Source organism: Paenibacillus agaridevorans (assembly GCF_018604145.1).
GTDB lineage: Bacteria > Bacillota > Bacilli > Paenibacillales > Paenibacillaceae > Pristimantibacillus > Pristimantibacillus agaridevorans.
The window spans coordinates 5,405,145-5,462,815 of the sequence record NZ_CP075889.1; the positions used below are offsets into that span (position 1 = coordinate 5,405,145).

The following is a 57,671-nucleotide window of genomic DNA, read 5'->3' on the forward strand; positions in this document are numbered from 1 at the left end:
GGATATACGATTACAATGGGCAACGTTGCAATCAATATCTGCGCCGACTTGATCGTCCGATCCGACACTATCGCCAGCTGCGAGCGGTCTAGATGCTGCAGGAATGAAATGTCGCGTTGAACGATAACGGTTTGCAAATAGCTTTGCAACGGGTAATGCTCCGGCCTATTCATCAAAATCAGGCCGTCGAACCAGCTGTTCCAGTGCCAAACCACGGCGAATAGCGTCACTGTCGCCATAGCCGGCAACGATACCGGAACGAATATACGCCACAGCACCGTCCAGTGGCCGGCTCCGTCCACGAACGCGGCTTCTTCCATCTCCTTGGGCAGTTGGCGGAAAAAATTGAGAAGCAATACGATGTTAAAAATCGGGACAGCTCCAGGCAATACTAACGCCCAGATGCTGTCCAGCAGGTTCAACTCCTTGATGATCATATACCATGGAATCAAACCTCCCGAAAAAAGCATCGTGAAAAAAAACAGCCAGGCATACATGGTGCGGGAACGAAATCCCGAAGACTCCTTGGACAGCGGATAGGCGACCAGAATCGTAATGAGCAGATTCAGTGCCCCGCCCAACAACACGCGCTGAAACGTCACCAGCATGGAGCTCCAATAATCGGACCTCGACAGCACGTATTGATAAGAGCTGAGAGTTGGTTCCACCGGCCAGAATTTAACCCAGCCTGCCGTGACTGCCGCGCTGGAGCTCAGCGAGACGGCAAGAATATGCACGAGAGGTGCGATACAAGCCAGCGCTAATGCAAGCAGAAACACCGTATTGAGGACGGTGAACAACCGCGCTCCCTTTGATGTCATTGCCATGAAGTTGCCTCCTTCCCCCTTGCGACTCTAAAATATCCGGTAATTGGCCAGCTTGTAAGCCGCATAATAGGCAACAGATATGAACAGGAACGATACAACGGATTTGAACAGACCGACGGCGGTCGCCACGCCGTATTGGGCCTGCTGCAAGCCAATTCGATAGACCAGCGTGTCGATAATATCGCCGCTTGCATACACCTGCGTACTGTACAAATTGACGATCTGATCAAAGCCGGCGTTCAGAATATTGCCCATGCTAAGCACCGACATCAGGACGATGATCATGCGCATGCCCGGCAGCGTTACGTGCCAGGTCTGCCTCCAGCGATTGGCTCCGTCGATAATCGCAGCTTCATAGAGCTGGGGATCAATGCCGCTCAAAGCCGCAATATAGACGATGGTGGCAAAGCCAAACTCCTTCCACACATCCGATAACACGATCGTAAAGGGAAACCAGTCGTTGTTCCCGAGGAAAAACACCGGCTTTAGACCAAGAGATCCAAGAAACTGGTTGACGATTCCCGATGAAGGAGACAAGATATCAATCAGGACGCCTGAGAGAATGATCCATGACAAAAAATGCGGTAAATAGATTAGCGTCTGCACGGATCGTTTGACAAACACGCTTCGAAGCTCGTTCAGCAGAAGGGCGACCGTAATCGGTACGATCAGCCCCGCCAACATCTTCATTCCGGCAATAAACACGGTGTTCCAGAGTACGCCATATATGCCCGGCATATCGAGCATATAGCGAAAGTTGTCCCAGCCGATCCATTGCTGATCGCCGAAGAAGCCTTTAGCCGGAATAAATCTCTGGAAAGCAATGTACAATCCAGCCATCGGCACATAAGAGAAGATAACGATCAGCAAGAGTCCAGGCAAAATCATCAGATGCAGCGGCAGATTTCGCCGCAATATTTTCAGACTGTACATCGTCAGTTAGCCGCCTTGCCGGCTTCGTTCACTTCTTTCGTTATTTGCTCGCCTCCAAGCTTGTGCCAATCCTCTACGAATTGGTCGAAGGCATCAATGGGCAGATCGCCAAGAATGATACGCATGAACGTTTCATTCGTCAGCTTGGACAGTGTAGCGCTTTTGTCCGTCATAGCGGATGTCGGCGCTCCGACAAACCTGTTCATCTGGAACAGCTTGTTCTCCTGGTAATGGTTCATGACACTGTATACACCGTCCGTATCATAACCCGCCGCCCAAGACCACAAGCCATCGTTGCCGCCTTTGTATTCCTGAATTCTATCCGAAATGACCTTGGCTTCACCGGTCAGATTGGACAACGTGCCTGCTGCCGTGGCCGCCGCAATCTCCAGGTAAGCATTCAGGTTTTTGTTAGGCGGCTCCGGCGTTACAGGCGACAGCTTCCAAGTCCCTTCGGCATCCCCCGGCAAATAATAACGGTCGAACTCCGCCGTTTCGCCCCAGTTTTTTTCTATGAAGGTATTAAACATTTTGACGATAGCCTCAGGATTTTTGGAGTCCTTGCGGACGGCCCAATACTGATAAGTGCCGAGGCTGATCTCCGACAGCGCTTGCTTCTCATCGATTGACATCAGCGGATAACCTTTCCATACCGCATTGGGATCGTTGTCGCGATTCGACTGGAATGGCCAGGCGCTTAGCCATTGCTGACCGAACGAGACGCCCGCCTTGCCCGATGACGCGGACTCCGCTACCTTGCCGGCATCCTTAACGCCGAACTCCAGGTCCAGCAACCCATCTTGGTACATGCGGGACAGCTCCGTCAACGCCGTCTTGGTCTCCGGCTGCACGCTGCCGTGCGCCAGATTGCCCGCTTCGTCTTCAATCCAAATGGTAGGGTAAGCATGGTAGGCGTTAAAAAAGCCTTCCAGTCCCGCGAACCCGCCGAACAGATCCTTCTGCAGGAGCAGGCCGACCGTATCCTCTTCTCCATTGCCGTCCGGGTCATTCTTTGCGAAGGCTTCAATAACGGTCAGCAGATCTTGCATCGTCTTCGGCTCCGGAAGCTTCAGCTTCTCCAGCCAATCGGTTCGAATCCAGACAAACTGCGCGATATCAATGGATGAACGTATATTGGGAATGCCCATCAGCTGGCCATCGATCGTCGCCGCGTCAAAGGGAGCGCTTCCATCCTGCGCCAGCACGTCTTTGGTTAACGGTGCCGCATATTGCTCATACACCTCATCCAACGGCATAATAAGATCGGCCTTTTGCAGCTGTTTCAACTCTGTGGCGTCCACTTGGATGAATTCCGGCACATCGCCGCTTGCGAGCGACACATTCATTTTCTGCTTGAACTGGTCTTGACCCTTTGCAATCCATGTGTAATCGAATTCGATGCCCAACTCGTCCCTGTACAATTGCGACCAGCGATTGTTTTCGAAGGTTTCTCCTTGAAGCTTGCCAAGTACCCCTTCCGTCGCGTCATCGGTGTATCCCACCAACGAGATCGTGATTGGCGGGTCGTATTTGTCCGACGCCGTTTGCGGAGAGGCAGCATCAGGCGACGGCGCCGATGACGCTTCCGGTTCGCCGTTGTTGCTGCACGCCGAACCGATGATGGCGACGGCCATCAGCAGCGCGGTCATTTGTTTGACATTTTGTTTCATTCGCGTTCACTCCAACCTGTGATGATGTTCTAGGGCCCTGAACGTATTGTAGCATCGCAGAATGGCGGTTCGTAACGCGAAAGTCTTTACCTTTTTGACTTCTCATGACCTTCTGAGAGCAACCATTGCTCTCTGTACTCCTGTGGCGTGCGCTTTGTCATTTTTTTGAAAAACCGCGAAAAGTACGCAGGTGCCTCGATGCCAACGGCGGCGGCAATTTCGCTAACCTTGTAATTCTCCTTCAATAGTTCAATCGCGCGCGCAAGGCGCAGCTCCGCCAAATAATCGGTAATGCTGACGCCGGTGCTTTCCTTGAACAAGCGGGACAGATAGGACGGATTAAAATGTACCTGGTCGGCAAGCTCGACAAGCGAGAAGCCGGCGTGAAGCGTGCTCCGCATATACTCCTTTACGAAACGGATCGTCGCCGACCCCTGAAGCTCGTATCGTTCCCCGAACAACCGGAAGATCATGGAGGCGATCTCCTCCACAAAGCGAAAGTACTCCTCCCAGCTTCCGAAACGCGAGAGCTGAGTAAGCTTATCCAAAACTTCTTCATCGCTTTGCAGCGACTCCAGCCGATGGCGATTCATGCAGGAGAGGATTAGCATGGATAAAGACTGGAACAATTCCAGAGTACCGCTCTCCCGTACTTCAAGCGTACGTTTGCCGACCTCATGCTCCAGTTCTTCCAGTACGAGCATGAACGACTTGGCTTCTCCCTTGTCGAGATATCCCCTCAGCAGCTCCAGCTTGCTGCGCTCGAAAACAATGCGAGTTACCAGCAGCTCGTCCGAGCGGGTAGCCTCCCGTTCCTGCAAGAGCACGCCGCTTCTGTACATTGTCGCATGCAGCAATTGCTGCCAAAGTTCCTCTCGCTTCGCTGCAACGCGATCCCATTCTGCCGGCGTTATCGCATAAATAAACGAGAACATCGCACCTAAATTGAGATTGAAATCATTCTGGATACGTTCCAATGATTCCTTTAAATAGGTCTGAACGCTGATGGGAAGCGTTACATCCCGTTCACTCTGGCATAGCCAGATGACGCAGTCGACCGTAGCCACATATTCGCACAACTCCCAGCGCTCCTTCAGCGACTGCAGTACGTAGCTGCCCAGGGCGGGTAACGTTGGCCCTTTCATCGCAGAGAGCTGCTCTCGCCCCCCGTTGTCCGCCCGTGCTGCGATAACGAGCAGCGGCAGCTCCGGATCCAGCGCGATGCCCGTTTCGGCGAAGAGCTGCCGACGGTCCTGCGGCGTCGAGCCTTCGCCTCGCAGAAGCGCCAGAATATAATCGTTGCGCAGCGCGCTCATCGCGGACTGCGCTTGCTGTTGGGCCTGTTGGAGTTCCATCCGCTGCTCCAGCTCGAGCTCCAGCGTGTTGATGACCCGCTTAACAGCCCCAACGATGGCATCATCGTCTTCCGTCTTCAAGACATACCCCGCCGCTTCGTTCTTCACCGCTTCATACGCATAATCAAAGTCGGAGTGCCCCGTCAGAAACACCACCTTGCAGGACGGCCACAGCTCCCTTATTCGGGCATGAAGCTCCAGACCGTTCATGCCCGGCATCGCGATATCGGATACAACGATATCCATCCGATTGCGATTCAGCATGGCCAGCGCCGCCGTTACCGTGCTGGCCTTGTACAGATCAAGCTCGCACCCATCCAGCTCCTGCAGCAACTCGTATACCCAGTCCACTACATGCAATTCATCGTCCACGATCAATACTCTATACATGTCGCTAACCCTCCTTGGCCAATGCTATTTGTACGACAAAGTCGCCCGGATCCGCTTTCAGAATGCGCAACCCGCTGCCCTCGCCGCAATAAATGCGTATCCGCCTGTGAATATTAATAAGCGCAGTAATTTCATAGTCCTCCCCGCCCTCGTCGGACAATTGCCGGCGAACGGTCTCCAGTTGTTCTCCGTCCATGCCGCGCCCATTGTCCCGCACCTCGATCCGCCAGTATTGCTCGTCCTCGCGGAAGCGCACCTCAACCACGCCGCCTGTTTCCGTCTGGCTCAGGCCGTGCTCGATCGCATTTTCGATTAACGGCTGCAAAATCAGTCTCGGAACATAAACATGGTTGATCGCTTGAGGCGACGACTCCATATGCAGACTCATGCGGTTGCCGAGACGCATGCCCTGCAGCTCCATGTAGACGGAAGCGTGTTCCGCTTCCCGAATCAACAAGATGTCGTCCGTCGTATTCCGGGTGATATATTGAAAATATTGACCCAGATTTTTCGAGAATGAAAGGGCGTTGTCCTGATCCTCCAGCTTGATCATCCGATGCAGCATAAAAAAACTGTTGTACAGAAAGTGGGGATTGATCTGCGCCTGTAATTGTTTCAGCTCCGCACGCTGAACCAATATTTTTTGACGATATACTTGGTCAATCAAGGAATGCAAATGCTGTACCGTATCGTTGAAATGCTCATATAGGTAATTAAAGTCGTCTTTGGGGCGACGATAGATCCGCACCTGCAAATCTCCTTCGCGCAATCGCCGGAACGCTCGCAGCAATGTGATCAGCGGCTTATGTATAAGCTTGTACAAAATCCAGGAGAACAAGACAATGAGCAGCGTTGCGGTCAAAGAGAAAAACCAAAACCATTTGCGATAAGTATCGAATTGCCCCATAAAGAGAGAACTGTCCACGTAACGCACCAGGCCAAGCTCTAATTCGGACGAACTTGCATAAACAACGAATAACTCTTTTTTCTCCGTCTGGATAAAAGCTCTGCCTCCCTCATTTGCAGGCATCCACCGCTCACCATAGCTTTCGCTGCCGCTCGATGCAACGATGGCATTATCGACGGTTCTTCGCAACAATATCTCTTCGCCTGAATCATAGCGGGTCAGGTAATCCAGTGAATCCGCCAGCGCGGAAGCCGACAGCCGCGTTTCAATGACAAATTGCGCGGGGCGATTCGCATTGTTAGGGGACGATACGCGCAACAGCAGATCGCCGCCATCCTCCTGCACCGGCGCACGTGTAAAACGGTTGGGATGGTTCAAGTAAGATTGAACGGCTTCAGCGGCGAGCTCGCCATAACCGTTCTCGGCCGAAACTTGAATACGAGTGCCCGGAATATACACGGTGACGTCGGAAATCCACTCGTTGCTGCTTCGAATCGTAATCATTCTTTGCTGCAACTGAGTAATTGCCCTCTGCTTGTCAAAAGGCCTCATTACCGGCGAGATGGTTGCCAAATAGTTGAGATTGAAGTCGTTTAGAGCATCCAGCATCAGAATTTTAATTTGCTCTACATCTGCCTCCATCGTATCCAGATAATAATTCATTTGGGCATCGACGGATTGGTATACCTGCTCTTCCACCGCATCTGCCCCCCAATAATAGATGTTCAGGCCAATGACGTAAATCGGGGTCAGGATTAAGATAAACAACAGGAGAAACTTCAGATAAATTGAATTTTTCCAAGGCAGGAGATATTTCGTGAACAAGGCCATCCCTCTTCTGAACGATCGATTTTAATTTGATTTATAGAATAGCCTATTTCGGCGAATCGGTAAAACAATTACTTCGCTCGGAAGTGGCTGCTCCGGATGCTGGGCGTTCAGCAGCTGCAGCTGAGCCGATGAGCGAACACTAAGCAAGGAAGTGAGCAGTGTGTTGACAAATACCGACTTGCCGGATCCTGTCGCCCCGCATACCAACATCATATAAAACCACATGCAGTTTGTCCGAATAAACACATGTCTCGTTGCGATATCCCAATGCTAAAGTTAGAGGTGAACGACGAATCTTAGGAGGGACACTCAACATGAGAAGTATGATTTATCGCCGGAAGCTGCTGGCGGCGCTGGCCTGTTTGGTCGCGCTTATGAGCCTGCCTTTGGCTATCAAGCCGGGGATCGCGGAAGCGTCGACCCTGCTGCTGCAAGAGCATTTCGACGATGGGCCGTCTGCGGCATGGACCGTCGAAAGCGGACAATGGAGCGTCGAAGAAGGGGCAGCTCCCGTATTGTTTTCGGATGATTTCGAAAATGGAAACGCTGCCAAATGGAGCCTGAACGGCGGCAGTTGGTCACCCGTAACGGACGGCGCCGCCACCGCTTATCGGCAAAGCGCCGGAGGCGCTTCCGAGTTGGCGGCAGGCGACGCAGCCTGGACCGACTACGCCTACGAGGCGGATATCAAGCTGCTGAACGGAGCAGGCGCGATGATGGATTTCCGCTACCAGGACAGCCGGCACTTCTACTACCTGTACATGAGCGAATCTTACATTCGCATTATGAAGCAGAACGGCGACGTTCAGAGCTGGATATCGGCCTATGAAGGCCCCTCGCTGCAAACGTCCGCTTACGTGGGGATCAAGGTGGAAGCGATCGGCAACACCTTCCGCGTGTATCGCAACGACGAATTGGTGCTGACCGCAAGCGACGACGATTCCCCCTATCTATCGGGCCGAATCGCGCTCGCGACCTGGGATACTTCCGTCGAAGTCGATAACGTTCGCGTGACCGGGACGGGCATCAACCACGTGTTTGCCCAGACTGAAATGACCGGCGGAACCGTCTATGCCGGAGAAGCTTCCTGGAGCCATTACGAGCTGAAGGCGCATATTGCGCTCGAGGAAGCCGGACAAGACGGCTCGGTCGGCATTCTCCTGCGGCGGCAAATTTCGGGGGACGGCTATTGGATGAGATACAGCTCAGGCGATGGCGCGGCGCAGATCGTCAAGCGTAGCGGAGACTCGGATATCGTGTTGGCAGAGACGCCGTTCTTCATGGCGCCCGGTCGTTCTTATGACTGGCATGGCGTGGCCGCCGGCGATAAGCTGGCGCTGCACATTGACGGCGCCAAGCTTCTGGAGACTTCGGACTCTGCATTCGCGGCCGGCGGGGTTGCCCTGATGACGCTGCAGGCGACGGCAGGCTACGACAACGTTACGGCAAGCCGCGTAACCGTACCGGTGGATTCGGACGGCAATACCGTCTATTATGTCAGCTCGAGTCTGGGGAACGACGATAACGACGGTCTGACCGAAGGTAGCCCATGGCGGACGCTGAGCAAAATCAATAACGGCACCTTCCGCGCCGGCGACCGGATTCTGCTCAAAGCAGGCGACGGCTGGAACGAGCCGCTCGTGCTGCGCGGCTCCGGCGAGCCGGGCAACCCCATTGCCATAGGCGCTTACGGCGACGGGGACAAACCCGTTGTCAGTTGGAACGCCCCGAACGGCGGCAGCGTCGTTACGGGCTACAACCTGAGCCACTGGGTCATTGAGGGGCTGTCCGTTCATATTATCGCGTCTTCGGGCCAATCCTGGGACCGCATTACGGCCGGCATACAACTGCATTACGATAACTCCACCCTCCATCGGGACGTCAGGATACAAAACAACGACGTATATAGCGACACCTACGACAGCAACACGAACGGCATCATGATCTCCGCGATGGTTCCCGGGACGGACGGCAAGGAAGTGGCGCGCGACCTTACGATCGCGAACAATACCGTCCACGACGTAGCTTGGTACGGCATCACGACGACAGGATGGGATGTCGAAAGGAACGAGGAGCTTCGCTCGCAGCTTCTGTACGGCAACGTCAACGTCGTCGGCAACCATGTCTACCGCACGGCAAGTCAAGGAATCGTCGTCCAGAACGCCCACGATTCGGCGATCGAACGGAATGTCGTGCATGACGGCGGACTCGGCACGGACACCTGGGGACCGGGCGGTCTATGGTTCATCGCCTCCCGCGATTCCGTCATCCGTTTCAACGAGGTCTACAACATGAAGGACGCCTCGTCCGGCTACGACGGTGCCGGCATCAACGTGGACTGGTATTGCGACAATATTACGGTTCAGTACAACTACGCGCACGGCAACAAAGGCAACGGAATGACCACGATGAGCAACAACGGCGCCAAAATCATCCAGAACCGCGTGGAGGGCAACCAGGCGCAGCAGTCTAACGGTAGAGGGCAAATCGCGCTGGGCAACTTCACCGGCAGACCGGATCTGTCGACCGGACTTCACAACGTCGTGGTTGCCGGCAACATGATTATCGTCGATGTGGACGGCACCGGCGCGGTCAACACCGCCTCCAATCCCCATGGCACATGGACGGGCAACGAAATACGGGACAACAACATCGTCATTCGGCCGAATCTGGTCAGTGCAGACGTATTCAGCATCGGACCGAATACGATCGTCAGCGCGATCGATGGCAACCGCATTTACAGCCCGCAAGCGTCCTTCCGCTCGATCCTGAACGGGAACGCCTACGATACGCTTGCCGCCTGGCAGGAAGCGACGGGGTACGACCTTGGCTCTAGCGTCCGTCCGCTGGACGAAACCGCGCCTGCGGCAACGGGCAATCTTGACGCCGCGTTCGACCGCTATGTGCAACTAAGCTGGACGGCACCGGAAGAGCAAAGCTCAGGCATCTCGCATTACAATATTTATCGCGACACGCAGCCTGACTTCGAACCGGCCTACGCCAACATGGTCGGCGAATCGTATACTTCGTCTTTCGAGGATCGGGAAAACCTGCAGCCGAACACGACCTACTACTATAGGGTAAATGCCGAAGGCAACAATGGTTATTTCGGCGAAGCTTCCGCGGTTACGATCGTCACGACGGGCGACGTCATTCCCCCGGTCGTCAAACCGTCTCGGGTCAGCTTCCTTGCGCCGCGGGACGGCGATTACATCACGACCGCCTCTATGGCGACAAGACCGTATTTGTCCGGCATCGACGATATCCGCAAGGTGGAGCTCTACGTTGACGGACGCCTGACGCGGGAGTTGCAGGCTTCCCCGTTCGCGGCGACGCTGGACGGCTTGGGCAATGGAGAACATGCGCTTCAATACCGCGTGTACGATGCCTCGGGCCTCGTGCACGAGTCCGAGACGATTACGATCGAGAAGCAGACTCGGGCGCTCAGAAGCCTTTATGCCGAGAACGCGCCGCTTATCGACGGAGATCTAAGCGAATGGGATGCAGCCGCCCCGGGCTTCACGATGGACAAGCAAGATCAAGTCAGAGAGATCGAAGCGGGCTTCATCAACCGCTGGTCCGCCGATGTCTTGACGGCGAAAGGTTCCACACGTTGGGACGAAAACAAGCTGTACTTGGCCCTCGAAGTTCGGGAAAACGAACATCATCTGCCCATCTCAAGCGCGTCCGATCTGTGGAAGGGCTCCAGCATACAGATCGCAGTCGATCCCCAACGCGGCAGCAAACCCGGCGCCAAAGGCTATACGGAGCTCGCCTTCGGCTTGACCGACGGGGGCAGCGCGCTGGCATACCGTTACCATGCCGTAGCTGGCAAGACAAGCGGTCCTTTCACCGCCGGAGAGCTTGCGGTCGTCCGGGACGAGACTGCCGGCGTAACCCGCTATGAAATCGCGATTCCGTGGCAGGAGCTGCTGCCGGAAGACGTTATGGCAGCAGCAGGTTCCGAACTGGGAATCTCGATATTGGCCAACTACAGCGACGGAACCGTCGTCAATCCCGACAGCTCCGATGCCCGCAACGGCTGGATCGAATACAACAGCGGAATCGGCGCAGGCAAGTCGCCGGAGTTGTTCGGCTACCTGCTGCCGATGCGCACCGCCTTCGCCGCTCCGGTTGCAACCGGAAGCTCGGCGGCAGACGGCACCTTATCCATCCAATGGACAGCCTCGGACGGCGCATCCGGCTATGCGGTACGTTACGGCACTTCAAGCGGAACGTACACGACAACCGTAGATGCAGGCGGAGCGACCAGCTTGAGGCTCGCCGGCCTTTCGCTGCCGCAAACCTATTATGTTAGCGTGCTGGCCTACAATGGCTATGGCGAAAGCATCGCTTCGAACGAGTTGCGTCTGGCAGCCGCCGTTTCCGGAGGTTCCGGTACCGATAGCGGGATCGGTGGAGGCAATGCGGGCGATAACGATGGCGACGGCACCGGACATGGCGCAGAGGGCAAAAACGTCGTTTCCGTAGCTTTGGCGGAACTGGATGCCGACAATCCGCTCAAGTTGAAGCTGGAGCGGGCTTCCTTATCCATCCAACCTTCCTTGCTGCGCGAGCTGTTGCGACTGGCGGGGAGCACCGACGGAGCGAGGCTGGAGGTCTCTGTCGTTCCGCTGGAGAATCAACCGAATATATTCGTGCCGGCAGCCCAAGACCATGCCAAGCTTAAAGCGGCCGGCCCGCTCTTGCGGATCGACATCGTTGCGGTCAAGGCTGACGGCGAACGCGTGGAGGCGAAGCCTGCTCGCGGAGACGCGATCTTGAGCCTGCCATTCGACGAAAGTCTGTCCGTTGACGAAGATTTATTAGGACTATACGCTTATGATCCGGACACCGGAAAATGGTTGTATGCCGGAGGGAACGTCGATGCTGCCGACGGATCCATAACCGCGGCCATTTCGGACAATGGCGTTTACGCCGTTCTGGAATATCGCAAAACGTTCAACGACGTTCAAGCCGCTCACTGGGCTATAAAGGCGGTAACGACGTTGGCCGCCAAACATATTGTATTCGGCATTAACGATACCGATTTCAAGCCCGGCGGCCAGACGACCCGCGCCGAATTTACCGCCCTGCTCGTGCGGGCCCTCCAACTGCCCGCAGTCCGGTCCACCGCGTTCGCGGACGTGGTGCAGGACGCGTGGTACGCGGAGGCGGTCGGAGCCGCGGTCGAAGCCGGCATCGTCGCCGGGCGCGGCGAACAGCGTTTCGCGCCGAACGAGCCGATCAGTCGTGCCGAGATGGCCGCAATGATCGTGCGGGCGATCGGCCTGCCGACAGGCGGTACGGCAGACGCCGAAGTTGCCGGCTATGCCGATGCCAACGACATTCCCACCTGGGCGAGGCCGTACGTGACCGCCGCGAGTGAAGCTTCGCTGATGCAAGGACGTGCCGGCGGGATATTCGCGCCGCTAGCCAACGCCACGCGAGCCGAGGCCGCGCAACTCGTCTACAATCTGCTCCGCGGGCTGTCCCAAAAGATGTAAAAATAATAGCGAGACAGTAATGCACACAGTTCACACAGTTAGACACGAAAATGGTCGGTCAGGATACCACTCCTTGACCGACCCACTGCAACACCCCATAGGCGTTGTTAACGACTATGGAGCTCGTAACAGCAACAAATACATCCCATAGGCGTTATTAACGACTATGGAGCTCGTAACAGCAACAAATACACCCTAAAGGCGTTATTAACGACTATAGAGCTCGTAACAGCAACAAATACATCTTATAGGCGCTATTAACGACTATGGGGCTCGTAACAGCAACAAATACACCCTATAGGCGTTATTAACGACTATGGGGCTCATAGCAGCATCAAATACACCCGATAGGCGTTTTTAACGACTATGGGGCTCTTAGCAACAACAATAACGACGTTGCGGCTGCCGAAGGTAAGGCCTTGAGGTCGGGTGGCTTTAGTTCGCTCACAATTTGCTCAAAAAGGCGGCAATAGACCAAAAGCCAGAAATGGCGGTGAAGGGATAACGCCCTAGCACCGCCATTTCTTCATATTTGACGTTTCATACATCAAATGAGCTATTTCATCAAGCGAGCTATCATACTTTTGAGACAGCTCCATTTCTCGTGGGTATGAGCTGCTACTCCTGGTTACGCCAATCCGCAAGCTTTGAGCCAGTTCAGCGCGATCAGCCAGTTGCCGGTTGAATTCATGTGCACCTGGTCAAGAGTCAGAACTTTGCCATGCTGCTTCCGCAAATAGTCGTCGAATTGCCGGTTTTGCGGCACCAGTACGGCATTGAAGCGCTCTGCCGTTTCACGGATGACCGCATTGTAAGGCTTCAGCCGATCGTTTTTCCCGTCATGCGGATTCTCGGATATAATCGTGGTCTCCATCAGGATCAAGGACGCCCCGGTCTTCTCCTTCGTCTCCGTCAGCAGCTCCTCGTAGGCGCGCCGATATTCCTCGATGGATACTTCCTTCCATTCGTCGTTGATGCCAATCGACACGGTCAGCCAATTCGGCCGCATCGCGATAACATCCTCTTGCCAACGCGCCTTCAGATCCATAATCGTCTCGCCGCTGACGCCCCGATTATGGCATTGGAGCTTCAACTCCGGATGCCGCACGTACAAATAATCCCGAATCATGCGGACGTAACCGCCGCCCAGCCCTTCGGGGTCGCTTTCCCTTCCGCAATCGGTAATGCTATCTCCAATAAACAACAACTTTTGGTCTTGTCCCAGCTCCATGTCTCTTGCGCTCCCCTACGTTCGCTTATTGTTTTTCTGTCACTTGAATCGACACCCGCGACTACAGGAAAAAATCCGGACAAACTCTTGTGTCCGGATTTTTCCTCGCCCGCTTAGCGTCCTTCCGCTTCTGCTTGCTTATTCGTTTCTTCGATGACTTTGTCGCCGCCTTTGGACAACCAGGCTTCCTTGAAGTCGTCGAATTTGGCGGAGACATCGCCCGTTTCCACGATCAAGTTGACAATCGATTCGTTCACGAAATCATTAAGTTGATTGGAGAGGCTGGGATCCAGCGTCTCTTCGCTGATATTCAGGTAAGCGAGCGGATTCGGGACGGCATAATCGCCTGTCGATCGAGACAATGCAATGATGTCTTCCTTGTTCGGCGTGCTGTCCGGCAAGAAGTCGGTGTTCCAGGATACAAGCGCCTTCAGCGAAAACGCTTTATCCTTGGAGCGGTCTTCATCCGACATCAACGGAGCAATCGCGTCGCCATCCTTCTTGTAATGGACGCCTTCAACGCCGTTCAGCATCAGATCTTGTCCCTCGTCCGACAGCAGATAGTCCAGCAGTTCCAGCGCTTTCTTCTGCTTCTCTTCGGAGATGCCGGAGTTAATCGACGTCACGCACCAGAAATTGTTGAAGCCATCCATGCGCTGCTGGCCCGTTGTCCCTTTCAACGTACCGACCCAGGTGAATACGGATTTGGGATCCCGATCGGGGTAAGCTTGCTCGAATTTACCGTAAATGTCGTTATACAGCGTAGCGTTGGCGTTATGAACAATCATGCCGACCTTGCCGGTGACGAACTTCTCGATTTTTTTGTCGTCTGTATTCAGCATAAATTCGGGATCTAACGTTTTGTCCGCATACATGGCGTTCAAAAATTCGATAGCCTGTTTCGTCTCGTCGGAGATGACCTCCGGCATCCACTTACCGTCCTTCAACTCCCAACGATCCGTGCTTGTGTCGAAGGCGTTGAAAATCGGATATTGCCACCAAACGCCACCGGAGCTGGATGTGTACCCGTACGTATCCTTTTTGCCGTTTTCGTCGGGATCGCCATTCGCGAACGCGTCCGCGACTTGCTTGAATTCATCAATCGTTTGAGGCACCTGCAGCCCCAGCTTATCGAGCCAATCCTTGCGGATCAGGATGTTATGGCCGCTGACCGCCGTTTTGTCGCTGCCCGCTTCGTTGTAGACCGGCAGAGAGTAGTGAATGCCTCCGGTCGTTTTGGCCAATGCTTCAAAGTTATCGAGCGACTTCTGAATATGGGGATATTGATCTCCGTAGTCGGAGATTGGCAGCAGCATGCCCTCTTTGATCCATTGACGGTATTGCACCGGACGGTCAATTCCGTAAGAGATGAACACATCCGGCATCTCGCCGGACGCGATCATGACATTCAGCTTCTCCTCCCAGTCGTTCCATGAGGCCGTAATCGGCTTGAGCTTGATATTCAGCTTCTCTTGCAGCTTCTGATAGATGATCGAATCCGGAGCGTCGGCTCCTTCAAACATCCAGCTGAATACGGACAGCTCCACCGGAGCTGCCTGCTGCTCCGACCCGTTTCCTTTGCCTCCATCCGTCTGCGATGTATTCGCCGACGGCGTCGCGACGCCGTTGTTATTGCCGGCGCAGCCAGCCAGTAGACTTGCCGATGTCAATACGGCCAACACCGGAATCATCCATTTTCTTCCGCTTATTTTGTTTGTGCTCAACATGCTTGTCCAACTCCCCGTTAATTAGTAGAATAGCAAGCCCCCGCATAAGGTTCAACCTGCAAAAGAAGGTTCAACTTTTGATCGAACCGATCATCACCCCTTTCACGAAATGCTTCTGAATGAACGGGTACACGATAATGATCGGCACGACGGAGACGATGACGACGGCGTTCTTGATTGTATCGCCCAGCATAAACTCCTGGCTGACGTAGCTGCCGCCGCGGGTCAGCTCCATGTTGTTGTTGATCAGAATATCCCGCAGCACCATCGCGAGCGGCCATAGATCCTTGTCGTTCAGGAACAGCATCGGCGTATACCAGTTGTTCCATTGTCCCACCGCTATGAACAACCCGATTGTCGTCAAGGCGGGTACCGACAGCGGCAGAATAATCCGGAAAAAAATCGTCATATATCCCGCGCCGTCGATTTTCGCCGATTCCTCCAGCTCCAAAGGAATGTTCTGGAAAAACGTTTTGAGCACGATCATGTTGTACGTGCTGATCGCCGCCGGAATGATCATGACCGCGAGACTATTGACCATCCCCAGACTTTTGATGAGGAGATAATAGGGTATCAATCCTCCGCCAAAAAACATCGTAAAAATAATATACATAAAGATAAACGTTCTGCCCGGCAAATCCTGCTTGATTAGCGGATATGCCGTGATCGCCGTAATGAACAGCTGATACAGCATCCCGGCCGCCGTGACGAACACCGATACAAGCAAGGCGCCGACCAACGTATCTTTGGAGAACACGTATTGGTACGCTTCGAAGGTCGGCCGCTGCGGGAATAGATAGATAACGGAGCGGATGGATTCTTCGTAGGGCATGATGGAGCCGATAAGCACATGCCAGAAGGGATACAGCGTCACGGCCGCCAGGAGCAGCATAAATAGAATGTTTAGGGTATCGAATATCGTGCCGGAAATGCTTTTGGATCTAACCACGGACCGTTGTCCTCCTTTCTAATAAATGCCTTGTCCTCCGATTCGTTTCGCCGTCCAGTTGACGATTACGAGCAAGGCGAAATTAATCAGGTTAAGGAATAGTCCGATTGCCGTCGCCACGCTATATTCGCTTTGCGTCAGGCCGATACGGTAGACGTAGGTGTCGATGACGTCGCCGCTCCCGTACACCATCGTGTTGTAGAGATTGAATACCTGATCGAAGCCCCCGTTCATCATGCTGCCGAAATTCAGGATGAGCAGTATGGATATAATCGGGAGCAGACTCGGAAGCGTGATATGCAAAATTTGCTTGAAACGGTTCGCGCCGTCGACCGTCGCCGCTTCGTACAGATCGGGATTGACGCCTGCCAGCGCGGCCAGATAGATGATCGTACCCCATCCGACCTCCTTCCAGATGCCGGAGAGGACGAGCAGCGGACGAAACATGCCGTTGCTGGTCAGAAAGTTGACGGGATCGCCGCCCAAAGCGATAATCGCTTTGTTGACCAATCCTTCGTTCGATAGCAAGGTGAATATAATACCCGCGATCGTCACCCACGAAATGAAATGAGGCAAATAAACAATCGTCTGAATCGATCGCTTGAACAGCCTGTTCCGCACTTCATTCAGAAGGATCGCCAGCACGATCGGAGCCGGAAAACCGAAGGCGAGGCGAAGCAGGTTGATTTCGATCGTATTGCGGAATACCTGCCAGAACTTGTCGGTACGGAACAGCTTCTCGAAATGTTCGAAGCCTACCCACGGGCTGCCAAGAATGCCTTTGGTCACCCAGAAGTCCTTAAACGCGATGGAAGCGCCATAGATCGGGATATAGTGGAAAATAAACAGAAACGCGACGGACGGCAGCACCATGACGTACAACATCCGGTATTTGAGAATTCGGCGCCATACGTCGTTTGGAGCCTTAAGCGGCTTAGCGGTCTTCGGATTGGCTATCTTCGCTTGCATCTCCTTCACCCGACTTTCGGAAATCCGTGATTGCCGCGAATCTCCACCGAACCCGCCGAATCGGCTTCGACCCATATGCGGTCATCGGCGGCAGGCGCGACAGCTATGCGGCGATTATGCTCGATGACGACCTCGCGGCAGTGGCTCGCCATGATCGTTCCCTGATACAAGCTGCGGTTCGGCACGCAGTTGGCATCGCCATCCCGATCGCTTTTGGACGGGCCCGCGTTAGGGTTGAGCAGGGCATTGCCGCGAATCGCCACCCGCTCGCACGAGGAGACGAAAACCGCTTGCTGAGGGCAATCCACGATGGTATTGCGCTCGATCGCGATGTCGCGGAAGATAGGGTAACGGGTTCTGCCTTGCTCCAGATAGACGCCCATGTAGATGACGGCCATGCTCCAATGGTTGACGTCGCAGCTCTCGATCCGGTTGTTCCGTATCGTGAGATTATCGACGCCGAAACCTTCCGCCCAGCGCGCCTCCGCCCCGCATTCGATCTGGATGGCGGGCCCCTGGTTGCGATAGAAGTAATTATGCTCTACCAACCCGTCGGAAGCATGCAGCAATGCTCCCCTAGCCCGGTTATGGTGGAAAAAATTGTGCCGCACGACATAATGCCCCGAATTGTAGCGGCGATTGAACAAAATCGACTTCGCCGACAAGTCGCCCGGCAGGGCTTCTCCGAACGTCAGCACGCAGCGCTGTCCGCGCTCGTCCCAATCCGCATCGGCAACCGTAGCGGTGACGCCCGTTGGCGATAGATCGGGATGCCGGAACTCCACCGGATCGCCCGGCGCGAAGGGATTGCGCCATGGAAATACGTTACCGATCGCGATGCTCCTGGAATCCAATCGCTCGAAGTTCTGAACGGAATTATCGTGAATATTAAGGCAATCGTCCCCGTTCCCGCTGAAATAGCAATATTCCATAAGGAACGAGCCGAGCGAGTTGCTGATATGGCAGCCGTCCGCCGTCGCCGAGATGCAGCGTGTCGTGCCGGGCCGCTTCAGGAGACGGCAACGCGCAAGACCCCAATGACGCTGACCGCCGGTGGCTACGAAGGCGTGACCCGGCGCGCCGTATACCGTCACTTCCTCCAGCTTCAGATGCTCGTTCTCGTGCAGTTCGAATGCGGGGGCGTCATACACGTAATGCCGCACGATGTAGGCCTGACCGCGATTCAGGAAGCGGAAGTTCTCCGGATCCGGCAGCGCGATGCGCATGATGTTGCCGCGTACCTCCAGCACTTCGCCCAGCACATTCCCGCCGAACTCGCGCCCCCATTCGCAGCCCGGGGTCAGCGTTCGAGGATTCATCGGATTCAGCGTGCGGATGTCCAGCCCCGCTGGAACCGACTCGTATTCGGGGAACGCCAACTCGAACCACGACGCGTCTTCGGACACTCGCTCCACGACGCCGATGCTGGCCAGCGGGCTGAGATCCCAGTCCCAGTCCACCGTCAAGTTGCGAAACTCCATTCGCCGGCAATGCCGGATCGCGATAAACGCTTCAGCCGACCGAAATACGAATTCCGCGCCGCCCCCGTCGAACCGGAAGTCGCTTAATTCCTCGAATACCGGGTGCTGTCCGGCGCCGAACCGGTAGACGCCCGGTTGCACGAGTAACTCGCCGATCCCTTCATTCTTGCAATGCTGTATAGCCCTCCGCATCGCGGCGCCGTTGCAATCGCTGTCCGTGCGTACTCCGAATTCCTCCGCACGGGCTTTTCGGCCCGATTCTCCCAAAGGCTTCATGATCGTAATCTCCATAGTTTCCTCCTGTGCGTTTGCGTTGCTTTAGTGGATTAGGGTGTTTATTAAGCTGCTCTATTTGTTTTTATTGTGCCATAGCCCTCGACGGCATCCCATGTGCTCATATTGGAAGATCGCTTGTTGTTTGTTACGACAATGCATGGCAGGAGCCGTATGCAAAAAAACAACCCCGCTTCTCCGCACAGAGAAACGAGGTTGTTCCATACTTTATGACAAGGGGGTTAATTTTTTTCCATGCAGCCTTCCGTGATTTCTTTACGTCGTTTCTTGTGTTGCTTGCAATCGTACGGCGATTGGCCAAGATGCTTCTTGAACAGCTTGCTGAAATGAGCGTAATCGTCGTAGCCCACCATGCGCGCCACTTCGTACAGCGAAATATCCTGCTCCAGCAGCGCTTGTGCCGCTTCAAGACGGCGGCGGATCAAATAATGAATAAAGCTTTGCCCCTTCTCTTGCTTGAACAGATGGCTCAAATAATTCGGGCTGATGTAATGCTTGCGGGCAAGCTCTTTCAGCGAAATCCGATGCGCGTACATCAGGTCGACCTCGCGCGCGACATCCTCCACGATGAGCTGGGCATTCGGCTCGCCGTTCTGACGCTGTCGGCGATCTTCCAGCTGCTCCGCCATTTCCTCCAGCAGCTCCTGCGGATTGCCGCAGTGCAGCAGCATGTCCTGCGTGTAAGCCGAATCCGTCAGCTCCGGCTGCAGACGGGAAGTCAGGTGGTCTATCGCCGCCATGAACGAATTGTACAGCTCCGCAAGACCGCTCAGATGAATGCGTCCGGCTTTGATGCCTTCATGAACGTCGATCAGAATCGCCTTCAACTGCTCCGGCTTGGCCGCTTTGGCGATCCGTTCCCTGATTCCCGTCACAGCCCCGTTTACGTCGGACTTATAGCGATGCACGCCCTTTCGGCCTGCCAGTATCGAAGTGTCTGCCATCATCGCGGCTTGATGATAGACGTTGCCGGAACGGCTGGACGTGTCGCAGACGGCGCTGAGCCCTACATCCCAACGTTTCGCCTGGACCAGTCGCCTTATCGCCCTGTACAGCCTAACGGCCGAATCCGCTTCCAACTGCACGGCGAGCTCCATCATGTAGCACCACTTGGATGAACTGACTCGGCTTCGGTAGAAAGAGATGCCCTCTCCCTCTAGCAGCTCGTCCAGCGGAGCAAGTTCCTCCAACCCTAGCGGTCCGTACGCCTTCACGCAAGCGAACATGACGCGCGACTGCGGCGCGAAGGCCGGTCTGAAGTCAACCAGCCCTTCCAGCAGGCGAACGATCGGCAGATCCTTCCCGATTCCTTCCAGGAACAACATCGCCTGCTCGGCTACCTGTCGTCCGCTGCGCTCCCGCTCCCGCTCCGCCAGACGTCGCTTGCATCTATCCAGCGTGTCCAGCAGTTCCGCTTCGTTGACTGGCTTCAGCAGGTAGCTGAAGCAGCCCTGCTCCAGCGCCTGCTTGGCGTAAGCGAATTCGCCGTAAGCGCTCATGAACACCACCAGCGTATCCGGCGAAGCGCGATTCGCGAAGCGAAGCAGATCCAGGCCGCTTTTGCCCGGCATTCGGATGTCGCTGACCAACACGTCGATGCGTTGGCGCCTTAATATGCTCTCGGCGGCCACCGCGTCGTTCGCTTTGCCTGCCAGCCGGAAGCCCGCCTCTTCCCAGTCGATAATTTGCTCCATATCCTTCAGAATCCAATGCTCGTCGTCTACCAACAGCAAATTATGCATGATTGTGGTCCTCCCCATTGCGATGCGGTATGGTGATGGTTACGACCGTGCCCCGCCCTTCCCAGCTCTTGATGGATAGTCCGTACGGCTCGCCGTAATAAATGCGTACGCGACTGTGTATGTTCTCCAATCCAATGCCTTGTCCGAGATGCTCCCTCTCCGGCGGTTCTTCGATACGGCCAGCCAGATGCTCGCGCACACGCCTCAGCTTCTCTTCGCTCATGCCCATGCCGTTGTCCATGACCATGATGCGCAGATCGCCGCCCTCCGTCTTGCCGGCCTGCACGCGGATCAGCCAGCGCCCGCTTTTCCCTTCCAAGCCGTGGAACAACGCATTTTCTACAAGCGGCTGAAGGATCAGCTTGACGATGGCCTGTCCCTTGAGCTCCGGCTCCATCTCCGTCCGGAATTGAAGCCGCTTCCCGAAGCGAATGCGTTGGATCGCGATGTACGTATCCAGATGCTCCAGCTCCTTGAACAGCAGGACGTAATCCTCGGTGCGCGTGATGTAGCGAAAATAGGACACCAGATGATCGATCGCCGAAGCAACCTCCTTCTTGGCTCCGGACATCGACATCCCCCGAATGGAATGCAGCACATTGTACAGAAAATGCGAATTGATCTGGCTCTGCAGCCCGCTCAGACGGAAAAGCTGCTTCTCCATTTCCGTATCGTGCAGCTGCTTCTGGGACAGCAGCAAATGGTCCGTCAGCCGCTTGATCTGGTCAAGCATATTGTTGTAATGATCTTGAATGACGGTAATTTCGTTGCGATACCCGAACCTCAGCACGGCGTCGAAGTTGCCGCTGGCCGCGCGGTCGAACGCGTCTGCCATCTTCGTGATGGGATGGGTAAGCCGAATATTGAAGGAAACCACGACCAGGATGACGACCGCGATCAGAATGACAACGACGCCAACAAGCGTATATTGGATGAATGTCGCCTTCTCCAGCAGCTTGTCTTTGTTGATTAGCGCGACGAAGGTCCAGTCCAGACCGTCAAACGGAATGATCTGGTACAGGTAGTCTACATCGTCCAAACGGACAGGCCGTACTTCTTCGGTCGGCTGCTCCCGCAGCAGCGGGGCGAGCTCGGCAATGCCTGTTTTGCCGGAAGAGGCTCCTACAATCTCGCCATGTCCATTCACGATAAAAAGGCTGGCCTTGTTGTCCATATTCGCCGTCTGCAAGGCATGCCTGATCCATTCGATATCCAGCAGCATTACTCCGATATACAGCTGATCCAGATATCGCGTCTGCTGAATAGACTTGATCTGTCGGAATGCTAGCATGCCCGGTCTTCCGTCCTGCATCTCGAAGAGCGGCGAATATTGTATCCTCGTCGTCAACGCCCCTTCCAGCTGCTTATTGCGAATATGCGTCATCATGGCAGCCGTGATAATGCCCCCTTCCGATACCGTGCGGAAGGTATCCGCGTTCACCATTGCCAACGACTTGATTGTCGACTCGAGCGACATGTAGCTGTTCAGATTGCGCAGCAGCGTGTCCGATTCCTGCCAGCTCTGATTGGCGATCATGATTTGCTGCACGTTCCGGTTGTAGAAGATCGATCTGGACAGCTGGTCCATTCGTCCGAAATATTCGTCAAGACGATCGTTTGTCTGATTGACGATCTGTCCGATGCTGTCGAGCGCGTTTTGCTTCATCATATGTACATATGACAAATAGCCCATTGTCCCTAACAGGAGAATGGGCAAGACCGCAAGGCAAATATTCGTGATGATCATCCGATAGCTCAATGGGTACTTTTTCGTGTAGGATAAAATCTGCCTGAACATGAGCACCTCCGTCGATGCCTGACGATGCGGGGTTTATATGTCCCTACATAATCTCACACTCCGGCAGAAACATCCATGTCATTTCATTGGAAAAAAGCTTGTCGTTTGTTACGATAATACGCCTGCTTCTGCCGACTCATAACGAAGAGCCTCCAGCATTGCTGCCGGAAGCTCTCTTCGTTATGAATACGTAATATCCGGACTCCAAATCGTCGTATCGTATCCGTTGTTTCCGTTTTTGTTCAATAGGAAGTAGATATTGTCGCCTGCGGCAACTGTTATGCTCACATCATGGTATACGCCGCTAATATCGTCATGCGCTATAAACTGATAACCGCTTGCCGGCCATACTTGCGTGCCGTTTTTCATTATCTTGACGAGCACGCCGTCTCCGCCAGCCCCAGCTTTCTTCACGTTCCCGGAAATACGAATCGTTCCGGACATCGGCGCCATCCAAACTCTCGCTGTATCGTTTGTATCCGGGTGCATAGCACTTCCGTTCCATATCGTATTGTATGTGTAGGAGCCGCGCCATTGCTTGTCAACTGAATGCCACGCCATATCGCTGTAGCCTGCGCCGTTCCATTGCTGGTATTTCCAATTCCAAGCGCCTTGATAAGTCTGGAAATCAGTCGTCGCATTGTATGTCGGACGATATGAAACAGCTGCATCCCAGACAGTTGTATCGTAACCGCTGTTGCCGTTCTGATTCACAATGAAATAAACATGATCGCCAGCGGCCACATTGACGATAGGTCCATGGATTAAACCACTGTTATCGTTGTAAGCGACTGTATGCCATCCGCTGCTAGGCCATAGCTGGGTATTGTTTTTCATAATCTTCACCCGTACGCCGTCCCCGCCGGTTATATCCCATTTGAAGACGCGCCCTTTAATTTGAACGTTTCCCACCTTCGGCGCTTTCCACGCTTTCACGGCATCGTTGGTATCAGGATGGATGAAGAACGGACTCCACATGCCTCCGTATGCATACGCCCCCCTCCACTTCTTCGAACCCACGTCCCACGTCATATCGGAATATGCGCTTCCGTTCCATTCCTTGTAGGACCATTGATTCTTCCCTTGAACGGGGGTATATCCGAGAACAGCGGAATATTCGTCGGTCGCCGCATGGAAAAATACATTTTTGACGTACGGGTTGAGATCGAAATGGCGGTCGCCCAGGCTTGCCACTGGCTGCCCGCCGATGGTAACGTTTTCAAAACGAATGTTACTAATCTGCTTTTGGTAGCCATAGCCATGGAGCCGTATTTCTTTGTTGCCAGTACCTTTGACTGTAACATTGCGGAACGTGACGCCGGATATATACCCCGGCCAAGTCTGATTGCCTTGAATGGAGCCGAACCAGAAGCTATCCTCGAACGATTGGTTTATGAGGCGTTCGCATTGTTCTACGCGAATATTCTCATACAGAATGTTTCTGAACTGCGTCCCGTGCAGCGATGTAATGCCAAACACTGCACGCTCGTTCAGCTGCCCAGGATACGTCTTATCGTCAAAGCTGTACAAAACGTCGATGTTCTTGTATTGGATGTTATCGTAATAGGCCGCTTGCGTCTCAGCGCCAAGCGTAAATACATTATTGGCGTCGCTCCAGAATTGGCTGTTCTGTATCGTGATATTGTAATTCGGCGCACCCAAGGCTGGATTGGCCTCAGGGCCGCCTACGCCTCCTTTAATAGCGATACAATCGTCGGCCGTTCGGAAGAATACATTATTATAAGCAATATCATGTGAATTAATAATATTCAGCCCATCTGTACTAGCATAGGTCGGACTGACTACTTTATAACCGCTCACCGTTACGTTATTGCTTAATGCGACTTTGCCCGACCAGCTGCTCGCTCGGCGGTTTACTATAATATCTCGAAGTACGATGTTACTGCTATTCTCGATAAACATCGGACTGTCCCAATAACCGTCGGCCGTGCGCCAGTTCATGGTCAGGATGCCTCTGCCGCGAATGACGGCGCCGCTGGCGGAGTGGACGACGACGCGTCCGTTGACGACCGCACCGCCTGCAATATACAACGTCTTCCCGCTCCCTACATTGATTTGCTCATTCGGCGTATTGCGCAAATCGTGGTATCCCGGACCGAAATAGATAACGTTCGGATCCGTCGGACTCGGGATGTCCGTCTCCGGAGCATTGCCGAACAAATGCAATACTCTTCCTTGGTAGTTCCCGTCCAGAACAAGCGTTACGTTCGTCGGCCCAGAGAGCGCAAACGTAATCGTGTTGCCCGTCCTCGTCGAGGCCAGTCCCAACGATTCGGGGGCTAGCTTGTAGGACGCGAAAGGAATATTAACGGTTACCGACACCGATACGGTACCAGTGAAATCGAAATAACCAAATGATACCGTATTGTTCCAGCCGTTCTTGTCGCCATACAAATCGACATTGCTCGCATCTGCCGAAACAGCAAAGTCGTAGGACCGGGCTGCCCCGCTCGGCGCAGCGTATGTCGTAACCGTGCCCGCTGCCTGTACAGTGGCGTCGAAATCCAAACCTGTCCATAAGATTACAACGCAAATTATTGCTTTTAATGAAGCGAATACCGCTTGTTTTACCATGATACCACCGCCTCCTATAGTGTTCAGACTAATTGTTCTAAGCACTATATTACAAAATCAGGCGGTATTGAATAGGAGGTTTTTCTTTGGATTCATTCACTACTATTTAGGAAATTAAAACGGGAGTCTTATGGTTATCGTCGTTCCTATGAACTCTTCGCTTTCGACCGTCAATTCCAGCCGCTCTCCGTAATAAATGCGCAGCCGTTGATAGACGTTGACAAGCCCTACACCGCTCGAACGTGCCGATATTCCTTTAACTGGCTCAAGGGTCATTTGCTCCGAGTCCATCCTTAGCAAATCCCTTACCTTCTTCAGTTCTTCATCGCTCATGCCAATTCCGTTATCCGATACGACGATTACTAACCGTTCGTCTGCCACTTCGGCGCTTATGCTGATTATCCCGTTCTCATATAGGTCATCAATTCCATGCTGAAGCGCATTCTCAATAATCGGCTGCAAAATGAACTTCAGGACCGATGCTGCCAGAGCCGCTTCGTCCAGCTTCCAAACAACGGCGAACTTGTTTTGAAACCGCAGCTCTTGTATCGTCAAGTAGTTGCGGACGTGCTCGATCTCTTCACTGAGCGGTACTACTTCATTGCCGGTATTAATCGTAAAACGAAATATTTTGGCTAAAGAGTGTACCATCGTGCTTACCTCTGTAGCGCCATACTGCCGCGCCCGCATATTGATAGCTTCCAAGGTGTTATACAGAAAATGAGGATTGATTTGCTGCTGCAGCATGCCGAGCTCGGCTTTCATCCTTGAAGTGACCAAATCCTTCTCACGGATCTGCTTGTTGATGTTCTCTTCCATCAATTCATGGATCTGCCCCAGCATCTGGTTAAAGCTCACGACAAGTCGGCCGATCTCATCCCGCGGACCCGTTCTATGCTCAGGCCCGAGAGGCAGCACCTCTTCCTTCTCAACCGCATGCTTCAACCGTTCAATCGGTTTGATCAGCAGGGACGAGACATTCCACATCGCAGCTAAAATAATAAGGAAGATCAGGACGATGAGCACTATAAACCGTTGGAACATGCTGTTAATCTTCAAATAAATATCATCGATTGTCATAAAGACGTAGGTTGACCAGTCCATGCTGCCGATCTCGCGATGCACGATAACCTGATTGCTGCCTTCGACCTGATCAATCCCTACCTTCTCCATATCCCGCACATTCCCGCTCCACCTCTCGCGAGCCGCTTCCTTGAAGCCTTCGGATGATGTATTCGAATAAATGAATTGGCCGGAATGATCCAGCATAACAAAGCTCTGCTTCCGGTCCGACGTCACATAGGAGAACGCGTCTTCCTTCAAGACGACCTGAAGGTAAGCGTCCGTTGTCTTGCCCGTTTGCAGTGACGGAACGGACAGCTTCTTAATCAGCATCATGGAAGGATGGCCATATACGTCTTCAAGCCCGGTAACCCATACGATCTGCTCCGGATTCAAGCTGCTGAGCAGATCAGGGTCGATCGCAGACAGCTTGAATAAGGTCAAATTATTGTAGAAGGCCGACGAATAGCGCGCAACTCCTCCGACATCGTATAAGACGAAATAGGAGAGATCGCTTAGTCCTGGGTAGCTGGCCACCGTAAAATCTTCAATGTTTTCCTTATACGAATACGGTGAAGTTAAATTCGTCAACCGGCTATCCGTAGACAAACGATTCGTCAGATTCTCGTACCGTTCCATCCGGTCGCGCAGCTCCACGACAAGATGGTTCGACGATTCAACCGATAAATCTACCGCTTTATTGAAAACATAGCTATACATCATAAACAAATGCATGCCGACTGCTATTACGACTGGAATAAGGACGGATGACAGAAGAAGCAGCAATATTTTGCCCCTTATCGTAAATTTCGAAAGCCACCCTTCCGTAAACCGATCCTCGGGAATGACGCTCTGGAAATTGAGATCATTCCCTTTCTTCCATACCATTCTGGCCAGCATCCGGAACGGATACATAATCCAATTAGCCAGCTTGAACGCAATCCCAAATCCAATCAGCAGTGTACATGCAAAAAAAGCAAGGTAAGCGTATATATAGTTCTGTCCCCACATCGAATCATTTTTTTCACGTTCAAAAAAGACGATATGAAGTCCATAAGGGGATATCGGCATCGTCCTTACTTTATATTCTCCATCAAGCTGCTGCTCCCACTCGGCTAGTCCGCTTTCCATTCTCTGCGCGACCATCTTCATAGCGTCGCCGTTCGGCACATTCGACCATAACGTCTGCCATTTCTCGTCCATTACGGCGACATAACCCTCCCATAGACTCGTCGTAGGGAGCTCGGCTGTAAAGATGCGTTCATCAAGGACGATGACAGACAACACGTTCAAATAATTAACGCCGTTATTGATAATCAGATGGCCTTCAATTCGCTTGAAGAACGAATCAAGGCGCTGCCGCTCATCCTCCGTGACACGACCCTTGTTCGCCTCGATCATGTCCGTGAACATACCTGGCGGAATGTATGTTGGCATGCCGTAATATCGGGTGAACGAATCAAGCAGGCCCGATCTTCTCAGTTCGTCGATCCATGGAATTTCACTACCCGGAATGAAAGTACCGTCGATGAATGACTTGCCAAAGTTTTGCTGGTTAATATTTTCACCTATAAAATAAATCTGATCGACAGAGCCCGGCGGCAAATGAAGCTGTTCAAGACGCGAATTTAGCCCGTTCCTAGCCAATACTTCCTCCTCATGCGGGCGAAGGCTTAAGAACGAGCGAGCGTAATTCATGAAATCGAGCGATTCAATCTGCAGCGACAAGGAGTTCATCTCGCCCAGCTTTGATGCGATCTGACTCTCTACATGCTTAGATAGATTTTGCTCGGAGGCGCGCCGAATTTCGGAGCCGACATCCCGCGTATTCCAATAACTGATGCCGACGAACGCGATTTCGGACAGCAAGGTCAGCAGAACGGCGATTAAGACGAGACGGTTGCGGTGATAACGAAATCTCATAATCCAACGTCCGTATCGCCTACGGCATACGCGGCGTTGCGGTATTCGTTCGGTGATTGTTTGGCGTATTTTTTGAATACCAGCGTAAAGTATCTCGGATTCTCGTAACCTACCATTTCCCCGATCTCGTGCACTTTATAGTTGGTCGACTTTAATAGGCTTATCGCCTTCTCGATTCTGAATTCCGTCAAATAATCGATATACTTCTGTCCGGTGAGTTCTTTGAACAGATAGCTTAAATAGCTAGCGTTCAAATGGACATGTTTGGCTACGTCGTCCAACGTGATAGTCCGATCATAATGATGTTCGATGAAATGTTTTGCCTCTTGAATGAGACGTTTGGAGTTCATCTGCCCCATATCCTTGCGAGGCGCCGCTTCTTGGCAAGCTGGCTCTTCTCGTTCATGGCTGCTGTTGCGTTCATTCATCGAAGAAAACGAACGTTCTGCCTCCCGGTATGATACCCGAATATGCCCTGTACCGCTTACAATCGGGCCTACGGAATACGCCGCGTGGGACTTAAACAGTCCGCGAAACCGCTTTAGACCGTCCAGCAGGCGGTCGAGCTCGCCTGCCAACCCGTCCTGGCTTCCCTTAAGCGCAGCTAAGGCCGACGGATCGGTAACAATGAGCGAACATTGCCCATCTTGATCAACATAATGATACCCAAGCCCTCTCTCGTCCCACAGATCCCGCAGCAAATTATCCAAGGTAAATAAAATTAAGTTCCAATCCTTATCCCCCACGCCCGCCGGCCTTTCCGGATAGGCGGTAAAGCGCAGCAAGCATACCGCATATTCCCCGTTCTCTTCCAGCATCACTTCTGCCGAAACGCTCTCGAGCTCGATGTCATCTGCCGTCATGTCTCTCTGCAGAATATCCCGGAGAAACTTTTTGCGCAGATGCCGGGCGGACAGCTTCGCTTGTCGCTCAAGCGCGGCCGTCCTTGCCTGCTGCTCTTTCTCCTCGCCGATGAGATGAACAACCTTTTTCAATACTTTCTCATATTCCGTGAAATCGAGCGGCTTCAGCAAATAATCCAGCGCCCCAAGCTTCATACTTGCCTTAGCGTATTCAAAATCGTCATAACCCGATAAAATGATTATTTTGGTATGCGGATATCGGGAAGCTACTTTTTCCGCTAATTCCAAGCCATCCATAAGAGGCATCCTTATGTCCGTCACTACGATGTCCACCGGATCGCTTGCCAAAGCTTTCAACGCAAAGAGACCGTTCTCGCATTCTTCCGACACCTCGATTCGGAGTGCCGAATAGTCCACGCTTCGAAGTCCTTGCCTAATCTCATATTCATCGTCAACGATCATGAGCTTGTACCGTTCGCCGACCATTCGCTAGTCCCCCCCTCTGACGACAACCATTTTACTCCATTATATATTAGAGGAACCGGAACTAATCAACTGCAAGTTGCTGGCGAATGCATTGATTCGGAGGTTTGCATCCTTTATCCGCTCAATAGATGTTCGATCCGCGAACAGCCCTTCGATGCGAATATTCTCGACCAGATGGTCCGCATCGAAGCCGTGGAACAGTGAAGGCACGCCTTGCGGAACATGGATGTTGCGGAACAGAATATTCCGGATTCGGCCCGGATCTCTATCAACGGACCAACGGTCCTTGAAGATAAGGCAAACCATCGCATACTGCCGTTCATCCTCAATTCTAATCTGTTCGAACCGCACGTTCTCTATCGTGCCGGAATCTCCGACGATAATGCACAGAGATCCCAGCTCTTCCGTCCAAGTCGCCACGCTGTGCACGATATCGCAATCCTCGAAGACGACGTCGCGAATATCGGTTCGCGTCTCGCCTGTAATGCCGAAGCAACGAACCTTGTCGTTCCACACCGTGCATCTGCGAACCGTAATATCTCTTCCGCCGATTGCGGGAGGCGCGGCCATCGCTTTCACCACTACGGCGTCATCCCCGGTACGGATCAGGCAGTCCTCGACGGTTACGCCTTGGCTGTTTACGATATCAATCCCATCGCTATTCTCTCTATAGCCGATTAACGTCATATCCGTAACGAAGCAATCGCTCGACTTTGACAGATGAATGGTCCAATGCGACGTTCCGACGATCGTCAATCCCTCGATATAAACGCCGCTGCTCTCATGAATGAACATCGCCTTGCGGGCATGCCAATCGAGCCTGGACATATCGATAATGCCCCGCCCGCGTATCCGAATGTCCTTGCCTCCGTCCGTGACGATGAAATCACGGTACACCTTCTTCTTCGCCCAGTCGCTCTCGACGACCGGAATCTCATTCTCGGGAACGAACACCTGCAGCACGGCCCCTCCCGACACATAAAGCGTCTGTCCTTGGGTCAACTCCATACAGCTCACTTGGTGCAAGCCCGGTCCATAATAGATGACGCCGGAATCGCCTTCAACCGGAATATCCCGCTCTTCGGCATGCACCGTTATGAATAATGGTCGTTCTTCATCGTCGTTCGTCTCCACGATCAGCTTGCAAGGACCGTTAATCGGGATATGAACTTCACGATCCAACACTTCCGGCTGAATGCCTCGAGAGGCCGGACGAACACACGCGCTCTTCACCTTCCTCGAGCTTCGCGCAATAAGCGTAATGCCGGCCGGTTCGCCTGCAAAGGACAATGAAGCGAACGAAGCCGGGCCTCCGTTTGTAACAGGAACAGCATATACGGGAACCTCATGCCCGCACACCGACAACTGCCAATCCCGTGACAATACCAATCCGTCTGGATCGGCACCGAACGCATCCTCGCCTTGCAGCCGAAGCCGATCTTCGCTCACCGCGTAAGAAATTCCCGGCGGAGCGGCATCTATACAGATTGCCGTACCATTCTCACGTATAATTGTACTGCTCATCCCCATCACTCCTCTTCTTTCGATCGCAATTCCAGTCCATCCACCATAAGCCTATGGCTGCCTCCTATTTCACTTTCCAATTTTCCGTATACGCGTTCACCGTAAAATGCGGATCGTTAGGGTCTTTTATTTTCTTTCCGTTGATTCTGATATTGTCAAACGTGATATCCGACAGGAGACGATCTTTACTCCAGCCATTCAATTTAATTTCGTTCGTTCCATCCGAATAGGACGTAATATTTTTGTATCGAATGCCGCTAATCGACCCCGGCCAAGCCCAGTTCCCTTGAATCGCGCCGAAATAGAACGACGTGTCCATCTGAACGTTAATAAGCCTCTTCGCCTTTTCAACCCGAATGTCTTCGAACGTTATATCCTTAAATTCCGTGCCGTGCAGCGCGAATATATTGATCGCGGAACGATCTGGAAGCACATCCGGATGATCGCGATCGTCGTAGTTATAGAGCACGTCTATATTTTGAAAGGTAATGTCTTTGAAATAAGCGGCGACCGTCTCGGCTCCGATCCCGATCGCGTTATTGGCGTCAGACCATAGCTGTGAGTTTTTATAGGTAATGTTGTACACTGGCAACGCTTTGGCCGGATCTTCTTCATGCGACAACCCCTTAATGGCTATCGAGTCGTCGGCGGAATGGATAAAGGAACCGTCGAAGACGATATCGTGGCTGCTTATAATATTGAACCCGTCCGAGCTTGCGAACCTTGGGCTTACCGCTTTATAGTTCAACACCTGCACATCGCTGCTTCCGTACAGCGACGATGTCCAGCTGTTCGTGTCGCGGTTCACAATGATATCCCTTACCGTCGAATGAGTAATGTGATTCAACGATAAAGCAATGTCATCGTATTCATCCTTGCTCCTATAGTCGTTTAGCAGAATGCCTCTGCCTCTTATGGTCACATTCGTCGCATTATCCGCCCGAACACGCCCCCTTACCACCGCTCCTCCGCTAATGTACAGCGTCTGGCCCGAGCCGATCATCGTCGGCGCCGTGCCGTATCCGCTTAAATCATGGAAGCCCGGAGCAAAGTAGATGACGTTCGGGTCGGAAGGATCGGGGATATCCGTCTCCGGCGACTCGGCGAACAAATGCAGCACCCTGCCCTGATAGTTTCCGTCGAGCACTAATGTAACGTTGGCAGGACCGTTAAGAGAAAAGGATATGGTATCTCCATCCCGTTTTCCCTTAAGCCCAAGCGATCTTGGGACCAGTTCATACGTGTCGTACTCAAAGTTCGGAGTAATTTTAATCGTAGTGCCGCCTGGCATATCGAAATAACCGTAAGAGACCGGGTTGTTCCAGCTGTTATTGCCGCCGTTGTACAAATCGATATCGATCTCCCCCGCTTCCACCGTATAGTCGGACGAGCGGTAATTAGCAGGCAGTTCGGCCGGCGCCGCATACGACACAACAGGAAGTTCCTTGACGTCTGGCTGCGTACAGCCTGCAAGCACCAGAATAAAAGCCGCCATGAATAATGGAAGCATCAGACTTCCTATCTCCAACCTCTTCTTTGTTCCTCCCATTCCAGTCCCTCCCTTCTTCTTTCCGTTACCCCTTAATGGCTGAAGAAACGACGCCTTCAACCAAGTAACGCTGCCCCAAAAAGAACACGATGATGATTGGCAAAACGAATAGGATGAGCCCCGCGCTCTGTACTTGCGTCATCGTAATCTCCTTCTGCCCGGGAAATACGTAGCCAATCGAGAACAAGGCGGTCGCGAGCGGATACTTATCATTTTGTAGAAACATAAACGGTGTAATGTAATCATTCCCCCACGACCCGTTGAAGGCGAGAATGGATACAGTTGCAATAACGGGCAGCGAGATCGGCAGAAATATGTTCCAGAAAATACGGAAGGTTGAGCAGCCGTCAATACGGGCCGCCTCTTCGAGATCTTTCGGGAAAGCCGCAAAAAACTGCCGGTACAAAAAGATGCTGAACGCGCTCCCGCCGAGCGCCCAAAACAGCCATGGCCAAAAGGTATTAATGAAGCCGAGCTTGAAAAATATGACGTACGTCGGAATCTGTGTAACGATGCCCGGCAGCATCATCGTAGAGAGCATCAGCAGGAATAGTACGTTTTTCCCTGGAGCCCGAAGCCTTGCAAAGCCGTAGCCTACTAAGGCGCTTGTAATCGTAGGAATTGCGACGGAAATGGCCGTAATGATAATCGAATTTTTGGCATAACCCCAATAATCGATAAAGGTTACGGCGTACTTGTAATTAACGAGGCGCAAACTGGTCGGCCAGAACGTGGATGCCGAACCTACGATCTGCAAGGAATTGGTCACAAGCCAATACAGCGGGATAACGAATAGGATGGATAAAAGGACAAGCAGCATGTAGATAACGACTCTGAACAGCTTATTTTGTACGCCTGCATTCACCATCTTATTTCCCCCCCTGATCGACTTCGTAGAATACCCACAGCTTGCTTGTAGAAAACACCACGACCGTTAGCGCTAAAATCATAATGAAAAGCACCCACAGCAGTGCAAGTCCGTAACCAAATCGGCCATAGGCAAATATTTGCTGAAAAGCATGCACCGAATACACGTAATTCGGACGGATCGGCGTGGATAGCAAGCTGTTCGAATTAGCGGCGAGCAGAATAGGCTGTACGAAAATTTGCAAGGAACCGATAATGCTCATAATGAATTGAAAAAACAATACCGGAGTAACGAGCGGAATGGTGATTTTTGCAAAGCGCTGCACCGTCGTCGCGCCATCGATGGCCGCTGCCTCGTACAAGTCTTTCGATACGCCCTTCAGCCCTGCCAAATAGATCAGAATGCCGCCTCCCACACCCCACAGAAGCATAATGAAGAGCGGATAGATTGCGTAATCGTACCCCAACCAATCGACGGGCTGCAGTCCGAGCTGTAATAGCAGATTGTTGATGACGCCGTCTTCTACGAATAAGGATCTCCACATCGTCCCGACTGCCACGACGGGGATAATGGAAGGGATAAAAAACAGCGTACGATAAATACCGATACCCTTTATGTTCTGGTTCAGCAATACTGCGAGCAGAAATCCAAGCACAATACTCGCCGGTACCATGATTACCGTAAAGAAGATCGTGCGCCCCAGCGAATACATCGCATCATTATCGGTAAACACTTTTCGATAGTTGTCGAACCCGACATATACAAGCCGGTCCATGTTGAAGCCCGCATAGTTAGTGAAGCTGAGATACAAACCATATAACAGAGGAATAAGGCCAAGCAAAATAAAAACAATGAACCATGGCGAGATGAATACGTAAAACTCCATTGCTTCCTTGAAGCTTCGACTGCGGAAGCGCTTGGATCCATAAGATGCAGACTTGCCTGTTTGAGCCGGCTGATTCAAGTTAAGCCCCCCTTGCTTTGCGTAACTAATAACGAATTCGAAGTATAAAAAAGGCTGCCGGAGACGTATCTGCTCCGACAACCCTATGCGTGCTTTACTCTGGGCTGACGAGTTGCTTGCCTTCGCTAATGAGCGTGTTCAACTCTTCGGTCATTTTTTGCGTTGCGCCATCGATCGAATCTTTGTCGAAGTATACGGGAGTAAAGTATTTCTCGAAAATCGAATTTACGGCCTGATAGTTCAAATATGGATTGTAAGGCAGACTGCCGTCCGTATATTTCAGTTCGTTTTGGATAAAATCGTAATTCATCTTGTCGAATTCCGTCGATTGCGGAAGCATCTCCGCAAGCGTCTGCGTACCCGGCAAACCGTATCCCGCTTTCGCGCGATCTTCCGCGGGCTTTCCTCCGAAGAACCACTCGAACACTTCCCATGCCTCTTTCGGATGCTTCGAGTTTTTGTAAATGATCGCTCCTGTTCCCGCTCCGGTTGGCGAGATCCGCTTGCCGCCTTCCATCGTCGGCGCTGGAGCTACGCCAAAATCGCCTAACCGATCTTTGGTCAGCTCGTTTGTCTTCAAAAACCCGGAGAACCAGTAACCCGCAATAATGATCGCCGCTTTGTCATCGACGAACAGCTGTCCGCCCCAATCCGTTTCTTGATGCAACGGGCTAGGACCAACTCCGGATTTCGCCGTATCTACCCAGAACTGAAGCAAGTCCTTCATCTGCGGAGTCGTTAAGTCCGCTTGGCCAAAATCGTCGCTGTACATGCTGCCGCCTTGCTGAAGCAGTTGCAGATTAATTAAGTCCTGATTCGCAATGGTACCGCCATTAAAATACACAAGACCGTATTGACTTACTTTGTTACCGTTCTTAACGGTAAGGTTCTGCCCCAATTCAACGAGTTGCTTCCACGTCATCGCCTCCGTACTACTAGGTACAGGTACGCCCGCCTCTTCGAACATCTTTTTGTTGTAATAGATCGTATAGTCAGGCGACCAGTCCTTCGGAAAACCATACAATGCGCCGCTTCCATGCTCTCCCGTAATGGTGTCGTATTTGAATTGGTTGACCACGGGAAGGAAGTCCTCCGTCTTGAACACGCTGCTTGTATTGAAATTGGACGTCAGGTCAAGCGCCATTCCTTTCAGAACATAACCAGGCAGCTCAGTGACGGAGTTCGTTCGAATGATATCCGGTCCGTTTCCAGCCGCCATCATCGCCATCAGCTTGTTGTAATCCGCTGACACGATCTCTACCTTGATGTGAGGATGCGTCTTCTCGAATTCCGCAACCATCTCGCTCGTGAATTCGCTGTCATACATCGTATGCCTAATGACGACCGGCTTGCCTCCTGCAACTGGCTTCTCGGATACGTCGCCTGCGTTTGCATTTTCGGAAGAAGCTGCGTTCTTCCCGGGAGCGTTATTGCTATTCGTATTACCTGCACATGCGCTAAGCATTCCGGATAGTACTAACAAGGATAAACAAGCCGTCCACAACGTTTTTTTCATTTGAATCCCCCTAGAAGTGATAAATCGTAGCGCGCTCTACTTCTCAAATTATAGAATTGATGCCTGCCGGCAACAACGTTGTATATCTTTTGATTCGTTCTTATTTATTTAGAAGTTGCTTTGCTCTGTTGCTCAAAGGTGCAAAATCCGAATCATAACAAATAAGCCTGCTCGCGGAATGATGCACCGTAAGCAGGCTTATTTCAATAGGGAATACTATCGTTTGCCGGAGAACGGCATCGCATTCGGCTGGCATCAGATGCATCAAGCAACGAGAGGGCGCGGTCATTCGCTTGAACGGCATTGCAACGAAAAACGGCGGCAACCAAGGATGTGTAACACAGTCCGTGGTTGTCGCCGTTTCATCGATTAGGTCGGGATTCCGGCCCCTTTCAATTGAAATCGAATCAGCTCCGCGAATAGAATAAAGTGGCTGTCCAATATTTGGTCATACGAATATTGTGCTCCCGGAGCGTTCAACATCGTATTGGATTCGAATGTCATGGACATGCCGCCGCTTATATGATGCAACGCGGACGTCAGATTGAAGGACGGCGGAGGATACGCGGCCCCGTCCTCCCAGTTGCCGCTTACATCGAACGGAATATACGCCCGATCGTGGGCCGCCTTGACATGCAAGGCGAATTGATGTTGCACCTGCTGGATATACTTGGGTGCGTAACGGATCGGCACGATGAAGTTTGTGCAGTTGGCTCCGCCATGCAGCAATACCGACGCATCCACCCGCTCCTCGTCCGCCAAACGCAACAACGATCTCGATTCCTCGGCCATCGGCAAGAAAAAATTGTCGTGCATCAAATTGATGCCGTCATCGTTAAAGTAACCGCCCAAGAAACCTGCTTCGTCTTTCATGGGATGCACCTTTTTACAATCGGGCCAGTTGCATAACTCACCGTTCTTCCACGTTCCTTGCACGTAATAACGCATTTGATTCATACTCAGGCCGGCAAAGGAGTCGATGGGAATTCGCGCCCTGCCGTCCGGGTTCATGCATGGGATCAGAACGAGCCGGCACTGGCGGAGAAGCTCGAGCAACTCGTCATGCCGCTTGCCTCGATGGTCTTCCCCCGTCTCGAGCGCATGAATCAGATTCAATACGGCCGCGATTCCCTCCAATTCGCCGCCATGAATCCCGCCGACAATGAGCAGCGTCTTGCGGCTGTCCTTATCCGTGGACTTATAGCAGGCCAAATCTCCCGCTCCGCAAGCCGAATTATAATTCGCCCGTCTAGGATAGGGTTCTTGATCGCCGTAGACAACCGCTTGGATCTCTCTGCCTCCTGCCGACTTCCCCAACCCAATGATGCTGCCGATTGTCACCTGGCTTAGCTCTTCTTCGATGTCCCGGAGCCGAGTCCGCCAAAACGGAGGAATAGGTTCGTTTTCCTTATTCGAAAGCTTCTCGTCATAAACCAACGGTGTCCCTTCTTTCTATCCCTTTAGTGAACCGATTAAAGCGCCTTTCACGAAATACTTCTGCACAAACGGATAAACGGCCATAATCGGCAGCGTGGAGACGATAATGGTGGCGAACTTCAAGGATTCGTCCACAATGGCGTCGCTTCCCGCCCCCGCGGTGATTCCGCCGTCCATGACCTGACCGGCCAGCACCAGATTGCGCAAAATCACTTGCAGCGGGAACAAATCAAGATCGCGCAAATAAAGCAACGCGCTGTAGAAGTTATTCCAAATGCTTACGGCGTAAAACAAGCTGATCGTGGCCAGAATCGACTTGGACAATGGAAGAATAATCCGTATAAAAATGCCGATATCGTTCAAACCATCGATCTTGCCTGCTTCCTCCAGCTCATAAGGCAAACCTTTGAAAAAAGTACGCATGATAATTAAATTCCATGTGGAAATCACCCCCGGAATAATCATCGCCCAGATGCTGTCCATCATCCCGACGGAACGCACGACGAGGAACGTGGGAATCATTCCGCCGCTAAAGAGCATGGTGAATACGACAAGCTGCATAAAAAATTTGCCGAATACCAGTCTTCTGCGCGATAGCGCATAGGCCCCCATGGACGTAAAAGCCAATGAAATGACGGTGCCTAAAACGGTATAAAGAATGGTGTTTCTATAGCCGATCCAGATGCGTTCATCCTGGAGCACGTATTTGTAAACATCTAACGTGAACCCTTTCGGCCATAGTCCTACTTCGCCGCGCATGACATATTCGCTAGAGCTGAGAGAGACGACGACCATGTAATAAAAGGGATACAACGCGATGAAGGCTACGATCGACAACAACAGAACATTGACGGCAGAAAATAGCGAAAATTTCTTTTTCATTGGACCTCCTACCATAAGCTCGTCTCCGTCAGCTTGCGGCTGGCATAGTTGGCGCCAACGACGAAGACCAACCCGATGATGCCCATAAACAAATCAATGGCGGTGCCATAGGAGAAATTGCCTTGCACAATCCCCGAACGGTATGCGTAGGTCGATATAATATCGGCCGTTTCGTACGTTGCGGCATTATACAGCAAGAACACCTTCTCGAAGCCGATATCGATAATGCTGCCGATATTCATGATCAGAATGATGATGATGGCGGGAGCGATGCCCGGCAAGGTCACATGCCGGATTTTCTTCCAGCGTCCCGCTCCGTCGATATCGGTGGCCTCGTACAAGGTCGGATTAATCGCCGTCAACGCGGCCAAATATATAATGGAGCTCCAACCCGCTTCCTGCCAGATTCCCGAGGTCACATAGATCGTCCGAAACCATTTGGCCTCCGACATGAAGTTGATCGGCTCCAATCCCAAAGCCTGCAGCCAGTCGTTGACAACCCCGGCGCTGGGGGAGAGGAAGACCGTAATCATCCCCGCCACCACGACCGTTGATATGAAATGAGGCAAATAACTGACGGTCTGCACAAACCGTTTGAAAAACGAAATTCTCACTTCGTTTAACAGAATCGCCAAAATAATCGGAAACGGAAACCCGAAAACAAGCCGATACACGCCCAATAAAAAGGTATTGCGAATGATTTGAAGCGCATCCGGGCTGTTGAAAAATTGGTAATAATATTTTAAGCCTACCCAGTCGCTAGCCCATATTCCTTTCACCAGGCTATACTGTTTGAACGAAATGACGATGCCGGCCATCGGCAAGTATTTGAACACGATGTAATACGCGAGCAGCGGCAATAGCAAGAGCAAGATGTACCTGTCGCGGACGACATCTCGCCCCGTTCTGCGAAACCAACCGATCATTGGCCGCTGCCGCTTCGCTGGTCATCCCACGTTTGTTGGTAGATCTCCAGCATCTCGGGCACGCCAAGCTTATTCATTTCTTCCGTGTAGCTGCTCCATTCGCTAAGCGGACGATTGCCCATAATGAATCTGGCCATGCTCTCTTCATAGTGCTTCGAAATTTGCGGGTTCAACAAATTGACGCGTTCCAACACATCGCCATTGAATCTCGGGGACACGACCTGGACCGGGAAGGCGTACTTCGGCGCCTCTTCGTAGGCATATTTCTCGTCATCCGCTATCATGCTCAGATACGCGTTCGTATCGAACTTTCCGTAGGTTCCGTGAGTCATAATGCCGGCTTCTCTGCGAAGGTCGGCGAATTGCTTGTATTCCGGAAGGAATGTCCGCTTGCCGTCGGCTACCGTATAGGTTTCGTTCTCTTTGCCCCAGCTCATAATATCGGAGCCTTCCTCGGAATACAGGAAATCGATGTATTGCAGCGAAGCATCGAGATTTTTGGTTTTGGCGTAAACGGCGAAAGAGTTCGACTCCATATTCGTGCTCGGAATATAGGAGCTGCCCGCTACTCCGGCGGGAGGCGCCATAAAGCTCATATGCTCTCCCTCGCGCAATTGGTTATTCACGATCTCCATTTGCGGAATATACTGCACGGTAATAAAGGACTTGCCCGTCGTTATCGCCTGGTTCCATACCTTCACGTCCATGGACAACCAATCCGGCGGGAATAACTTCTCTTCGTAGAATTTATTCAGGTAGGTCAGCATTTCCTTATAGTTATCCTCGATAGGTCCGTACCGGTACTCGGACGTCTCGGGATCCGGGAAGAATTGGTTGGTTGTATTAAACGTTGTCGCAAAGTTGGATAAGTTGCCCAAACCGTGCCTGAATATGAACGGATAGCTATCCGGGTACAGTTCCTTTAACTTCTTGCTGACTTCATACAGTTCATCCCAGGTCGTCGGAGGTTGAAGATCGTGTTTGGCGAATATATCATCCCGGTAGAACCAGATCATCTGGTTCGTCACGCCAGCCCCGTCTATAATCGCGCTATAGATGTTCCCGTTGGAATTGGTTGCTCTTGTTTTAATGTTCGGATTGTCGTCGAGAAATTTTTTGAAATTGGGCATTTTGTCCAAATGCTGGGCAAGATCCAGAAGCACTCCTTCCTCGCCGTATTTGTCTGTATTAAACATGTATAGAACATCCTGAACTTCGCCCGAAGCAATATTCAGCGCCAATGTATCCTCGTAGCTTCCCGAAGGAATTTGGACATCTACGGCGATGTTCGTTTTTTCCTTAATCCAGTTCCAAGCCGGCCATTCTTTTTTGTACGGCCATGAAGCCGCGACTTCGGTAAACATCGATATCGTTTGCGGCTCCTCGAAATAATAAGAAGCATGGTCGCCGGAGGAACCGTTATTCCCTTCCGTCCCGCTTGTTGCGGGCTGCCCCTCTTCGTTTGGCTTGCCGCCGTTCTCCGTTCCGCTGCTACAGGCCGCAAGCGTCGCCGTCAACGCCACGGCCGACAGCGCAACCATCATGCTTTTCGATTTGTACCACTCTGTCATCCTGAATGCATCCCCTTTGTCCTGATTTGATATTTGGAACATCCCTGCCTTGTGCTCGTTCATCATAAAAAAATAAGCCAACCCTCACAATCATACGATTGCGGGGTGGCCTCACGATTTATCGAATGATCCGTAAAACAGACCATGATTCGTAATTCAGGTTAGGATCGCGGTCGCTGCCTATACTCCGTAGGCGTCATGCCTGTATATTTCTTGAACATTCTGTTGAATGAGTTGATGTTCTGATACCCGGCGAGCTCGGCAATTTCCCGGGCCTTCAATTCCGTGTCGCGCAGCATCTCGCAAGCCTTCTCGATTCGGATTTGATTCACGTAGTCGACGAAGTTGGTTCCCGTCTTCTCCTTGAAGTAGGTGGAGAGATAGCCGCTCGTAATTTTCAACTCTCCGGCTACGTCCTCCAGGTTGAAGGCTTTGCTATAATGGGTCCCCACGTATTTGGTGGCGAAATCAATGATTTTATCCGTTCCCACTTGTTGCTTTTGTTGTTCCGTCTGCTCGTGCAGCTGCAGGAAGAAGGACATCAGGCAGCTTTCCAATTCCTCGTAGCTTAAACAATTTTCGATCATGCTTTCGGCTTGTGTATGAGAGAATGGATGGTCGACCGTAAGCAAACCCGTTCCTTGATTGTAGAGATGAATAGTCCTATCCATGAGCAGCTTGGCCAGCTTGATCGCCTCCGTCGCGGGACATTGCCGTTCCTGCAGCTTGCCGAAGAGCTTGTTCATCGCGTGACGGACGTTCGCGAAGTTCCCGGCAGACAGTTGAGAGGCGATCTCTCGCAATTGGTCGGCCGAGACGGTTGGTTGAACGCGTTTGTCGAGTGAATCGTCTTTCATGATAATGGTTGCGGCTTGCAAAGGCCGCATTTGCAAACGCAGCAACGTTTCCTCGTAGGCCTCGGTCAATTCATCGGAATGAGAATAAATCGAGCTCACCGAGATGGTGGCAAAACCATAGGACTGGTCGATATCCAGCGTCGTTTTTATTTTCTCCAAGACTGGTTTTACTTCTTCTACGGATTCGCAAAACACGATCGTCATCAGCTGGTTTTTTTCCATATGGAAGCTGATTGGCTGACGATGGTCATGCGAGATCGTCAGATCGATGTATTCTTTGACATAGGAATACCATCTGGATTCGTTCTTTTCGCGGTGCTCCGTGATCATATCGCCGAAGGTGTGGCGGATCGTCAAGTGGAACATAATCAGCAGATAGGGGGCGTCGGAGAACTGGACCTCCAGTTCGTTTCTAGGCCAAATATCTTTCATTTTGTTAACGTAAGCGAAGTTTTGCAACAACGACTTCTGCGACTTCAGCTCGTGATCGGCTTGTTCCTTGGCGTCGGACAAATGGCGGAACTGCTCGCTAATCGCGTCGAATTCTTTGATTCTGCTCGACTCCGGCATTTTTTTATTTTGATTCAATAGAGATTCGATAATCTGCTTCAACGGGTTATTGATCTTCCGGACAAACCATACCGCCGACAGGATCGCGATGAAAATTGACAGAATCAGAACGGACAACAAAACCGATTTGATCTTTAGCTGCGCCGAGATGGTCTCCACGGGAACGATGCTTACGTAGGTGAAGCCCGTTCCTTTCCCCTGCTCGTAGAAGTAATAATAATCGTCGTCGATATGAAACCCTTTGTTAGCGGCGAAGTTCAGATTAGAATCGGGGATCCGATGTTCCGCCTTATTCTCGTACAAGATTTGATCGTTGTTCATAATGATCAGATTGTCATGTACGGAAATTTGCAGCTGATTGAACATTTTTGCCGAATCCAGAAGTCCGACCATATAAAAAGGGCTGTCGGCATATCCCTTATAAACGACGGGCAAATACACATACGATGTTGCCGGGGCATTGGCGTAAGCCTGTTCATAGAAGGTGGCGTCGGCAAGCACCTTATAGCTGTAATCCTCCGTATATTGCCGCGCCCAAAACTCCTTCGTATAGGTTTCCTGCTTCAAAAACACGGAAAACATCTGGTCTGCCACCGTGCTTTTTTTGTAATCCAGCACCTGTTCGTCGGTACCGGAAAAGAGAAAGACGTCTTCCATCATTAACAGCGAATTGCCCACTAATCGTTTCAGTTCCTCTTGGATAGCGGGATATTTGATAAAGTTTCCGCGTTTGCCGAATTGCTGGATATTCTCGTTAATGTAGAAGGACATCATCGTTTTGCGAACCAGTTCGAAATGCTGTTCGTAATTGCCGGCCGTTCTCTCCAGATTAGCCGAATTGTAGCTGACAATTTCACGACGAATTTCGGTCGACATTAACGATATGGTCAAATAGTTGAGGCCGATCAAAAAAAAGATAATGACCATAAACGCTACGACAAGCTTCGTAAATAACGAACTCGTTTTGTTTTTCGGCATAAATAACCGCTGAATCGCAATCAACTTCAAGTCACTCCTTGTACCCTACGCCAAGCGGATGGCCTGGATAAAAAATGCATGGAAATATAATATCATAAATGGCGAACGTTGCAGCCCGGCTATTGGCCTAACGTGTCTTTGTTAAAGTGTCAGCGCTTCCCCTTAACCGCTTTTCCAAAATCAAGCGCAGCTCATCGGGAATCCGTTCAAACTCGACCCCTTTCCCCAAAAACAAAAGCCAATCCGCATAATACTCTAGCGCCTCAGCATCGGTCACATCCAGTTGAGCATTGAAAATCCCGCTCGACTGGAACATCCCTGTAAAGGACAAAATAATCCCCGGCGGGTGCAAGCGCTTAAAGCGCTGAATTCCAGTCGTATCAAGCCTTACAATCAGATTAGAATCACGTGCTCCAAGCCGTTTTTTGCTTAAAATCTCTTGCTCGGACCGCCTCATCTTCTGCTCAGAAATGGCCGAATCCCGCAGCATCTCAACAGGCAAATAGCGAAACTCATCGGTATCAAGATCATAAACCTCGACCAGCCAACGAGCGTTTGAGTTGAAAATATGAATCAAAAAAACATCCATCAACTGCGGCCAGCCAGGACTCCGCTCATACGTCAAGCGCAAGTGCTTATCCCGCGCGGCAAGCGAAATCAGCTGGTTCAACTCCGCAGGCGCCGCATCATCGAGTTCCAAAAGATTCGGATTAGCAGGATTTGTATTTTCAAAAAGCAAGATATTATTCAGCTCAATCAGCTCGTCGTGCTGGGTTTGCGACGCGATGCCGATGAGTTTTTCAGTGATGGAGCGGCGATTTTGCAAATAAGGCAGCTGCGAATTTTTCGATGCGATAAAGCTGATAAATATCGCTTTCAGCTCTTCTGGCGTGAAACGGACGGCGGACAGATACTGATTTTGCAAGACATTGTAGCCGCCTCCGCGCCCAAGCTCGGTCGTCAGCGGAAAACCCATCGCTTGAATCTCGTTAATGTCGCGGATTGCCGTCGCGCGAGAAATCTTGAACTCCCGCTGAATCTCTGCAATCGTAAAATGCGCGCGGTTATTGATGAAGCGCATGATCAGGCTCACTCGTTCTGTCTTTTTCATGATTTTATTGTATCAGAAATGTAGCACCCGTACTGATTTTGATTCTGTTTTTGCAATACTTTTTGATTTCCGATAAAAGGTATCGTTTTTTGATACATTTAGAGAATAATATCAATCTTGTAAAAACAAATCCGCTAAGGAGAGATTAAAATGTCTAATTACTCCATCCAAACCATCTCAGAAAACTACAAAATGACTGCTTTCGGTGTTTTACTTGAAGACTACAACGACTGGTCAGGCAATGCAGCAAAAACTGCAGCGAAAAAAGCTGAAATCACTGAAAACGGCAAGCTTGCCGAACTTCTCACGCTCGCTGACGGGCAAGAATATCAAATCAACTACGTCATCGACGGCAAGGCTTGGCGCGGCTTCGGCGTGATGGATGCATACGACGTGGAAGGCGCGGTCGTCCTTGACTTCCTTGCGGGGGACTACCTCGTGGTGTCTGGCACAGGCGCCGAAAAAGACCGCCTCGCTGACGAAATAACAGGCAAGGTTTTCGGTGGCCTGCTGCAAGAAATCACAGACTACAAATACGTTGGTCCTGGTAACTCAACATTCGTCAAAGCAACTGAGGACGGTACATTCTACGGCGAAATGTGGCTTCGCGCAAAAAAAGTAACAGGCTAATCTCAGTCAAAGGAGCACTTCCATGGCCAATTACACAGTTGAACATAAGAAATCATTTACATTGACCGCTTATGGTTTTTCAATTCAATCCAATTTCCAAGACGCGCCAGCTTTGCAGAAGGAAAAAGCAGAGTTTTGGGGAAGACTCAAGGCTGACGGGCGTTTTGATAAGCTCAAAGCGGCCGCAAAAGATGATCGCGAATGGTCAGTCAACGAGGTTTATCAAGGCAGACCGTGGAATTATTTCGCGGTAGAAGCTAGCAAATCGGTGGCTGACGCAACACGCATCATCGAGTTTCCGGAGAGCGAGTACATAGTGCTCGCAGGAACCGGAGACAAGGAAACTTTGTTTAATCAGTTGACTTATCGTGCTTTTGGAGAAATCTTGTCTCAAATCACTGACTATGCTTACATCGGCGGCCCCAATGCGACTTATCGCAAAGAAAACGGTGACGGCACTTTCTACGGCGAATTTTGGGTTCCTGTGGTTAAAAAATAGTAGGATTTGACCAAAGGGCTGCCAAGCCAAGCAAAATATAAATGCCAGACTCTGCTAGAGTCTGGCATTAAGGGTATACATATGAAGCGAAACCAAGAAATTGATCATACGTGGGTGACGAGTTTCGTGCCTTTGCCCGTGTGAAAGCTTTCAATGGCTTTAATCAGACTGACCGTGCCAATCGAGATCAAATTCTTCCCCACAATCAACGGGTCTTTTTTACAGCAAACGCTTGTGATTTTGCTAAATAAAACGGACGTAAATAAGCTACCGTATTGGATAGAGGCAAGACCTCTTTACTCATTTTTATATTCAATTCATCCTCAATATAATTTCGTCTTGTCATAATCCGATTCCATAGTTCAGGGTACTGCAGTTGTATGTCTTCCTGCAATTGTTGATCAGCTATTGCTACGCATTCTTCCGCGCTTACCCCTGTATAGCCAGCGATTGATGGAATAATATCAATTTGCAGAATCATCCCGCTTTGAAGTCGTTCAGTCGATCCGAAATAAATGGGAGAGGACATCCATTCTTCATCTGCCACCAGATGACCCGGGTTCAAATGCCAATTATATTTATTTTTCGGATACGCATTTTCAATTAAGGTATAAAAATCATGACCGTTCATACCGATTTCGATAGACTCCAGCCAATTAGTTACTGCGCAATAATAGGGTTTGGCAACCCGATCTAAATAATCAGCTTGCGTTCTGGGCAGTTGATGCTCGAATTCAATGACAAAACCTGTACGGCTAGATAAACCGCCTTTGTAACCGGTCGTTAGGGATAACGAGTCTCCTAATTCGATTCGTTTGTGCGTAGGATACAAATTGGCTTTCTCGAAACGCTGGCCGGCTGCAGCAATCGTTACAACGGAGTTGAATTGTCCTTCTGCTGTTAATTTATGTCCGATTTCCACTTCTTTGCTGCCAACCTTAACGGCATTCATCGCCATCAATATACACGTCGAAGCCAGGTTTGCTCCGTATTCATAATGAGCGATTTCATTGGCGTTATTCGTTGTACGAACGCCAACATCTCCCCTAATCAATAGATGGGCGGCATTGATTAATTCAGCATCGGGACGTTTTATATTTTTAATAGCTTCCACAATAAAATATGGAATATCAAAGTAAGCAGAAGGGTTACGGTTCCGGGTCGTGAAAAGTTTCCATCCCACTAGTCCTATCTTTCCCCTTTGATCTACACTTGCTTCTTTGAAGATATCTTCCAAAGCCGCTTCATTGTCCATCGGCTGGTTTGGCAAAGAAAATAATGGACAATGCTTCAAGGTAACGGCTACACGGGAATGAGCTGCCATTTTCAAATTCTCGTTTCCCAAAATAACCGTGCAATCTCCTGATTCATCAACAATAAGGATTCCTTCTTCAAAACGCGGAATAAATCCCGTTAAATATTCGAAGTTGCTTCCGTGTTCTTTGTCTGCATAAATAACAAGTACGTCAAAACCTTCTTTTTTCATCGCATTCAATAATTTATTTTTACGCTCCATAATTGTTTCATCGGTCAAAACGGTTGGCGGTACATTTAGGAAATAAGCTGGTTCTTTCACGGTTTGGAGAATAATTTCTTTATGGTTCATCATCTACAATATCTCCTCTCTCCTCTTGTTCTTCAATAACCATGTTTAATATTCCAGCAAAAGTGCTGAGAGAAGTTTCTTCAACGGCGTGAATCTCTAAATTCCGATGATTAAGAATCTTACGTGCTTCGCCGATAAACAAGCCGGCGCTCTTGGCAATTTGTCCGCCGATCACGATGGCCTCCGGTCGATACGCATCTACGGCCCCTTTCAACACCAGACCCAAATTTCGTCCGAACTCCCGGAAGATTTCATTACAGGACTTATCTCCAGCCCGTGCCCGATCCGCCAAATCCTTGACGTCCAATTCCATGCCATGAAGCCCCGCGCCTTTCGCGATTGCAAGAATTCCCCGTTTGGATATATAGTCATCGGCTATGCCGTTCCCAAACGGCAAATTAAATAACCATCCGTTAAGCGGAACATCTGATCTGTCCTTGACAAGTACTCCCCGGTCAATAAATGCAGATCCCAATCCAGTACCAATCGTAATACATATTGAACGGTGGTAACGTGAAGCCGTACCGCATGCTGCTTCACCGAGAGCGAACAGGGTAGCGTCATTGCCGAAGACGATACGGGCATCCGTTGCCAGCCAAGCCTGCACCGACTCATCTCCTTGCAATCGCATAATCAACTCCCTCCCGACAGACACGCCATACAGCTTGTCGAACTTGCCGATTCCGCTCATATAACTGATTCCCCGCTCATAATCGAAGGGACCTGGAAAGGCGTAGCCTATCCTTTGCACTACTCCCCCCTCCGGAACTTTGCTAGCCTGCAATTGCACCATGTTTGCCAAATAATCCAGCATCTCAGGTTTCTCCAAGTGTGAGCGGGACGGGTAACTGCCCACAGTATCCAGAAGCACCTGTCCTTGCCTTGTCATAATGGCAGACTTAATAAAGTTGCCTCCCACATCGAACACAATCGCATAGCTAGTCATGGACAACCTTGATATTCCAATCCGAAGAGACGCCTGCTTTAATCAACTTGGCAGGACGCTGACCAAGGTTCTGGATGCGGAAAGCTCCAAGAACAGCCGGTAAAATATACGATTCGGCATACCCCAACTCGACGGACAAGTCGGAGTCGGACAAAGATTGAATGCGCACCCGCTCTCCTTCCACCAAGTTAAGCATAAGAAATTCGCCTTGCGTGTCGTCCTCCCATAATTCCGTCAGATGGATGCGATTCACGTAGAATAGCAGATCCTCGCGACGGCCAATCACGTATTCTTCCGCTCCCCTTTGACTGCCGGCCAGCACCGGAGCCTGAATCAACTGTTCCTTCACCCAATTCGGCTTCTTGTACCAATCGATGTTGGCGAAAGCGTGGTCGATATTGATGGGACGCAGCTTGCCGTCTAGCCCTTTGCGAACATAATCATAGATTTTGAACGTAAACCACCATGTCGTCGAAGAGATTTCCAGTACAAGATTGTCTGCGCCGGAGCAATGAACCGTTCCGGTCGGAATCAGGAACAAATCTCCTTTCTCGCATTCCCATTCCTGTACGTATTCCCTGTGATCGATAGGAACTCCGGTCAACTGCGCACCTTTAACTGCGCCGAGTAATTTATTTTCGGTACATTCCTCGGTAAGTCCGAGATAGACCTTTGATCCTTCCTTCTTTTCCATCATGTAATACGACTCTTGCTGTTCCAGAATATAATTGAATTTCTCGCGCATATAAGTCTGCTTGGGATGTACCTGGACGGACAGATTCGTACCGCCCATCGTATCCAGATAATCGAAGCGAATCGGGAAATAATCGCCGAACAAGCCGCTAATCCGATCGCCAAGTATAATCTCGTACCCCACATTCATGACGAGGAGAAAGGGAACGTCGATCACCTTGCCTCCGTTGCCGATCAGAATTGAATTTTCCGGCGCGATCGGCTCGAACCCCCAAGCACAATTGTCCCACTCCGAGGGCAGATCGGCCAGCTCCTTCAAATATTGCCCTCCCCATACGCCCGGCGCAAAGAAGGGCTTCACGCGCATCGGACCCGCAGCTAAGCCGCGGATGAGAAGCAATAATTCATCCACGGCAACGGAAGTCGGATGATCCTGCTTGTTCATATCCACATAAAGCTGGAATTGTCCCAGCTTCTCTTTCCGATAAGCTTCTAATATCGGCCACTCCACGAAAAACGCGATTTTATATTTCTCCAGCGTGTCCTCATTATTATCGAATCCGAAGTTGCAAAGATTCGAAGCGTGGAGCGCTTGTTGGGTTTCTCTGGACACATCGAGAAACAGATTCAGCGTACCCCCGCCCGTTAGCCAGTGCGAACCGGTTCCTACAACAAGAGTCATCGACTTTCGATTAGAGTCGAAATCCGCAAAGGAGAGGGAGGCCGGAGCTTTTACTAACTCATTTTCCAGTTGAGTAACCGCGTCCATTCGGAAGTAATCGCTTATCTCGCCCTTCGTCATAACGCCGAAAGCGCGATTATCCGTGATGTCATTCGCAAACCGTTCTCTTAACTGAGCTTCGGACTTAACATATTGCCGTACGGGAACCAGTCTCGTATCATATCCCAGATGCCGAAGCCATGAATCAAGCATAACGCTGAAGCCTTCAAAGTCGGCTCCGTGCGTCCCGTCAATTACAATGAATTCATCGACATTTCTCGTTTCAAGCGTTTCTTGGAGCAAACGGAGCGTCTCCTCATACCCATCGGCCAGTTTCGTTCCGTCTTGTCTGACTTCATTTATCGGCAACTTATTAAACAAATCGTCATCCCCTATCCGCAATGCGCGTTATATAGATTCGAGATCAACAAATCACAAATGTTGTGTTATGATGCAAATAATCAACGATGAAAAGGGAGCCGGGATCCGTATGAAAAAGGAACACGCTGGTCTTATCGAGCCTATCGAGCTGAAGGAGCGTTTCTTCTTGCATTACGGCGTTCGGCATCCTGAATACTATTACTTCCACGCCCATCAAGGCATGGAACTCCTGCTTATCCATCAAGGTCAAGGGCAGATTGTCATAGGTGACAAGCTCGAACACGTCGGTAGCGGCTCATTAATGCTGTTCCAGCCCTATCAGCTTCATAGAATCCATATGAGCGCCGGTTTCTCCTACGAGCGCAGCGTGTTGTTGTTCGATCCCAGTACGTTGGATGCCAAGCTTGAATCGTTCCCTGCCTTGCAGCGTTTCTTCCGCATGCTTTGGCGCAGCGAATTGCCGGCGCAGCATTACTCTCTTGGCGAGCTCGAACGGGAAGCCAAGCTTGCGCTGATGCACGGCGATCAAGCGATACAAGCCGCCGTTGCGGACCGGCGGCTTGAGGAGATGACATTAACGGCGATATCCCTGTTGCAGCTCATTCGTAGAGTGTTTCCCGCGGATGCATCGGATATGGATTATTTTTCACAGATTCCGAGAACAATGGGCTATACGGAGAAGGCGATTCAATGGATCGAAGCCCACTTCACGGAAGAGTTTCAGCTCGCTCGGTTAGCAGAGGAACTGTATGTCTCCCCTTCCCACGTCTCCAGGCTGTTCCATCAGGAGACAGGCGCTACTTTGACGGAATTCATAACGGCACGAAGGCTGCGGGAAGCTTGTCTGCTACTCGCCGCCACGAAGCTGTCCGTGCGTGAAATCTCCCTTCGAGTCGGTCTTACGAACGTGCCTTACTTCGGCAAGCTCTTCCGACGCAATCTCGGAATGACGCCGTTGCAATACCGCAATAGCAGGAGCTCGGGCGAATAACGTTCAGTCGGTGTTGTTCATTTCACCCTGATCATGCGTTTGCGCTCTTCGTCCCTGTTCCAAGCCGTATTCGGTTCATGCGGATATATAGGGCGCGGCGCCTGCTCGTAGACGATTCGACTTAACGAAATATTGGATTGTCCAGGCGTTAGCGCAAACAGCGTCCGACTTCCGAGTTCTCTGTACGCAGGACTTAAATAACCGCTCTTCACGACGATTAACCGGTAATCCTCGACATGCACGCCAAGTTGCTGCAAAAATTGCGGATCGTATACGGCTATGCGCCTCTCCGTCACAATGACATCGACTTCGCCGATTACCACGACCGCGGCATTACAGCGTTCCTTGCTGTGACCGACAGCGTCTATATCGTCATGAACGGACCGAACATGCGCCTGAACGCGGTAAGGCTCTTCCGTATTCGGCTGGCGCCTTCCAAGCTTCAGCTCCACCGATTGACCCGGACCGGCCGACCGGCAAGCCGTATAGGAGTCCGCATCGGCGATTACAGCCACAAGCGTGCGATCGATGTTCCGTTGATGCAGCTTCTCCAACACGATTGTCAAATTGCTCGAAGCACCGGCGGTGGGATTGTCGCCGGTATCGGCAAGCATGACCGTCCCCTTCGTCTCCAAAGCGATATCAAGCGCTGAATCGAGTTCATGGGATTCTTCCGAGAAACGGAATTCATCCCGTTGTTCCCATAGCTTCTCCGCCATATCCAGGGCTATCTCCCTCAATTCGTTAAGATAGAGGGATTCTCCGCTTACGAGAGCCCATACGCCATGATGCGGCGTATCCGCCCATGGGAAGCCCAGTGTATAGTCCGCGTTCAACGTTTGCTTCATACGCGAGACAGCGTACGCCTCCGCAATCATATCTTTCATCGGGAGAACCGTTGTCATGGAATTTTCGCCGCACACCAGGAAAGGCAGTCGAGCTCCAACCGTAACGACATCCAGCCCTCGGCGAATGATGCGCAACAGCAGTTCCGCCGCGCGTACGCCACAGTCATAACGATCCGTATGAGGAGCCGTACGGAATACGGTAAAAGCGTTCACGCTTTGCAACAGCTCCTCGGTTATTGTCGCGTGCATGTCAAGCGCGCAGACGATGGGGAGTCGTTCTCCCACTAGTTCGCGAATCGCCTTCATGAGGTCGCCCTCAGGATCTTGCGCGCCGCGCGTATACATAGACCCGTGAAGGCAGAAGCAGATGCCGTCGATCTGTCCCGCAGAACGTACGGCGTCCAACACCATTCGTTTAATTTTCACATATGCTTCGTCTTCGACAATCCCGGATACCATCGCAACCGCATGAACAGTCGGCACGACATCCGCCCCTTCTGCTTGCAGCGTCTCGATAATTCCGCCCGTCGATTCCGCATTGCCCCTCCAGAACTCGTGCTCGAACAACTCGTGACCTTGCAGCACCTTGAAGTCTTCCAATTTCGTCGGCGAAGCGTTAAATGTATTGGTTTCATGCATAAGCGTTCCAGTCAATATTCGCATAGGCTTACCTCCCGGCGGCCGAATGGGACACAGCCGACTTTATGCCTCGCCTTGATCCGTTCCTTCGTCCGCGTACGTTTTCTGATATAGCTTGGGCGTCAATCCATGTTTCTCCTTAAACAGACGGATGAAGTGATGCGTGGATTGGTAACCGACCCGGTAAGAAATCTCCTGCACCGACAGTTTTTTCTCCCGGAGCAGCTCCTCCGCCCGCTCCAGCCTCAGCCCCGTCACGTATTCGTTGAAATTGCTGCCCGTGATGTGTTTGAAAATTTTGCTTAAATAAGTCGGGCTAACGCCGACATGTTCCGCTACGGAAACAAGCGACAACTGATGAGAAATGGAGTTGTTGACGTACAATACGATTTTATTGGCAAAATCTTGATCGATCTGGCCCTTTCGCTCATTAATCCGATTGATGACAGATAGAGCGACACTGGAAATCCATTCCTCGAACTGGTCCACATGCTCAAGCTTGCGATATTGCTCGCGAGACTCGCCGCCGAACAGCTCCGAAGGCTGATAGCTGAGCTGCTGAGCCGTCTTTTCGATAAGCAGCACCATATCCAGCATCACATTCCGGCAATATCGAATCGTCCAGCTTCCTTGCCTGATTTCGCCTAACAATTCGGCGATTAATCCCCGCATCCTCTTCTCGTCGCCGGTTCGAATCGCGGCGGGTATATCGTCCAATTGCTTTGGCATACCGCTGGGCTCCATACGTTGTCCCGTGTGGATATCCCCATAAAACATGACTTTGTTAGAAGGATATACAAAGGCATATTCCAGCGTTTCATCGGCCTCCGCGAACGAACGCGCAATGGTTTCGTCCGAAGATGGATAGAATCCGCCAAGGCATAACGAATGCTTCTCTCCTGCGGTTTCTTCAATCAAAGCGACTAGCCCGGCAATCATGTCTGATTGGTTATTTCTCTCGTCAAAGCTGATAAAACCGAATATTTGCGAGCGCTCGTCTCTAATAGCCGCAATGGTTACATTAGCAAATCCGGCTTCCAAACGTTCGATGAGGTGAAAGTCCGCTGCCAAAGCTTCATGATGCTCCATTCCTTCCGGTCTTGAGACGCGTAATGCGAAGCTGGCGATCCGGCGCTGATCATGTCCGAATCCTAACATGGATGCCATATCTCCCGTTTTCTGCGAATCCTGTGCCGAACCGAACAATAGTCCAAGCATATAATTATGGCGAACGATAGGCATATGCCTTGCCAGGCTTTGCCTGAGATCCTCCATTTTGTTGGAAATCGGCCTGTGAGCGCGATTTGTAAGCCATACAGTAACAATCACATTGGCGCCTAAGAAAGCGGCACCGATCGCCAGCATCCAGCTTCTGATTTGAGTCGATTTGCGGTAGGCGCTCTCCATTGATGTGATGGAAACGTAACGCCAATCGTTATAGCGGGAAGGGATAAATGAAACAACGCTCGCTTGGCCTGCTACTTTGGCATCGAACATTCCCTCTTCCGAGACGTTGGTAAGCTTCGAACGGACTTCATCCGTTAAGTAGTCGGGAGGCAGCTCGGAGCCGTAATTATGGGCAATCACGCTTCCGGATGCGTCTACGATCAACAGCGCGCCTTCTGCGAACGGCTTCAATTCTTGAAGCATGATATCAAGTTCAGCCAGATCGAGGTTAACGGCTACAACGCCTTGACGGAGCTCTTTGCTGCCGAAGAACGGGATGCTGCGTACATACGACGCAATTCTGGAGGGGTCATGCGCCCCCGCTTCTCTAGCCTCTAACCAATCGATATTGATATCGGTCTCGGTGAAAGACTTGAACCATTCCGATCTGGCGCCAAGTTCGCATTCCGATTCATTCAGCATACATACCCGATCACCAAGAAACAGCAAATTCCCCCTGGGGTAATAAAGATCAATGGAATGCAGATATTGCGTATTGTTTTTGATATCGTCGATGCGTCCAGCCACCTTCAGAATGGCGGATGAGTTACGGCTGATATCATGAGTCAATGGATAGACAAGCGCCTCGTTGCTCTCTAGTTCGGAGAGATGCAGATTAGGGAAATCCACCATCTCTTTGAGAACAGGTTCGTCGACGGCATTCTGGAATTGACGTACCGTCTGCATGTTAAGCCCTTGTATTTCTTCGTTGTACATGCCCATGAATATTCGGTAAAACACGAATTGGGGGACGAGAGAAACGACTAGAACCGCGATCAAATTATAGACGAGCAGCCGCTTGAAAATCCGGCTTCCTGCACGATCGCTTCCTTCCATTTCCCGCTCCCCCTTTGTTTATCTAAGGATTATTCGCCAACCATTTGTTTATAAGCTTCGTTAGCCGCTTTTTCCAGTTCGTCTCCGCCGTTCTTGCGGAATGCCTCCACGTATTCGTCGAAGTATTCAACCGGTTCTTCGCCGGCAATAATTTTGAAGTAGGCATCCACCGTCAACTTGTTCAACGTGTTCGAATATTTGCTGAACGCTTCCACGTTAGGAACATATACCGATTTATATCCTGTTGTCTTAGCGTGTTCGTCGGCGAAGGCAAAGTCGAACGTATCCCGCTGTTTAATGAATGGATCGAAGGAAACCTTTGCATTAAGCACATTTTTGCCTTTCACATTGGCTTCCGCTAGCGTGTCCGAGGAAGTGAGGTTAATGAATTTGTCGCCGTCGAGCTTCCAGTCCACATCCTTGACGCCATTCGTTAACATCAGGTAATATTCGTAATCCGTACAAGCAGCCTCGATCATCTTCAAGAGCAGTTCAAGCTTCTGCGGATTTTTCATGGCTTCGCTTGTAATTGCGATCGGATGGCTGGCCGTATCCCACATTGGCGTTCCGGAGTTTCCGCTCGGCCCGACAGCCGGGACGCCGAATACGGCATTCCCTTCGGGATTCGTTTCCTTAAATGCTTTGAACTGCCCGCCGCCTGCATCGTCCGCAATATCGGGATTTAATTCATTACGCCAATGGTAATACATCGACATGCCCGTAATGCCAATCTTGCTGTTGTAGAAGGCTTGCGAATCGGCCCAATATCCCGTTGTGTTCTCGGATGTAATGAACTCGGGATCGATGAGTCCGGCTTTATACCACTTCTGCAGCGTTGCAAGCGCTTCCTTCATTTCCGGCTGAATAGACGCAATGACGACGTTATCGTCTTTCATTGTAAATTGAATGGTCTTTGCCGCATCGCCTTTGGCCGCGCCCTTAAAGTCGCTGATTCCAGGATATCCGTAGGCGCCAAGAATATTCGGCAGCGCGAAGTCGGATAGACCATACGTATCTTTTTTCCCGTCTTTATCCGGATCGTCGTTTCGGAATTTGGTGAACGCCTCTTCGTATTCCTGGATCGTTTCAGGCGTTTTCGTTATCCCTACATTGGCCAGCCAATCTTGACGCCAAATGACGACAGTGGGATAAGTACCGTTCAAGTTCGTCATTGGAATTGCGTAAATTTGTCCATCATATTTGACGCCATCCCATACCTCCGGGTAATTATCATTGAGGAATTTCAGATAGGTCGGTGCAAATTCTTCTATTTTTTCCATAGGAATAGGTTCAATGATGCCTTGCGTCACATATTTCGGCAAGTTTTGCCGGTTCGTAATTTTCAGCACGTCCGGCATTTCTCCAGCGGCTAATCGGACATTGAGATTGTCTTCCCACTTCTGCGAATCGATGTACCAGAAATCGAACTTGGCGTTAAATTTCTCTTCAACCGCCTTAACGACAGCAGAGTTAGGATCGGGCTGCCCATAGGAATCATAACCAAGCCAGTCTAAAGTTATAGGCTCCGTTGCTCCGTTTCCATTCGTTGCTGTACCCGCTTGAGTTTCCCCCGGTTCGTTTCCGTTGTTCCCGCCGCTGCAGCCTGCCAGCAAACCCACTCCGAGCGCAAGCGTCAGTGTAGACCCGGCAATTCTTTTCATCGATTTTCTCATGCCGCTAATCCCTCCGTTAATTAAAATTTTATGTTAACCTGATCCGCGGATCAAGAGTCAACCTTTGACAGACCCCATCAGCGTTCCTTTAACAAAGTATTTTTGCAAGAACGGATAGACGAGCAGAATGGGCAGTATAGATACAATAAGCGCTGCCATCTTCACCGTTTCGGAATTGACGACTGCCGCATGCGAGCCGGAGCCCGATTCGGAAGCGACATCTTGACCTTCCAGCAATATTCTGCGCAAGATCATCTGCAGCACTTGCTTGCTCTCGTCTTGGATGTAAATCATGCTGTCAAACCAAGCGTTCCAATGTCCGACTCCGGAATACAACCCGACTGTTGCGATGATCGGCAAGGACAGCGGGAGCACAATCCGGAATAAAACGACAATTTCGTTCGCTCCGTCAATCTTGGCGGATTCCTCCAGGCTTTCCGGAAGCGCAGCGATGAAGTTTCTTACAATTAGCAGCATGAACGCGCTGACCGCACCAGGCAGAACAAGCGCCCATACGGAATTCATTAAGCCAATATTTTTGATTAACAAGTAAGAAGGAATCAATCCTCCGGAGAAAAACATCGTTAGTACGATAACGCCAGTCCACAACTTGCGATTCGGCAGCGATCGTTTGGAGAGCGGATAGGCTCCCAGGAAAGTAAGAATAAGCGTTATGACCGTGCCTAACAGCGTTCGAACGATCGTGTTTCCGTAAGACGTCCAAATGACGCTATAATTAAAAACCCTTTCGTAACCGCTGAAATCAAGCTTTGTGGGAAACAGGTGAAAACCGTACCGATTAACCACCTCGGGAGGACTGAGCGAGATCGTTCCAGCCTGCAACAATGGTACTAACGTCGTGATGGATAACAATCCAAGCGTGGCATAGACGACGGCCAGGAAGGCTTTGTCCGATGCCGAACGTTTAGGTTTCAATCGGATTACCCCTTTCTTAAGTTAGAAGATGGTGTCGTCGGATATTTTGCTGGCTATATAATTGGCTGAGAGCACCAGCACGAGAGCAACAACGTTTTTGAACAGTCCGACCGCTGCAGCGTAGCTGTAATTCATTTTGAGCAACCCTTCCGAGTACGTGTAGGTGGACAGCACGTCGCCTACCTCCATGACTTTAGCGTTCAACAGGTTAAACACTTGCTCGAAGTCGTCGTTAATGATGGAACCCGAATTCAAAATCAACATGATAACGATTACAGGAGCAATCGACGGAATCGTAATATACCAAATCTTTTGAATGCGGCTTATGCCGTCAACCTCGGAGGCCTCGTAAAGCTCCTGATTGATGCCCGCTATCGCGGCCAAATAAATAATGGATGAGAATCCGACGCTGCGCCATATGTCGGTGCTGACCAGAATGGTGCGGAACCAGTCTGGCTCGGAGATGAAGAAGACAGGTTCCATTCCGAATAAGGACAACAGCATGTTGACAGGGCCGCGGCTCGGAGACAGA

At 51.2% G+C, this 57,671-nt stretch carries 38 protein-coding genes and 2 pseudogenes (2 of these 40 cut by a window edge); 4 read left to right on the forward strand and 36 right to left on the reverse strand.

Features of this window, described 5'->3' with window-relative positions; genetic code table 11:
• The 6 genes and pseudogenes from KJW29_RS21910 to KJW29_RS36885 all read right to left on the reverse strand — a co-directional run.
• Positions 1 to 827, reverse strand: partial view of a carbohydrate ABC transporter permease gene (locus tag KJW29_RS21910; protein ID WP_214626186.1) — the 5' portion only. 55 nt of this gene lie to the left of the window's left edge; 827 of the gene's 882 nt are visible here — the first part of the coding sequence; it begins with the start codon at positions 825 to 827; the stop codon falls past the left edge of the window.
• Positions 828 to 854: 27 nt separating this feature from the next.
• Positions 855 to 1,760, reverse strand: coding sequence for an ABC transporter permease (locus KJW29_RS21915; RefSeq protein WP_087571261.1), 906 nt, complete (start codon positions 1,758 to 1,760; stop codon positions 855 to 857).
• Between the two features lie 2 nt (positions 1,761 to 1,762).
• Positions 1,763 to 3,430, reverse strand: coding sequence for an extracellular solute-binding protein (locus tag KJW29_RS21920; protein WP_214626187.1), 1,668 nt, complete (start codon positions 3,428 to 3,430; stop codon positions 1,763 to 1,765).
• An 86-nt stretch (positions 3,431 to 3,516) separates the two neighbouring features.
• Positions 3,517 to 5,175, reverse strand: a complete 1,659-nt coding sequence (locus KJW29_RS21925; protein ID WP_214626188.1) for a response regulator transcription factor — start codon at positions 5,173 to 5,175, stop codon at positions 3,517 to 3,519.
• 4 nt (positions 5,176 to 5,179) lie between these two features.
• Positions 5,180 to 6,850 carry a sensor histidine kinase gene (locus KJW29_RS21930; protein ID WP_214626189.1) on the reverse strand — a complete coding sequence of 557 codons (1,671 nt, stop codon included), beginning with the start codon at positions 6,848 to 6,850 and terminating at the stop codon, positions 5,180 to 5,182.
• Positions 6,851 to 7,021: 171 nt separating this feature from the next.
• Positions 7,022 to 7,120, reverse strand: a pseudogene (locus KJW29_RS36885) (FtsK/SpoIIIE domain-containing protein); the annotation flags it as partial.
• 107 nt (positions 7,121 to 7,227) lie between these two features.
• Between KJW29_RS36885 and KJW29_RS21940 the strand changes: the two are divergent.
• Positions 7,228 to 12,420: an S-layer homology domain-containing protein gene (locus tag KJW29_RS21940; protein ID WP_214626191.1), complete on the forward strand. Its 5,193-nt coding sequence runs from the start codon at positions 7,228 to 7,230 to the stop codon at positions 12,418 to 12,420.
• 628 nt (positions 12,421 to 13,048) lie between these two features.
• Here KJW29_RS21940 and KJW29_RS21945 read toward each other — a convergent pair.
• The 21 genes from KJW29_RS21945 to KJW29_RS22045 all read right to left on the reverse strand — a co-directional run bounded on the left by KJW29_RS21945 (position 13,049) and on the right by KJW29_RS22045 (position 44,293).
• Positions 13,049 to 13,651: an SGNH/GDSL hydrolase family protein gene (locus tag KJW29_RS21945; RefSeq protein ID WP_214626192.1), complete on the reverse strand. Its 603-nt coding sequence runs from the start codon at positions 13,649 to 13,651 to the stop codon at positions 13,049 to 13,051.
• A gap of 113 nt (positions 13,652 to 13,764) precedes the next feature.
• Complete coding sequence (locus KJW29_RS21950) at positions 13,765 to 15,378, reverse strand: extracellular solute-binding protein (protein ID WP_214626193.1); 1,614 nt, start codon at positions 15,376 to 15,378, stop codon at positions 13,765 to 13,767.
• Positions 15,379 to 15,448: 70 nt separating this feature from the next.
• A complete protein-coding gene (locus KJW29_RS21955; protein WP_246608326.1) occupies positions 15,449 to 16,327 on the reverse strand; it encodes a carbohydrate ABC transporter permease in 879 nt (292 codons plus the stop codon).
• An 18-nt stretch (positions 16,328 to 16,345) separates the two neighbouring features.
• On the reverse strand, positions 16,346 to 17,296 hold the full coding sequence (locus tag KJW29_RS21960) for an ABC transporter permease (RefSeq protein ID WP_214626194.1): 951 nt from the start codon (positions 17,294 to 17,296) through the stop codon (positions 16,346 to 16,348).
• Between the two features lie 5 nt (positions 17,297 to 17,301).
• On the reverse strand, positions 17,302 to 19,068 hold the full coding sequence (locus KJW29_RS21965; RefSeq protein WP_214626195.1) for a right-handed parallel beta-helix repeat-containing protein: 1,767 nt from the start codon (positions 19,066 to 19,068) through the stop codon (positions 17,302 to 17,304).
• 224 nt (positions 19,069 to 19,292) lie between these two features.
• On the reverse strand, positions 19,293 to 20,813 hold the full coding sequence (locus KJW29_RS21970) for a response regulator (RefSeq protein WP_214626196.1): 1,521 nt from the start codon (positions 20,811 to 20,813) through the stop codon (positions 19,293 to 19,295).
• Positions 20,806 to 22,611 carry a cache domain-containing sensor histidine kinase gene (locus tag KJW29_RS21975; protein ID WP_214626197.1) on the reverse strand — a complete coding sequence of 602 codons (1,806 nt, stop codon included), beginning with the start codon at positions 22,609 to 22,611 and terminating at the stop codon, positions 20,806 to 20,808. Before KJW29_RS21975 ends, KJW29_RS21970 begins: the two co-directional genes overlap by 8 nt.
• Before the next feature lie 180 nt (positions 22,612 to 22,791).
• A complete protein-coding gene (locus KJW29_RS21980; protein ID WP_214626198.1) occupies positions 22,792 to 25,206 on the reverse strand; it encodes a glycoside hydrolase family protein in 2,415 nt (804 codons plus the stop codon).
• Positions 25,207 to 25,320: 114 nt separating this feature from the next.
• Complete coding sequence (locus KJW29_RS21985) at positions 25,321 to 28,191, reverse strand: sensor histidine kinase (protein ID WP_214626199.1); 2,871 nt, start codon at positions 28,189 to 28,191, stop codon at positions 25,321 to 25,323.
• The gene (locus tag KJW29_RS21990) at positions 28,188 to 29,540 is read right to left on the reverse strand and encodes a response regulator (RefSeq protein WP_214626200.1); all 1,353 of its coding nucleotides are present in this window, start codon (positions 29,538 to 29,540) and stop codon (positions 28,188 to 28,190) included. The genes KJW29_RS21985 and KJW29_RS21990 overlap by 4 nt, the downstream gene beginning before the upstream one ends.
• Positions 29,541 to 29,579: 39 nt before the next feature.
• Entirely contained in the window at positions 29,580 to 31,064 is a 1,485-nt protein-coding gene (locus KJW29_RS21995) for a glycosyl hydrolase family 28 protein (protein ID WP_214626201.1), read from the reverse strand.
• A gap of 64 nt (positions 31,065 to 31,128) precedes the next feature.
• Positions 31,129 to 32,613, reverse strand: coding sequence for a glycoside hydrolase family protein (locus tag KJW29_RS22000; RefSeq protein ID WP_214626202.1), 1,485 nt, complete (start codon positions 32,611 to 32,613; stop codon positions 31,129 to 31,131).
• 25 nt (positions 32,614 to 32,638) lie between these two features.
• Positions 32,639 to 33,481 (reverse strand): carbohydrate ABC transporter permease, encoded by an 843-nt coding sequence (locus KJW29_RS22005; RefSeq protein WP_087571278.1) that lies wholly within the window; start codon positions 33,479 to 33,481, stop codon positions 32,639 to 32,641.
• Between the two features lies 1 nt (position 33,482).
• On the reverse strand, positions 33,483 to 34,445 hold the full coding sequence (locus tag KJW29_RS22010) for a carbohydrate ABC transporter permease (protein WP_214626203.1): 963 nt from the start codon (positions 34,443 to 34,445) through the stop codon (positions 33,483 to 33,485).
• A 94-nt stretch (positions 34,446 to 34,539) separates the two neighbouring features.
• Positions 34,540 to 35,961, reverse strand: a complete 1,422-nt coding sequence (locus tag KJW29_RS22015) for an ABC transporter substrate-binding protein (RefSeq protein ID WP_214626204.1) — start codon at positions 35,959 to 35,961, stop codon at positions 34,540 to 34,542.
• Positions 35,962 to 36,330: 369 nt separating this feature from the next.
• Entirely contained in the window at positions 36,331 to 37,398 is a 1,068-nt protein-coding gene (locus KJW29_RS22020; protein WP_214626205.1) for a M14 family zinc carboxypeptidase, read from the reverse strand.
• A 15-nt stretch (positions 37,399 to 37,413) separates the two neighbouring features.
• A complete protein-coding gene (locus KJW29_RS22025; protein WP_214626206.1) occupies positions 37,414 to 38,280 on the reverse strand; it encodes a carbohydrate ABC transporter permease in 867 nt (288 codons plus the stop codon).
• A gap of 8 nt (positions 38,281 to 38,288) precedes the next feature.
• A complete protein-coding gene (locus tag KJW29_RS22030) occupies positions 38,289 to 39,206 on the reverse strand; it encodes an ABC transporter permease (protein WP_214626207.1) in 918 nt (305 codons plus the stop codon).
• Positions 39,203 to 40,777, reverse strand: coding sequence for an extracellular solute-binding protein (locus KJW29_RS22035; RefSeq protein WP_214626208.1), 1,575 nt, complete (start codon positions 40,775 to 40,777; stop codon positions 39,203 to 39,205). Before KJW29_RS22035 ends, KJW29_RS22030 begins: the two co-directional genes overlap by 4 nt.
• A gap of 161 nt (positions 40,778 to 40,938) precedes the next feature.
• Complete coding sequence (locus tag KJW29_RS22040; RefSeq protein ID WP_214626209.1) at positions 40,939 to 43,206, reverse strand: helix-turn-helix domain-containing protein; 2,268 nt, start codon at positions 43,204 to 43,206, stop codon at positions 40,939 to 40,941.
• Positions 43,207 to 43,309: 103 nt separating this feature from the next.
• Positions 43,310 to 44,293: a helix-turn-helix transcriptional regulator gene (locus KJW29_RS22045; protein WP_246608327.1), complete on the reverse strand. Its 984-nt coding sequence runs from the start codon at positions 44,291 to 44,293 to the stop codon at positions 43,310 to 43,312.
• Positions 44,294 to 44,443: 150 nt separating this feature from the next.
• On the opposite strand from KJW29_RS22045, the gene KJW29_RS22050 reads away from it, so the two are divergent.
• Complete coding sequence (locus KJW29_RS22050; RefSeq protein ID WP_187102143.1) at positions 44,444 to 44,923, forward strand: hypothetical protein; 480 nt, start codon at positions 44,444 to 44,446, stop codon at positions 44,921 to 44,923.
• A 22-nt stretch (positions 44,924 to 44,945) separates the two neighbouring features.
• The gene (locus tag KJW29_RS22055) at positions 44,946 to 45,422 is read left to right on the forward strand and encodes a GyrI-like domain-containing protein (RefSeq protein WP_214626210.1); all 477 of its coding nucleotides are present in this window, start codon (positions 44,946 to 44,948) and stop codon (positions 45,420 to 45,422) included.
• Positions 45,423 to 45,535: 113 nt separating this feature from the next.
• Here KJW29_RS22055 and KJW29_RS36225 read toward each other — a convergent pair.
• The 4 genes and pseudogenes from KJW29_RS36225 to KJW29_RS22070 form a co-directional block, all read right to left on the reverse strand.
• Positions 45,536 to 45,619, reverse strand: a pseudogene (locus KJW29_RS36225) (RNA polymerase subunit sigma-70); the annotation flags it as partial.
• Between the two features lie 8 nt (positions 45,620 to 45,627).
• A complete protein-coding gene (locus tag KJW29_RS22060) occupies positions 45,628 to 47,031 on the reverse strand; it encodes a M24 family metallopeptidase (protein WP_246608328.1) in 1,404 nt (467 codons plus the stop codon).
• Complete coding sequence (locus KJW29_RS22065; protein ID WP_246608879.1) at positions 47,018 to 47,974, reverse strand: ROK family protein; 957 nt, start codon at positions 47,972 to 47,974, stop codon at positions 47,018 to 47,020. The genes KJW29_RS22060 and KJW29_RS22065 overlap by 14 nt, the downstream gene beginning before the upstream one ends.
• Positions 47,967 to 49,769: a class I mannose-6-phosphate isomerase gene (locus tag KJW29_RS22070; RefSeq protein ID WP_214626212.1), complete on the reverse strand. Its 1,803-nt coding sequence runs from the start codon at positions 49,767 to 49,769 to the stop codon at positions 47,967 to 47,969. Before KJW29_RS22070 ends, KJW29_RS22065 begins: the two co-directional genes overlap by 8 nt.
• A gap of 109 nt (positions 49,770 to 49,878) precedes the next feature.
• Here KJW29_RS22070 and KJW29_RS22075 point away from each other — a divergent pair, with 109 nt between their 5' ends.
• Positions 49,879 to 50,760: an AraC family transcriptional regulator gene (locus KJW29_RS22075; RefSeq protein WP_214626213.1), complete on the forward strand. Its 882-nt coding sequence runs from the start codon at positions 49,879 to 49,881 to the stop codon at positions 50,758 to 50,760.
• A 17-nt stretch (positions 50,761 to 50,777) separates the two neighbouring features.
• On the opposite strand, the gene KJW29_RS22080 is transcribed toward KJW29_RS22075, so the two are convergent.
• The 5 genes in view from KJW29_RS22080 to KJW29_RS22100 are tightly spaced (at most 57 nt apart) and all read right to left on the reverse strand, a layout consistent with a single transcriptional unit that may run on beyond the window.
• A complete protein-coding gene (locus KJW29_RS22080) occupies positions 50,778 to 52,271 on the reverse strand; it encodes a M81 family metallopeptidase (RefSeq protein ID WP_214626214.1) in 1,494 nt (497 codons plus the stop codon).
• A 39-nt stretch (positions 52,272 to 52,310) separates the two neighbouring features.
• The gene (locus KJW29_RS22085) at positions 52,311 to 54,530 is read right to left on the reverse strand and encodes an AraC family transcriptional regulator (RefSeq protein ID WP_214626215.1); all 2,220 of its coding nucleotides are present in this window, start codon (positions 54,528 to 54,530) and stop codon (positions 52,311 to 52,313) included.
• A 29-nt stretch (positions 54,531 to 54,559) separates the two neighbouring features.
• Positions 54,560 to 56,203 carry a type 2 periplasmic-binding domain-containing protein gene (locus KJW29_RS22090; protein ID WP_214626216.1) on the reverse strand — a complete coding sequence of 548 codons (1,644 nt, stop codon included), beginning with the start codon at positions 56,201 to 56,203 and terminating at the stop codon, positions 54,560 to 54,562.
• Positions 56,204 to 56,260: 57 nt separating this feature from the next.
• Positions 56,261 to 57,139 carry a carbohydrate ABC transporter permease gene (locus KJW29_RS22095; RefSeq protein WP_214626217.1) on the reverse strand — a complete coding sequence of 293 codons (879 nt, stop codon included), beginning with the start codon at positions 57,137 to 57,139 and terminating at the stop codon, positions 56,261 to 56,263.
• 21 nt (positions 57,140 to 57,160) lie between these two features.
• A protein-coding gene (locus tag KJW29_RS22100; RefSeq protein WP_214626218.1) for an ABC transporter permease crosses the window boundary here: on the reverse strand, positions 57,161 to 57,671 show its 3' portion. Its footprint extends 398 nt past the window's final position; only the last 511 of its 909 coding nucleotides appear in the window; its start codon lies off the right edge, out of view — the gene reads right to left on this strand; the stop codon is at positions 57,161 to 57,163.

What these genes read in the sequence shown, in the direction of transcription:
- KJW29_RS22075 (WP_214626213.1), top strand. Translation starts at nt 49,879, where the DNA reads ATGAAAAAGGAACACGCTGGTCTTATCGAGCCTATCGAGCTGAAGGAG.
- KJW29_RS21945 (WP_214626192.1), bottom strand. Translation starts at nt 13,651, where the DNA reads ATGGAGCTGGGACAAGACCAAAAGTTGTTGTTTATTGGAGATAGCATT.
- KJW29_RS22000 (WP_214626202.1), bottom strand. Translation starts at nt 32,613, where the DNA reads ATGGGAGGAACAAAGAAGAGGTTGGAGATAGGAAGTCTGATGCTTCCA.
- KJW29_RS21915 (WP_087571261.1), bottom strand. Translation starts at nt 1,760, where the DNA reads ATGTACAGTCTGAAAATATTGCGGCGAAATCTGCCGCTGCATCTGATG.
- KJW29_RS22050 (WP_187102143.1), top strand. Translation starts at nt 44,444, where the DNA reads ATGTCTAATTACTCCATCCAAACCATCTCAGAAAACTACAAAATGACT.
- KJW29_RS21965 (WP_214626195.1), bottom strand. Translation starts at nt 19,068, where the DNA reads ATGGAGATTACGATCATGAAGCCTTTGGGAGAATCGGGCCGAAAAGCC.
- KJW29_RS22065 (WP_246608879.1), bottom strand. Translation starts at nt 47,974, where the DNA reads ATGACTAGCTATGCGATTGTGTTCGATGTGGGAGGCAACTTTATTAAG.
- KJW29_RS21950 (WP_214626193.1), bottom strand. Translation starts at nt 15,378, where the DNA reads ATGTTGAGCACAAACAAAATAAGCGGAAGAAAATGGATGATTCCGGTG.
- KJW29_RS22015 (WP_214626204.1), bottom strand. Translation starts at nt 35,961, where the DNA reads ATGAAAAAAACGTTGTGGACGGCTTGTTTATCCTTGTTAGTACTATCC.
- KJW29_RS21925 (WP_214626188.1), bottom strand. Translation starts at nt 5,175, where the DNA reads ATGTATAGAGTATTGATCGTGGACGATGAATTGCATGTAGTGGACTGG.
- KJW29_RS21970 (WP_214626196.1), bottom strand. Translation starts at nt 20,813, where the DNA reads ATGCATAATTTGCTGTTGGTAGACGACGAGCATTGGATTCTGAAGGAT.
- KJW29_RS21920 (WP_214626187.1), bottom strand. Translation starts at nt 3,430, where the DNA reads ATGAAACAAAATGTCAAACAAATGACCGCGCTGCTGATGGCCGTCGCC.
- KJW29_RS22035 (WP_214626208.1), bottom strand. Translation starts at nt 40,777, where the DNA reads ATGACAGAGTGGTACAAATCGAAAAGCATGATGGTTGCGCTGTCGGCC.
- KJW29_RS22045 (WP_246608327.1), bottom strand. Translation starts at nt 44,293, where the DNA reads ATGAAAAAGACAGAACGAGTGAGCCTGATCATGCGCTTCATCAATAAC.
- KJW29_RS21940 (WP_214626191.1), top strand. Translation starts at nt 7,228, where the DNA reads ATGAGAAGTATGATTTATCGCCGGAAGCTGCTGGCGGCGCTGGCCTGT.
- KJW29_RS22005 (WP_087571278.1), bottom strand. Translation starts at nt 33,481, where the DNA reads ATGGTGAATGCAGGCGTACAAAATAAGCTGTTCAGAGTCGTTATCTAC.
- KJW29_RS21995 (WP_214626201.1), bottom strand. Translation starts at nt 31,064, where the DNA reads ATGAGCAGTACAATTATACGTGAGAATGGTACGGCAATCTGTATAGAT.
- KJW29_RS22030 (WP_214626207.1), bottom strand. Translation starts at nt 39,206, where the DNA reads ATGATCGGTTGGTTTCGCAGAACGGGGCGAGATGTCGTCCGCGACAGG.
- KJW29_RS21960 (WP_214626194.1), bottom strand. Translation starts at nt 17,296, where the DNA reads ATGCAAGCGAAGATAGCCAATCCGAAGACCGCTAAGCCGCTTAAGGCT.
- KJW29_RS22085 (WP_214626215.1), bottom strand. Translation starts at nt 54,530, where the DNA reads ATGGAAGGAAGCGATCGTGCAGGAAGCCGGATTTTCAAGCGGCTGCTC.
- KJW29_RS21990 (WP_214626200.1), bottom strand. Translation starts at nt 29,540, where the DNA reads ATGGTCGGCGAACGGTACAAGCTCATGATCGTTGACGATGAATATGAG.
- KJW29_RS21975 (WP_214626197.1), bottom strand. Translation starts at nt 22,611, where the DNA reads ATGTTCAGGCAGATTTTATCCTACACGAAAAAGTACCCATTGAGCTAT.
- KJW29_RS22025 (WP_214626206.1), bottom strand. Translation starts at nt 38,280, where the DNA reads ATGAAAAAGAAATTTTCGCTATTTTCTGCCGTCAATGTTCTGTTGTTG.
- KJW29_RS22080 (WP_214626214.1), bottom strand. Translation starts at nt 52,271, where the DNA reads ATGCGAATATTGACTGGAACGCTTATGCATGAAACCAATACATTTAAC.
- KJW29_RS22060 (WP_246608328.1), bottom strand. Translation starts at nt 47,031, where the DNA reads ATGATGAACCATAAAGAAATTATTCTCCAAACCGTGAAAGAACCAGCT.
- KJW29_RS21985 (WP_214626199.1), bottom strand. Translation starts at nt 28,191, where the DNA reads ATGAGATTTCGTTATCACCGCAACCGTCTCGTCTTAATCGCCGTTCTG.
- KJW29_RS21980 (WP_214626198.1), bottom strand. Translation starts at nt 25,206, where the DNA reads ATGGTAAAACAAGCGGTATTCGCTTCATTAAAAGCAATAATTTGCGTT.
- KJW29_RS22090 (WP_214626216.1), bottom strand. Translation starts at nt 56,203, where the DNA reads ATGAGAAAATCGATGAAAAGAATTGCCGGGTCTACACTGACGCTTGCG.
- KJW29_RS22055 (WP_214626210.1), top strand. Translation starts at nt 44,946, where the DNA reads ATGGCCAATTACACAGTTGAACATAAGAAATCATTTACATTGACCGCT.